Here is a 56,915-nt window from a genome sequence, read left to right as displayed (position 1 = left end):
TCGAAACGATGGTGCGGTGGAACTCCTGGTCGATGATCGACCGGCGGACGAAATCCCGCGTCCTCGTCGTCTCCTCGATCTGGCGCTGCAGGGCGCGCAATTCCGGAGGAAGAGGGTATTTCTCGTCGCAGATGCGTTGAGCTGCGTATCCCTCGATCAATCGGCGGCTCTCGTAGACCTCCATCAACTCGTGGCCGGTGATGGCGCGCACCTGAGCGCCATGACGCGGTAGGAGCGAGATCAGCCGGTTGTTCTGCAGGAGATGGAAGGCCTCGCGGACCGGGGTGCGCGATACGCCGACCGCATCGGAAATCACCTTCTCCTCCAGGAACTGCCCGCTCTTCATCTCACCCGAGAGGATGCCGTTGTGGACGTAGTCGTAAACTAGGTCCTTGGCCTGTTTTTTCCCGGTCAATGTCCTGGATCCCGAAAGTGCGCCTCTGCGTCCACGATAAGGGAGCGAACTCGTGCCCACAAGAGATATGTGTTGACACTACTCCGTGTATACACGTTAAATGCGTGGCGAGGTCCTTGCTGCTGTTTGTCGGAGCGTGATCGGGTCATGAAGCACGGGTTCTGGATGTCATCCCCCCACGCGGCGGCGGCCGAGATGGCGAAGATGGCAGGTTACGACTTCGTGGTGCTGGACATCGAGCACGGGGCCTTCGACCTCAAGGACCTCGAGCGGTTCATCCCGTTGCTGAGGGGGCTTGGGCTCGAAGTGCTTTCCAAGGTCCTGGCAGCCGAGCGTGGCCCGATCCAGCAGGCGCTGGACTTCGGCTCGGACGCGGTGGTCATTCCGCACATACAGGGGGCGGAACATGCCGCCCATGTCTGCGGCTTCGCAAAATTCCCCCCGCTTGGCGATCGCAGCTACGCCGGCGGCCGTGTGGCCGCCTATGGCGGGTTCGACGATGCCTGGGTCCGCGAGCAGGATCGGCGCACGAAGTGTTTCCCCATGGTCGAGGGGGAGGGGGCACTGCGCGAGATCGCGGCGATCCTGGCGCTGCCGGTGGTCGACGGTGTCTTCGTCGGCCCCTCGGACCTCTCGCTTCGTCGAGAGCGCGGCGCCTATGCTCGTTCCGAGGAGGATTTCACCGATATCGTCAGCGTCGCTGAAGCCGCGGCGGCCGCCGGCAAGCCATGGATCCTGCCGGCCTGGTCGCCCGAGGAGAAGGCGTTGGCCCGCGAGCATGGTGCAGCCTATGCCGCGCTGACCATGGAGCACGGCGCCCTCTTCCAGGGGCTCCGCAGCGCGCGGGCGGGGATGGAGGCCGCCGAGTGACCATCCCCGCGCCCCTCCGGCTCGCGCTGCGCGACTGGGACTGGCTGACGCCGTTGCGTCTGGGGGAGGTGCCCGGCTCGGAGGGCGTGTCGGTGACGGTCGTCGACGACCTGCCTGCGGAGCTGGTACTGGATCCGGCGTTCGATGCGGTGGAAATGTCCTTCGCCCAGGCTGCGCGACGGCTGGACGAGGGCGACATGCGGGTCGTTTCGCTCCCCTGTTTCCCGATGCGCGGCTTTCGCCATCGCTGCGCTCTGGTGCGTGCCGACAGTGAACTTCGCCAGTTGCCGGAATTGAAGGGCCTGCGGATCGGGATGACCGGCTGGCAGGACACGGGCTCCACCTGGATTCGCGGGGCTTCTGGCCGAGGCCGGCGTCACCGCCGAAAGCGCCGAATGGAGGATCGGCCGTGTGAATGCGGGCGATCCGGCCCCGAGCGCGCCGCCGGATGACCGGCCCCCTTCCGTCACCGCGATCGGCCCGAACGAGAATCTGCTCCATCTGCTTTACAGGGGCGAAATCGACGCGCTGTTCGCCCCCTTTGCCCCCGCCGCGCTCTACCTGCCCGAAGCGCCCCTGCGCACCCTCCTGCCCGATCCCGTCGCGGCCGAGGCCGACTGGGCCATGCGCAAGGGCTTCGTCCCGGGCCTGCACGTGATCGCTCTGCGCCGTGAGGTGGCCGAGGCGCGTCCCGAGATCGCGCAGTTCCTACCCGATCTCCTCGACAGTGCCCGAGCCGCCTGGCGGGGCCGCCGCCGCCGTTATGCGGAGACCACGCCGTGGATCTCGCAGGCCTTCCTCGAGGAGACCCGGCGCCTCCCGGAAGGCTGGGACCGCAGCGGCGTCGAGCCGAACAGGTCCATGACCGCCGAATTCCTTCGCCTGCTTCTCGAACAGGATCTGATCCGTAACCCCCTGACGCCGGAAGACCTTTTTCCGGCCCATCTTCTTCCGTGCCGAACAAGGATAGACGCATGAAAGTCGCGCTCGGCCAGTTCCATGTCTCCCCCGACTGGAAGGCCAACCTCGCCACCGCCGAAAGCCTGATCCGTCAGGCCGTTGCCGGGGGCGCCGAGCTCCTCGTGCTCCCGGAGGGGATCATCGCGCGCGATGTCGATGATCCGCTGTCGCTCCTGAAGGGCGCGCAGCCGCTCGACGGACCGTTCGTCTCCGGGCTGGTCGGGGCGCTGAAGGGCACCGGCCTCACGCTCATGACCACGGTCCATGTGCCGGCCGAGGGTGGGCGCTGCGAGAATGTCCATATCGCCCTGAGCGGGAATGGTATCTTTGCCAGATACGTCAAGCTCCACCTCTACGACGCCTTCGCCGAGCTGGAATCGAACACCGTCGTGCCCGGTACGCAGGTTCCCCCGCTGGTCGAGGTCGGCGGTTTCCGCTTTGGAATGATGACCTGCTACGACGTTCGCTTCCCCGAACTTGCGCGCCGCCTGGCGCTGGACGGCGCGGATGTGCTGGTGATCCCGGCGGCCTGGGTGAAGGGGCCGAACAAGGAGCGGCACTGGGAGACGCTGGTCACCGCCCGGGCGCTCGAAAACACGGTCTATGCCATTGCGGTCGGCGAATGCGGGCCGCTCAATATCGGCTCCAGCCTCGTGGTCGATCCGCTTGGCGTGCCGCTGGCGCGCGCGGGCGAGATTCCGGCCCTGGTTTTCGCCGAGCTCGACCGCAAGAGGATCGAGGCTGCCCGCAAGACCGTGCCGGTGCTGCGGAACCGCCGATTTGCGGCTCCCGAACTGGCGCAGGCATGATGCGGCCGAGGGTTCCCCGCGGGTATCTGAGCGACGCGAGCGCGTTCTGGGCCGCGCCTTCGGATCCGCGTTTCTCCTACTGCCTCTATGTCCCGCGCCTCCGGCACGCGGGTAGCCGAATTCTGGTGCATATCCACGGCTCGCACCGGACGCCGGAGACCTTCCGCGATCTGATGGCTCCCTTTGCCGAAGAGACGGGGACAATCATCCTTTGCCCGCTCTTTCCCTGCGGGGTGGCCGATCGCGAGGACACGTCGAGCTACAAGCGCGTGTTCCATGAGGGGCTGCGCTACGACCTCGTGCTGCTGGATATGGTGGCGGATGCGGAGCGGCGTCTGGGGCTGGCGACGGGGCGGTTCGTCCTTGCCGGCTTCTCGGGCGGCGGGCAGTTCGTGCAGCGGTTCATCCTCGCTCATCCCGGACGCCTTCTCGCGGCCTCGGTGGGCGCTCCAGGGCTGGTGACGCTGCTCGATCCCGAATTGCCCTGGTGGCGTGGACTGCGGGGGCTCGAGGCGGTGATCGGCGCACCCGTCGACATGGCCGCTCTCGCGGCGCTGCCGCTGCAGGTGCTCGTGGGCGATCAGGATATCCGCCCCGAGGGCGTTCAAAGCCGCCCCGGCTCGACGCTCTGGATGGAGGGCATCAACGATACCGGCGCGACCCGGCTGGAGCGCGCGGCGGCCTTTGTCGAAAGCTTGCGCGCCAGGGGGCTCACACCGCGCCATGACGTTATCCCCGGAGTCGGCCACGATGGCTTTGCCATGCTCGACCCGATGCTCGACTTCGTCCGGCCAATACTAACCAAGCTCGGGGAGGCGCAGCCATGATTCCCTTGATCGATGTCGCCGGCGGCCCGGCCGCGCGCGGCGAGGCCTATGGCCGCCAGGCGAAAAGCTGGATCGACACGGCGATCGGCTTCTACCGTGCCGATTTCGCCGCGCGGGGCGTCGAATGGGCCGAGGCGGAGCGGATTGCCGAGAGCTTCCGCGACGGCATCGAGGCCTTCGACCCGGCGATCGCCACGGAGATCGAGGCCATCGCACGCGGGGCGAAGGTGCCGGTTGCCGCGATCGTGCTTTTGAACGCGCGCACCGAGGTGCTTTTCTGGCACGCGTCGGGGGCGGATGCCGGGCCCGCGCTGAAGCCCGGGCCCGAGGCCGAGGAATGCACATCGGCCATCGTCATGCCCGAGCGCAGTGCCGAGGGACGGCTGTGGCACGCGCAGAACTGGGACTGGCGGCCCGACGCCGCCGCCCATACGGTCGCGGTGCGGATCACCGGGGCCGAAGTGCCTGACGCGCTGCATTTCGTCGAGGCCGGCCAACTCGCCCGCCATGGCCTGAATCGCTGTGGGATCGCTGTGACCGCGATGGGGCTTCATACCGTCGGCCAATACGGCAAGCCGGGCATTCCCAGTCCTGTCGTGCGCCGCCGTGTTCTCCAGCAGGAAAGCTTCGGACGCGCTCTGGGCGAGGTCTTCCGCAGTCCGGCGTCGTTCTCTCACGCCCTCATGATCAGCCACGGCGAGGGCGAAGCCTGGTGTCTCGAATGCACGCCCGACCGAATCTTCTGGCTCGAACCGGAGGAGGGCGTTCTCAGCCATGCCAACCATTTCAAGCATCCGGCGGCCGTGGCGGCCGATATCGAGCGCAACCTGACCCGCGTGCCCGATTCGCTCTATCGCGACGGGCGGGTCGCACGCCGCCTGAAGGCGGGTGACAAGGCCTCGCTCGAGGATATGAAGCGCGCCTTTGCAGACCGTTTCGGGGCACCTGACGCCGTTCTTCGCCACCCCAACCAGCGGCCCGGGAGCTTGCTCTCGGCCACCGTCTACACGCTGATCATGTCTCCATCGGAAGGCGCGGCGCAGCTTTCCATCCGTCCCTGGGAAGGCACCGACTTCCAGCACTTCACGCTTTGAGAGGATAGCCTCATGCGACTGATGCAAACGCTCGCGACGCTGCTGCTGGGGACGGTCATGACCGCCACACCGCTGCTGGCGGACACCATTCGGGTCGGCATCGGTGCCGACATGATCTCGACGAATGTCGGCGTTCGCCGCGATTCCATCACCGACATCATCATGAGCCATGTGGCCGAGAGCCTGGTGGGCGTGCGCGACGACCTCGATGTCGGGCCGGCGCTTGCGGAAAGCTGGGTGATTTCGGAAGACGGGCGCGACTATACCTTCACCCTGCGCGAGGGGGCGCTGTTTCACAACGGTGCTCCGGTGACCGCGGCCGAAGTGGTCTGGTCCTGGGAGCGGATGCTGGACCCGCAAACCGAGTTCCTCTGCCGCAACTGGTTCGATGGAACCGGCACCACCGGGATCGAGATCACCGGGATCGAGGCCGTAGACGAGCGCCGCGTGCGCTTCACGCTCGAGGAGCCCAACGCCCTCTTCCTGCCGCGTATGGCCCATGTTGCCTGTCTGTCGGCGATCATCCATCCGGACTCGGTTTCCGAGACCGGAGAATGGATCGACCCGATCGCCACGGGCCCCTACACGATCGCCGACTGGCGCCGGAACCAGTATGTCGAGCTGGCCCGTTTCGAGCGCTATGTCCCGGCGATCTCGGAGACCAGCGGTTACTCGGGGGCGCGTGAGCCATTGGCAGAGCGTGTCCGCTTCCTGGTGATCAGCGATCCGGCGGCGGCGAAATCGGCGCTTCTGGCGGGCGATGTCGACGTTCTTCCCTCGCTCGACATGGATGCTGCCGACGAAGTCGAAGCCGCGGGCTTCGACGTGTCCATCACGCCAACGCCGGGTCAGGCGCTTCTATTGATGCAGACCGAAGACCCGTTGCTCTCGGACAATCGTGTCCGCCGCGCCATCGCCCATGCGATCAACCGGGAAGAGGCGGCCTTCTTCGCGACGGCAGGGCGCGGGGCGCCCAACCCGTCGGCCCTGGCGCCGCAATCAGCCTTCTTCGGACCCGAATTCCAGGAGACCTTGGCCTATGACCCGGACATGGCGCGCCAGCTCCTGGCCGAATCCGGTTATTCGGGCGAGGAAATCCGCATCGTCACCTCGACCCGGAACCCGGCTCTGATGAACTCGGCCGTCGCCATACAGGGGATGCTGCAGGCGGCAGGCATCAACGCCCAGCTCGAGGTGCTCGAATGGGCCGCCCATTTCGACCGCTTCTCGCGCGGGGATTATCAGGCGATGGTGATGAGCTACTCGGCCCGTCCTGATCCGACCATGGCGCTCGACGTGTTCGTGGGCGACAAGGCCTCCCGCGCCAATGCCGTCGTGGGGAACCCCGCCATCATCGAGGCTGTGACCGAGAGCGGCCTGATCCAGGATCGCGACGCTCGCCGCGAAAAGCTCCTGGCCATCCACCGGATGCTCCAGGAAGACGCATCGGCCCTCAATCTCTTCAACCTGATCCAGGGCAGCGCCTCGAGCCCCGAGCTGCGCGGCTACACTCCCTGGGCGCTGGGCACCGCCCGGCTCTGGGGTGTCTCCAAGGCCGACTGATCGGGGATAGGGATACGCCGTGCTGAATTATCTCACGCGTCGGCTGGTGCTGGCGATACCCACCCTGCTGCTGGCGGCCGTGCTCGTCTTCCTGCTGATGAGACTGGTGCCGGGCGACCCGGCTCTGCTCTTCGTCGGGGATATCAACGACCTCGACCTTGTGGCGGCCAAGCGGATCGAGCTGGGGCTGGACCAGCCGCTGCCGGTACAGTTCGTGCTCTGGCTGAAGATGGTTCTGTCGGGGGATCTCGGTGTGTCCCTGCGGACGGGCGAAGCGGTGGTCAGCGATATCGTCGCCGCCTTTCCGGTCACGGCCCAGGTGGTGCTGGCCGCCACCGTCCTTGCCGCGATCATCGCGCTGCCGGCCGGGATGATCGCCGCCTGGAAACAGGGCAGCGCGCTCGATCTGGGCGTGGTCGGTTTCGCCACCCTGTGCCTCTCGATCCCGAGCTTCTGGATGGCTCTGATGATGCTCACCTTCTTCGGGGTGACGCTGCGCTGGCTGCCGACGGTCGGCTATGTTCCCATGACCGAGGATTTCACCGGGGGCCTGCGTTATCTGATCATGCCGGTGGCGGCGCTGTTCTTCACCGAGCTTGCCACGCTGACCCGCATGTCGCGCTCCTCCACCATCGAGGTGCTGCGGCTCGACTATATCGCGCACGCCCGTGCCAAGGGCCTGCCGGAACGGCGCGTCCTGTGGCGTCACGCCTTCCCCAATTCCTTCGCGCCGACGCTGACCATCCTCGGCCTGCTGCTGGGCAATCTCCTCAGCGGAGTGGCGGTGATCGAGACCATGTTCAGCTTGCCGGGGATCGGGCGGCTGATGGTCGATGCGATCTTCAACCGCGACTATCCGGTCGTGCAGGGGGTCCTGCTGTTCACCGTGGTCATCTACGTGGCCGTGAACCTCATCGTCGATCTCCTCTATCCCGTCTTCGACCCCAGGGTGCGCCTCTGATGCTGCTCTATCGACTGAGAGCTTTCCTCGGGAGCCGCGTCAACGCCTGGATCGGGGTGCTGCTCATCGTGGCGCTCGTGCTCGCGGCGCTGATCGGGATGATCGGCACGCCCCATGACCCGCTGGTGCCCGATTTCCGGGCCCGGCTGGCGGCACCGGGAGAGGGATATCTGCTGGGCACCGACCAGTTCGGCCGCGACGTGCTGTCACGCATGTTGATCGGAGCGCGAGAGAGCCTGGCGATCGCCGCGCTCAGCGCGGGCCTGGCCGTGTTCCTCGGGGTGCTGATCGGAGCCACGTCCAGCTTTTTCGGAGGATGGCCCGACCGCATCGTGAGCGCCTGTCTGGACGCGCTCATGGCCTTTCCCGGGCTGCTTCTGGCCATGGCGATCATCGCCGTGATCGGGCCGGGCAAGTACGGGGTGATCTTCGCCTTGTCCCTGGCTTATACGCCCGCCGTGGTTCGCGTCGTCCGCTCGGCGGTCCTGTCGATCCGCGAGCGAGAATATGTCGATGCCTCGCGTGCGCTCGGCAACGGCGATCTTGTGACCATCGTCCGCCATGTGATCCCGAACTGCGTCGGGCCGCTGACGGTGATGGGAAGCTCGCTCTTCGCTTCGGCGCTCCTGTCGGAAAGCGCGCTCTCCTTCCTCGGTATCGGCGTGCCGCCCCCCTATCCGACCTGGGGCGGAATGCTGGCGGATGCCCGGCAATTCGCAGGCAGCGCGCCATGGCTGGTGGTGGCGCCCGGCGTTGCCATCTCTGCCACGCTGCTGGGGGCGAACATGCTGGGCGACGCGCTGCGCGACTTCTTCGACCCGCGGATGGAGCGCTGACGATGACCGATCCGGTTCTGGACATCCGGGAACTCGACATCGCCCTGACCCGGGGCGGCCAGGTGGTGCGGCCGCTCATCACGGGAGGCAGGCTCCGAGTTGCGCCCGGCACGATTCACGCGCTGGTGGGCGAGAGCGGCTCCGGCAAGACGTTGATGGCGCGCTCGATCATCGGGCTCATTCCCTCTTCGATTGCCGTGACCGGAGGGTCGATCCGCTTCAAGGGCAAGGAGCTGGTGGGTCTGCCGCTGCCTGAAATGCAAGGGCTGCGCGGTCGCCGGATCGGATACGTCTTTCAGGAGCCCATGCTCTCGCTCAACCCGGCGCTGAGGATCGGCATCCAGATGGCCGAGGGCCTGCGGCATCATCTGAAACTCTCAAGGGATGAGATCCGCGAGCGCTCCCTCCAGATGCTGCGCCGCGTGAGCCTGCGTGATCCCGAAGGCGCGCTGGACGCCTATCCGCACGAGTTCTCCGGGGGAATGCGCCAGCGGATCATGCTGGCGTCCGTGATGGCGCTGCGCCCTTCGCTGCTCATCGCGGACGAGCCCACCACGGCTCTCGACGCGGTCATCCAGCGAGAGGTGCTGGACATCATGACCGAGCTGACGACCGACATGGGCACCTCGGTTCTGCTCATCACGCATGACCTGGGCCTCGTGGCGCAATATGCCGGCGAGGTCAGCGTGATGCAGAAGGGGCTGATGGTCGAGGCAGGAACCGCCGAGGAGGTCATCACCCATCCGCGCGCGGCCTATACGCGCAAGCTGCTCGAGGCGAGCCCGGTTCGCCGGCCCCGGCCCGGCCCGGCCCCCGGCGCGGCGCCGGTCCTTCAGGTGCGGGGGCTGCAGGTGCGCTATCCGGGCCGCTCGGCCAGCTTCTTCCGCCGCGCGACCGACTTCGTCGCCGTGCGTCATGCCGACCTCGAGATCCGTCGTGGCGAGACCGTCGCGGTGGTGGGCGAGAGCGGCTCGGGCAAGACCACCATCGGGCGCGCCATCCTCGGGCTGCGCCGGGCTTCGGGCGGTGAGGTCGTGGTCGCCGGGCGCGAGCTGGAAGCCGGGAGCAAGGCCGCTCTTCGAAGGGTGCGAAGGCGGGCCCAGATCATCTTCCAGGACCCCGGATCAAGCCTCGATCCCCGCCTGCGGGTAGGCGAACTGGTGGGCGAGGGACTGCGGCTGATCCCCGGACTGGGCCGTGCCGACCGGGAGGCGCGGATCGCGAAGACCCTGGCCGACGTGGGGCTCGACGCCGATTTCGTGGCCCGTTTCCCCCATGAGCTTTCGGGTGGGCAGCGGCAGCGTATCGCGATCGCCCGCGCGCTGATCCTCGAGCCTGAACTGATCGTGGCCGACGAGGCTGTCTCCGCGCTGGATGTGACGGTCCAGGCCCAGATTCTGGATCTGCTCGATCGTCTCCAGCGCGAACATGGTTTCGGGATGATGTTCATCACCCATGATCTCGGGGTGGTGGAGCAGATCGCCGATCGGGTCATCGTGATGCGGGCAGGCCGCGTGTTGGAGACCGCCCCGCGCGATCCGCTCTTCGACGCGCCGCTCCACCCCTACACACGCCGCCTCCTTGCCGCCTCGACCCATGTCGAGCGCGAGGAGGACGGCAGCTTCCGGGTGCGCCGCGCCGAAGACATCCTGAGCGCCGCTCCGGCGCGCGACCTGCCTTGGTACGAGGAGGGGGAGGACTACGAGCTGACCGAAGCGGACCCCGGCCATTTCGTCGCGCTCCAAGCCTCCGCCGCAATGCGAATGGCCGGCTGAAGCGATCAATGACCCGGCCTCATATGCCGGACGCTTCCAGGCCCGTTTCGCCAAGGCTGCCTCGCTCGCCGTAGCGGGATCGAGGGCGCCGATACCGGCCCGTGATGAGCGACATTCTTGCGAGACCGGGGTGGCAGCTACGCAATGGATCTGGACGTTCCGCTGCACAAGCAGGGGTTCGCCTGGAGCACATGATGCGTAAAGTGCCGTAGCGAATGCATTCGGCGGTACAGCGCTGACGCGGTAACTCGAGTCCGGGTTGTGGGCCCCGGAGCCTTCCTCCGGCAGCGACCCATCCCGATGGGACCCGTCGGCCTTCTATGGCCCCGTGCTGGCCGGCACCTCCTCCATCACGACGTCGAAATGCGCCAGGCGCGAGGGGCCGAAATTCGTGGAAAGGGCGACATCGGTGGCATCGCGGCCGATCGCCATCAGGACGCGCCCGATGCGGGGCGTGTTGTGCCGCGCGTCGAAGGTGTACCAGTGCCCGCCCAGATAGACCTCGAACCAGGCGCTGAAGTCCATGGGCCCGGGCACGTAGGGGATCTTGATGTCGCCCAGATAGCCCGTGCAGTAGCGCGCGGGAATGTTCATGCAGCGGCAGAGCGCGATGGCAAGGTGAGCGAAGTCCCGGCAGACGCCGGTCCTGTCGATGTAGCCGCCATGCGCGGTCCGGGTCGCATCGGCATTTTGGTAGTCGAAGCGAATGTGAGTGTGGACATAGTCGCAGATCGCCTGCACCCGGGGCCAGCCGGGCGGGGTGTCGGCGAAAAGCGACCATGCCAGGTCGGCGAGGCGGTCGGTGTCGCAGTAGCGGCTGCCGAGGAGGAAGACGAGAACCTCGTCCGGCAGGTCCTTGATGTCGTGCTGCACGGCGTCGAGGGCCACGATGTCGGGCTGGCCGTCGTCATAGATCTCGAACGCCGTCGAGATGGTGGTGATGCCCTCCGGCGCCACGATGCGGGTGCAGGCATTGCCGAAGCCGTCCGTGTAACCCCAGGCCTCGATGGGCCGGTCGAAGCGCAATGTCTGCTCGGTGAGAAGGTCCGCGCGGCGGGAGGGGTGGATGTTCAGAACCAGCAGCATCGGCGTCGGCTGCGGGCATTCATAGCCCAGGGTAAAGCCCGCACGGATCTTCATCGCAGCCTCCGGTCATCGAGAAATCGAACGTCCTGAAGCATTAGGGGCCACGATGCCGTCGAACGCCAGCCCCCTGTGACGCTGCGGAAGGAAACCGCCGCTTCGTCAGCCGGCCGCGTCACGCTCCGTCGTCACGTTCACCTGCACCGACATGCCCAGATCGTCGGACGCGAGGCCATTGTAGCTTCCCGAAAGAGGAACGGCCTGGCGGGGATCGCGGGAGACAGCCACACGGATCAGGTCGCGATTGCCGACGATGCCGTTCGTGGGGTCGAACTCGATCCACCCGGCGCCGGGCAGGTAGACCTGGCACCAGGCGTGCGTGGAACCGCCGCCGAGCGTTTGCGAGCCGTCGCGGTCGGCGACATAGATGTAGCCCGTGACGAACCGGGCGGCGAAGCCGAGCGAGCGCACCGCCTCCATCATGAACAGCGCGAAATCCCGGCATGTCCCCCGCCGCAGCCGCAGGGTTTGCGCCGGCGGCTGCGTCCCGGCCTCCAGCCGGCGCGAGTAGGTGAAGCTCTCCCGGATCGCGTAGCACAGCGTCATCAGGAGCGTGCCCGTGTCCGTGTGGCCGGCCGGGCTCACGAACTGCCTTGCCCAACGGGCGACCTCGTCGTGCTCGTCGGGATACTGGCGCCGGATGGTGAGCGCAAGATCGGGCGCGTCCTCCTCGTCGTAAGCGAAAGGGTAGGAGAGCGCCGCGTCGTCGATCTGGAAATCGGGCGTCGCCTGGGGCGTGTGGTCGAGGCGGATACGCGCATCGAAGGCGAGGATCGTCGCAGGTCGCGAGATCCGCACCAGCGCGATGCAGTTGCCGAAGACGTCATGGATCCACCGCACGGCGCTGGGCTCCGGCTCGACGACGAGCGATGTGGAAAGGAGGCGCTGATCGTAGCTGTCGCGCGGCCGGAAGAGGATGCGGTGCTCGCCGAAATCCACCGGCCGCGCGTAACGATAGGTCGTCAGATGCCTCACCGAGAAGACGGGCATGCCGGATCATCCTCCATCGACAGGCAGATCATTGCCTGCCGCCGGGAGGATTGACCAGCGCCAATATCCCGCTCGATCCCCCCGGTCCGGCAGTTCGAGGCGGCTACCGGCGCGGCCGCAGCCTGACGCCGGTGCCGCCGCCGATTTCGGAGATGAACTCGATCCCCGCCGCTTCCAAGGCGCCTTGCAGGGCGGACACATTGCTCTCGGCGACGGTCATTTCTTCCGTCTCGAAAGCGCGGATGGTCGAGGCGTCGGCGCCCGATGCCGTGGCCAGCTCGAACTGTGACCAGTTGAGCAGGGCGCGAGCGGCACGGCACTCGCCCGGCGTCATCACCGCCGGCCTCCTGCCGCCCGGCGGGCGGTGCGCGGGTTCATCCCTTCCGAGCCTGCCTTGCCGCATAGCGATCATCACGCGCCGCCTTGCGAGCAGCTTCGTCCTCGACGGCCCGTGCCACGAGGTCGGACTTCCTGGCATTCTCCTGCGCTTCTCGCTCGGCTGCCAGCAAGGCTTGATGTTCGGCCTCTTCCAGCCTTTTCCTTTCGGTCTCCGCGCGTTTGGCGGCCTCGCGTTCCTCGCGGGCGGCGGCGAGCGCGGCGCGCTCGGCCCGCCTCGCCTCGGCGGCCGGATCGTTCTGCCTCGCCTTCACCTTCTCCAGAAGCGCGGCCTTGGCTTCCTTCGCGGCATTGCGGCGTTCGACGAACTCTGCATCCTTCTGTTTCAAAGTCCGGCCTCCTGATGTGCCTGCGTGGCGGGGGGCGCATCCGCCTCATCGCCCGGGGCGTCGTCCTCGCCTCTCTTGGCCACCCTAGCCTCGCTCTTGGCCGCCTTTTTCGCGGCCTTCGCGCGGTCCCGTTCCTGCCGTTCGAAATTGAAGTTGGGTTTTCTGGCCATCTGGTCTCCTTCCGAGAAGTGGCACTGTGCAATGAGCCCTATGTCATCTCCCGCGAGCCCAGAAGCAACCCGGCGCTTGCGATGAATGTCGGGAAGGGGCCCTTCGTCGCGGCTCGAACGGCCAGAATCGGAGCCTTTGCCGGGCAGGCGGAGGAGAAATCGATGAAGATGCGCATCCGCATGGCAAGGGGGCGCCGCCGTTCTTTCCGCCAACGCAGCCCCCTCCTCGCAGCCGAGCCCGCCGCCTGCCAGGTGCCTCGCTTGACCCCGATCCTCTCCTCGCCCTCATCCTGAGCCTGTCGAAGGCTGAGGGTGAGCGGCACCACGCCCGCACCAAGCGCCCCCCGTCCTTCGACAGGCTCAGGATGAGGGGCTGCGCGAAGGGCTCAGGGTGCGCGGCTATGCGAGGGGCTCAGGATAAGGGCGAGGAGAGGCTCGGGATGAGGGGCTGGGCTCAGAAGCCCAGCGCCATTCCGTCCTTGCGGCTGTCGGAGCCGCCGTGGAGGAGGCCGGTTTCGTGGTCGATGCGGATGGCCTGGCTGCCGCCGAGGGGAGAGGAGGCGAGCGCGAGGCGGTGGCCGAGCGTTTCGAGCCTGTCGCGCGTCGCCTGGTCGATGCCGGGCTCGATCTGCAACTCGCCGTCGAAGGCGAAGGAGCGGGGCGCGTCCATGGCTTCCTGGAGATCGAGGCCCCGGTCGATGACATTGGACAGGAAGGCGGCGTGGCCGGCCGCCTGATACTGCCCGCCCATCACGCCGAAGGGCATTACGGCCCGCCCGTCCCGGAAGACCATGCCGGGAATGATCGTGTGCATCGGCCTCTTGCGCGGGGCGATGGCGTTCGGGTGCCCCTCGATCAGCCGGAACGACGCGCCGCGGCTGTGGAAGAGGACGCCGCTGGCCGGGTCGAGGCGGCTCGAGCCGAAGGCGTGGAAGATGGAGTTGATGAAGGAGATCGCGTTTCCGTCCCGATCCACCACGGACAGATAGATCGTGTCCTTGTGCTCGGGCTCGTCCCACAGGGCCGGCCGGCCGGCGCGCCGGGGGTCGATCCGCGCGCGCAAGGTCCCGACCACCTCCTCGGACAGAAGCGTTTCGGCCAGTCCCTCGCAATGGGCGGGATCGGCGATCAGCGCATCCCGGTGATGATAGGCCAGCTTGGTGGCCTCGGCATGCAGATGGATGCGCTCGGCCTCGCCGATCCCGTTGCCGAGATCGAAGCCGGCCAGAATCCGCAGGATGAGAAGCGCCGCGAGGCCCTGTCCGTTCGGCGGGCATTCATAGACGTCGTAATCGCCATAACGGGCGCTGATCGGCTCGACCCAATGGGCCGCGCTCGCGCCGTCCGCGAAATCTTCCGGCGTGTGCAGTCCGCCGAGCCCGCGCAGATGCGTGGCCATGCCCGCCCCCGTCGCCCCGGAATAGAGGCCCGGCGCGCCCTTGGCGGCGATCTCGCGCAGCCTTGCGCCGAGAAGCGGCTGGGCGTGCCGCTCGCCCGTCGAGGGCGCGCGCCCGCCCGGCAGGAACAGCCGCGCGGCATGTTCGTCCCCCGCCACCACCGACGCGCTGGCCGCCCAGTCGAGCGCCACGCGGGGCGTGATCGGATAGCCGTTCTCGGCATAGCCGATGGCGCGGGCGAAAAGCCGGTCGAGAGGCAGCGTGCCATGATCGTCGTGGAGCCGGCACCAGGCCGAGATCGCGCCCGGAACGGTGACGGAATGGGGGCTCGTCTGCGACAGCCCCGTCACGCCGAGCGCCTTCAGCGCCTCCACGCTGGCGCCCGCCGGGGCCCGCCCGGAGCCGTTCAGCGCCTTCACCGGCTGGCCGGCCGGGGCGTAGAGAACGAAGCAGTCTCCGCCGATCCCCGTCATCAGCGGGTCGACCACGCATTGCACGGCACATGCGGCGAGGGCGGCGTCCACCGCGTTGCCGCCCTGGGCGAGGATTTCGAGCCCCGCCGCCGTCGAGAGCGGATGGGAGGTCGCGATCATCGCCTCGCTGGCGAGTGTCGTGGGGCGGCGGGCGGAGAAAAAGTCGAACATTTCAGCGATATCCGGGGGTCTTTGAAGCGAAACTAGGTGTAGCCGCGTCGAGGGGGAAAAAGCGATACCCGATCGTTCCCCGCGCGCGCCGGTCATGGGCCCGGCTCCCTTCCCCCGGCCCCGGTCAGGGGAAAGAGGCAGGCGACCTGGCGGCCGGCCATGAAGGGCGTCAGCACCGGGTCGTCCGTGCTGCATGGCCCGCGCGCGAAGGCGCAGCGCCCGGCGAAGCGGCATCCGGGCGGCAGGTCGAGCGGGCTGGGCAGTTCGCCGGGCAGCGGCTCGACGATGGGGGCGAAGAATTCGGGCGCAGCCGCCCGCAAGGCCTTCGCATAGGGATGGGCCGGATCGTTCAGCACCGCATTGGTCGGGCCGGATTCCACGATGCGGCCGAGATACATGATCGCGATCTCGTCGCACAGATAGCTGGCCACGCCCAGATCGTGCGTGATGAACAGGAGGGTGAGCCCCATCTCGCTCTGCAGGCGACGAAGCAGTTCGAGAAGCTGGGCCTGGGTCGAGACGTCGAGGCCGGAGACGGCCTCGTCCGCCACGAGAACGGACGGGCCGGAGGCCAGCGCCCGCGCGATCGCCACGCGCCGGACCTGGCCGCCCGAAAGCCCGGCCGGATAGCTCGACGCGGCCTGGAGAGGCAGGCCCACCCGCGCCAGAAGCTCCGCGACGCGCCCCTGTATCTCGGCTTCCGGGCAGATGCCGAAATGGCGGAGAGGCTCGGCGATCAGCGCGGCCACGGACATGCGCGGATTGAGAGAGCCCCGCGCATCCTGGTAGACCATGGCCACCTCGCGCGCGAAGGAGGGGTCCTGCGCCCGGCTCTCGGCAATGGGCCGCCCCTTGTAGAGCGCGCGTCCGTTGCTGGGGTCGGAAAGGCCCAGAAGCACGCGCAGCAGCGTGGACTTGCCCGAGCCGCTCTCGCCCACGAGCGCGACGCTGGCGCCGCGCCGGACGCGCAACCGCACGCCGTCGAGCGCGGCAAGGCCATGCCGCTGGCGGCCGAACCAGCCCGCGCGCCGCGTGACCTGATAGACTTTCTCCACATCGAGGAGTTCGAAGACGATCTCCCCTTCGTCCGCATCGCGCCCGGCGGCGGCCATGGCCGGCGCGCTCATTGCGGATTCCAGCAGGCGACATGGCGCCCGTGCAGTTCGGCCAGGGGAGGGCGCTGGGCGGTGCAACGGGGGAGGGCGCGCGGACAGCGCGTGGAGAAGCGGCAGCCCTGCGGCATCTCGTCATAGCTCGGCACGCCGCCTTCCGGCGGGGTCAGCCGCCCGCCGCCGATCTCCACCACGCAGGATTTCAGAAGCTGCGTGTAGGGATGGCGCGGCGCCTTGAGGACGATCTCGCTCCTTCCCGCCTCCATCACCTGCCCGGCATAGAGCACCACGATCTCGTCGCAGGCCTGGCTCGCCAGCGCCAGATCGTGGAGGACGAAGATGCAGGAGGCGCCGCGCTCGCGGGTCTGGTCGAGGATCAGGCGCACGATCTGCGCCTGGATGGTGACATCGAGGGCCGAGGTCGGCTCGTCGGCGAAGAGGAGATCGGGATCGCAGGCGAGCGCGATGGCCACCATCACGCGCTGCTGCATGCCGCCCGACAATTGGTGCGGATAGGCCGACATGCGCGCCTGCGCGTCGTTGATGCCGACGCCTTGCAGAAGCGCCACCGCGCGCGCCTGTGCCGCGCCGCGTTTCATGTTCAGCTTCCGGCGCAGCACCGAGGAGAGTTGCGAGCCGACCGTGTAGCAGGGGTTCAGTGCCGCGCCCGCATCCTGGAAGATCATCGACAGGCGCCTGCCGCGCAGCCTGGCCCAGTCCCTCTCGCGCAGCGAGAACAGATCGTCGATGCCGTCGAAGGCGGTGCGCCCCTCGATCTGCGCGGCATGGCGATCCAGAAGACCCATCAGGGCGACGGCGATGGTGGACTTCCCGGCTCCGCTTTCGCCCACCAGCGCGATCGTCTGCCCCTTTCCCACCGTGAAGCTGACCTTGTCGAGGATCCGGCGCTCGCCCCGGTAGAGGGTCAGGTCCCGCACCTCCATCAATGCCGCGCTCAACGTCCGCTCCTCAATTGGGGGTCGAATTCCTCGCGAATGCCGTCGCCCACGACCGACAGCGCGATGAGGAGGATGGCGAGCGCCAGCCCCGGCATGCCCGACATCCAGGGCGCGAAGCTGACGAAACCGCGCCCCTCCGAGATCATCAGGCCCCAATCGGGCGTCGGCGGCGTCACGCCGATGCCGATGAAGGAGAGCGAGGCGGAGACCAGAACCGCCTCCGACAGCCGGATCGTGACCTGCACGGCGAGGGGGAAGAAGACGTTGGGCAGGATGTGCCGGCGCACCACGTGGTGCCAGGGAACACCCATCAGGCCGGCCGCCTCGACGAAGAGCTTCACGCGCACCTGCATCACGTCCGAGCGCACCGTGCGCGCGAAGGGGCCGATCAACGAAAGGCCCACGGCCAGGATCACCTTGTCGACGCCCTGCCCGAGAATGGCGATGAAGGCGACGGCCAGAACCAGCGAGGGAAGCGCGAGGATAGCGTCGATGAGGCGCACCAGCACCCATTCCGTCCAGCCGGTGGCGAGCCCCGCGGCAAGGCCCAGGAGAAGGCCGCCGAAGGCGCCGAGAAGGACCGAGAAGATCCCGATCGCCAGCGCGTAGCGCGCACCGTAGATGATCCGGCTGAGGACATCCTGGCCGTAGCTGTCCGTTCCCAGCCAGTGCGGCACGGTGCCGGGCGGCACCATCATCGCCTCGAAACTCTGCTGGTAGGGGCTGAAGGGCGCCACGAAGGGCGCGAACACCGCCGCCAGCAGATACAGCGCGGCGATGGCGAGCGCGATGGTGAAGAAGGGGCGCCTTGCGAACATGGAGCGCCGGCGCGAGCCGCGTCGCGTCGGCGCGGGAACCGGGTGCGCAGGATCTGCGGCGAGGGTCATCAACGGCCTCTCAGGCGCGGATCGAGGAAGGGATAGGACAGGTCGACCAGGAGGTTCACGATGATGAAGAGCGTGGCCGTGAGCATGACGCCCGCCTGCACGACCACATATTCCCGGCTGAGGACCGCCGAGGTGATCATTTGGCCGAGGCCGGGAAGCGAGAAGACGATCTCGGTGAGAACCGCGCCCTGGAGGAGCGCGCCGAGTTGCAGGCCGAGGATCGTCGTCATCGGCATGGCGATGTTGCGCACGCCGTGAACCCAGACCACGCGCCAGGATGGCTCGCCGCGCGCCCGAGCCGCGGCGATGTAGGGCTGCTCCAGAACCTCGATCAGGGTCGCGCGGGTCAGCCGCACGATCATGCCCACGAAATAGGTGGAGAGCGTCACGGCGGGCAGGACCATGTGGTGGACACCGCTGCGCAGATCCTCCCAGGGCGCGACGAAGCCCATGACGGGAAAGAGGCCGAACCGGACGCCGAAGATCCAGATCAGGAGAATGCCGAGGAAGAAGGAGGGGAAGGCGGTGACGGTGAGTGCGCCCGCCGCCACGCCCACGTCCCAGGCCGTGTCCTTGCGAACCGCCGACAGGACGCCGAGCGGAACGCCGGTGAGGATGGCAAGGCCGAGCGCCGAGGCCGAGAGGGTCAGCGTCACCGGCAGCGCCTCCACGAAAGCCTGGCGGAAGATGTCGGCCCTCGCCACGTAGGAGGTTCCCCAGTCGCCGGTGAGGAACCGCCCCGCCCAGTCGAGATATTGACCGAAGAAGGGCCGGTCGAGGCCGAGCTCGGCCATCATCGAGGCATAGGCCTCGGGGGAGTATTCCGCGCCCAGCATGACCTGCACCGGATCGCCCGGCGCCAGCTTCATCAGGCTGAAGCTGGCGAGGGAGACGATGAAGAGGACGGCCAGGGTCTGCCCGACCTTCGAGGCGACCCCTCGCAGCATCAGGACAGGCTCACGCCGTGCAGGTCGATGAGGTCGGCCGGGATGTAGTTGAAGCCCTGCACGCGGGTGGAGAACACCTTGTAGATCGGCATATGCGCGATCAGCGCGATGGGCGCCTCGTCGATGAGAAGGTCCTCGGCGGCGTTGTAGAGGCGGCTGCGCTCCGCGGTGTCGAGAATGCGCTGGGCCTCGGCGCAGAGGCGGTCGAATTCGGGGTTCTCCCAGCCCGGATAGTTCCAGTCGCCGTCGCTGCGGAACTCCGGATAGAGGGTCTCGTCGGGATCGAGGTCGGCCACCCATTCGAAGTCGAACATGTCGAAGGCGCGCTCGTTTCGCCGCTGCACCCAGGTCGTCGGCTCCAAGAGTTCCAGCTCCGCCCGGATGCCGATCTGCGCCAGCATCGGCACCACGGTCTGGGCGATGCGGGTGCTGACCGCCGTGCGCTCCGACATGATGTAGTTGACGACGATCTCGCCCTGCTCGGGCACGAGGGCGCGGAACTCGCGCGCCTTGTCGAGGTCGAAGCGGTGGCCGCGCCCCGATTCTGCGATGTTGGGGTCGTAGAAGCCCGTCATGGGCGGGGAGATCGGCGTGTAGGCCTGAATGGCGCGGCCGAAATAGGCCTGGCGGATCAGCACGTCGCGGTCCAGCGCATAGGCCACGGCGCGCCGCAGGTTCACGTCGTCGAACGGCGCGCGGCGCGTGTTCATTCCCACGAAGGAGTAGTTGCCCTCGATCTCGCCGTAGAGATTGGCGCCCGCAAAGGCCTCGATCTGCGGCAGCAGATGCAGGGGACAATTCGACATGCCGTCGATCTGCCCGGCCAGAAGGGCGGCGACGGCGGTGGAGGGCTCGCGCATGATGAGGAAGGTGGCCCGCTCCAGGAGCGGCAGGCCCTCCTCGAAGTAGTCGGGATTGGCTTCCAGTTCCACGGCGTCGTTCTCGCGCCAGCTCACGAAGCGGAAGGGCCCCGTGCCGACGGGGTTGCGCCCGTAATCCATGCCGTAGCGTTCCACCGCCGCCGGGCTGACGATCGTTCCGGCCCGCCCGGTCGAGCCTGTGAGGGCGACGGGAAGGAAGGCGTAGGGCTCGGAGAAGTGCAGGCGGACGGTCAGGGGATCGATGATCTCGATCTCCTCCAGAAGTTCCAGCTTCCAGGCATGGGGAGAGGAGGGCTGGCCTTCCTTCACGCGCAGGAGCGAGAAGCGAACCGCCTCGGCGTCGCACACCGTCCCGTCATGGAAGCGCACCCCTTCGCGCAGCTTGAAGAGATGCGTGCGCTCGTCCTCCAGCTCCCAGGTCTCCGCCAGATCCGGCTCGAAGCGCACCGCTTCGCCGTCGTAAGTGACTTTCAGAAGGCCGTTGTGGATGTTGTTGATGATCTGGATGGAGTTCAGGAAGCCGGTGAAATGCGGGTCCAGCGTGTCGATGTGCGACATGGAGGCGATGCGGATATGGCCGCTTTGCTGGGCGCGCGCGACATGGGGAAGGAAGCCGGCCGCCGCCATGGCGACGGCGGCCGTGCCCGCCCCCTTGAGAAAGGCCCGGCGGCCGAGCTGCGCGCGGATGCGGGATTCCAGGATCGCCTTGTGGTCGATGACGGTCATGAGTGTTCCTCGGGAAAAAGCGGGGGGACGGCGGAGCATGATCCGTCGCGATGTGACGCTGGCTCGCCCTTTCAGGTCGTTATCCTCGCGCTTTTCCGGACAGGTTCCCGCCCGGACAAGGCGCGCCGATATGTCGTCAAGTTGTCGTAACATGTATACATATGCAAGCGAAAAATACAGGGTGCTGATATGCACAATTATAAAGCAGAAAGGGCATCGAGCTGGGTGCACGATGCCCTGCTGGAGCGCATTTTCGAGGGGCGCATTTCACCCGGCGACGGGTTGAGCGAGGTGGCGCTGGCCGAGGAGTTCAGCGTCTCGCGGACGCCGATCCGCGAGGCGCTGCACAGGCTCAGCTTGGAGGGCCTCGTGGAACGGGGCGCGCGGCGTGTGTTCGTGGTCCGGCGCATGGCGCCCGAGGCACTGGCCGAATTGTTCGAGGCGGTGGGCGAGGTGGAGGCGCTCGTGGCGCGCAAGGCGGCCCTGCGCATGAGCGAGATGGAACGGCAGGCGCTTCGCGCGATCGTCGCCGAGGGGCGCGCCCTGTCCTTAGACCCGCAGGGCTATGCGGCCATGAACACCCGCTTTCACGCCGCGCTCCAGGCCGGCGCGCGCAATGCGATCCTGGCCGATCTCCTGTTCGACCTCAGCCTGCGGACCCTGCCCTGGCGCCGCGCCCAGTTCACGCGCCGCGAAAAGCGCCTTCGAAGCAGCCAGAGCGAGCACGAGGCGATTCTCGACGCCATCCTGAAGCAGGACGGCGAGGCCGCCTTCCAGCGGATGCGCGCCCATGTGGCCGCCTCGTTCCTGGTGATCTCGGGCATGATCGACGAGCAGGCCGCCGCCACGCCCGATCTCGAGGGAGCGGACTGACGGCGGCGGCCCCGGCGCCTTTCCTCGCGCCGGCGGGAGGGTGCTCAGAGCCGGGCCAGCCGCTCGGTCAGCAGCGCGAAGAATCCCTCCGCATCCACATCGCGCAGGAAAAGGGCGTTGGCCGGCCGGTCGGTCACACCCCACCAGTCCACCACCGTCTCGCCCACCGTCAGCGCCGAGCCGGTTTCGATCTCGACATTGCAGAAGCGGCCGCCGTAGAGCTGCGGTTCCAGGAGATAGGCGATCACGTTCGGATCGTGCAGCGGCCCGCCGTCGGTGCCGTATTTGCGTTCGTCGAAGCGCTCGAAGAACTCCAGCCAGCCCGCCGCGACCTCGCCCGTGCGCGTGCCGAGCGCGCGCATGGCGGCGATGCGCGCGCCGGTCGTCAGCACCTTGTGCGTCGCGTCCAGCGGCAGCATGACGATGGGCATGCCGGCGGTGAAGACGATCTCGGCCGCCTCCGGGTCCACATAGATGTTGAACTCGGCCGACGGGGTGACGTTGCCGCCCTCGAAGCAGCCGCCCCCCATCAGCACGATCTCCTTCACGCGGGCGGCGATATCGGGCGCGCGCGACAGGGCGGTGCCGATATTGGTGAGCGGGCCGAGCGTGCACAGCGTCACCGAGCCCGGCTCCTCGGCCCGCAGCGTCTCGATGATGAAGTCCACGCCGTCCATCGCCTGCAAGGGCATCTCCGGCTCGGGCAGGTCGTAGCCGTCGAGGCCGGTGGCGCCGTGGATGTATTCGGCGGTGAAGAGCTTTCGCACCATGGGCCGCGCGCAGCCGGCGAATACCTTGACGTCCCGGCGGTTCGCCACCTCGCAGACCTTGCGGATGTTGATCGAGGTCAGGGCGAGCGGAATGTTTCCCGCGACGGCGGTGATGCCCAGCACATCCAGCTCGGGGCTGGCGAGGGCCATGAGGATCGCCAGGGCGTCGTCCTGCCCGGGGTCCGTGTCGATGATGATCTTGCGGCTCAAATCGTTCGATCTCCTGCCGTCAGGCCGCGTTGTCGAGCGGCGGCCGAACCCGGTCGAGCCGGGCCATGAGCTGGCCGCGGCGCGCCTCGTAGCGCGCCACCGAGGCCGCCTTCACATGCCCGAAGCCGCGCACCATGCCCGGCAGGGCCGCAAGCTCCACGGCGCTCTTCAGGTTGCTGGCCGAGAGCCCGGCGGAAAGGCGCTCCACGAGGCTCGCATAATCCTCGATCAGCCGCCGCTCCATCCGCCGCTCCGGCGTGCGGCCGAAGGGGTCGAACCGCGTGCCGCGAAGCCATTTCAGGCGCGCCAGAAGGCCGAAGACGGGACGCACCCAGGGTCCGAAGGCGATCTTGGCCGGATGGCCGGTGCGCGGGTCGATCCGCGCGATCATCGGCGGGGCGAGGAGGTGGCGGATCTTGAAGTCGCCCTCGAACTGCGCGGCGAGCCCGGCCTTGAAGGACGGGTCGCGATGCAGCCGGGCAACCTCGTACTCGTCCTTGTAGGCCATGAGCCGGAAGGCGCTGGCCGCCACGGCGAGCGCGAAGCCCCGCGGCTCGGGCAGCGCGTCCTCCGCCCTGCGGGCGGTTTCGACGAGCGCGGCGTAGCGCGCCGCATAGGCCGCGTCCTGATAGGCGGTGAGGAAGGCGGCGCGCCGGGCGACGATCTCGCCGAGCGTCCGGGGCGCCGGCGCCGCCTCGGGCGACAGGCCGGCGGCGGCCGTGACGGCACCGGGCTCCACCGCCGAGCGCCGCCCCCAGGCGAAGGCCGCCCGGTTCATCGCAAGGCCCGCGCCGTTCAGCTCCATCGCCCGGTCGATCGCCTCGCGCGAGACCGGGACAAGGCCGCGCTGCCAGGCGTGCCCGAGCAGGAACATGTTGGCGGCGATGGCGTCGCCCATCAGCGCCGTGCCGAGCCGGGTGGCGGACACCATGTGAACCGCCTCCTCGCCGGCTGCGCGGCGCAGCGATTTCAGCGTCGCCTCCTGCCGCAGGTCGATGGCCGTGTTCTGCACGAAGGCGGCGGTGGGGGCGAAGTGGTCGTCGACGACGGCGCGCGTGCGCTCCTTGCCGAAGCTGGCCAGCGATTTCGGCGAGGCCGCCACCACCACATCGAAACCGAGCACCAGATCGGCCTCGCCCGCGCCGATGCGCGCAGCGTTCAGGAGATCGGGCCGGGGCGCGAGGCGCACATGGGAGACGACCGCTCCGTTCTTCTGTGCCAGTCCGGTCTGGTCGAGCGTGAGGACCGAGAGCCCGTCAAGATGGGCGGCCATCGAAAGGATGGCGCTAACGGTGATGACGCCCGTGCCGCCGATACCCGCGAGGAGCATGTTGTAGGCCGCCGCCGGCGGAGCGAGTGCCGGCTGCGGCAGCTCGGCGGGGTCGAAGTGCCCGGCGCGCGGCGGGGGCTTGCGCAGCGCGCCGCCCTCGACGGTCACGAAGCTCGGGCAGAAGCCCTTCAGGCAGGACAGGTCGGTGTTGCAGCTCGACTGGTTGATGCGCCGCTTGCGGCCGAGTTCGGTCTCCAGCGGTTCCACCGATATGCAGTTGGAGACGGCCGAGCAGTCGCCGCAGCCCTCGCAGACGAGGTCGTTGATGAAGGCGCGCCTCGGTGCGGCGGCGAAGGTGCCGCGCTTGCGCCGCCGCCGCTTCTCCGCCGCGCAGACCTGATCGTAGACGATGGCGGTCACGCCCTCGATCTCGCGCAGCTCGCGCTGCACGGCGTCCAGTTCGTCGCGCGGATGGATCGCCACCGCGCGCGGCAGGGCGCCTTGCCAGCGCCCCGGCTCCTCGGCGACGACGACAACGCGCCGGGCGCCCTCGGCCAGAAGCTGGTCCACGATGGAGGGAACGGTGTTCTCGCCGTCGTGGCGCTGGCCGCCCGTCATCGCCACCGCGTCGTTGTAGAGGATCTTGTAGGTCGCGTTGACGCGCGCGGCGATGGCCGCGCGGATGGCCAGCAGCCCGGAGTGGAAATAGGTCCCGTCGCCCATGTTGACGAAGATGTGCTGCTCGTCGGTGAAGGGCGACAGGCCGATCCAGCCGCCGCCCTCTCCCCCCATCTGCGTGAAGGTCGCTGTGTTCCGGTCCGGCACGCCGATGACCATCATGTGGCAGCCGATCCCGGTCGTCGCGCGGCTTCCCTCGGGCAGGCGCGTGGAGACGGAGTGCGGGCAGCCGGAGCAGAAATAGGCCTCGCGCCTCGGCGCGGCGGCTCCGTCCGGGGCCGCGCCGGCCATGGCGGCGAGCGCGGCCGCGCGCCGCGCGACGGCCGGGTCGTGCCGCAGGCGCCCCGCCAGCGCCGCGCCCACGGCGCGCGCGTCGATCTCGCCATGGGCGGGCAGGAGCGGCGCGCCCGTCTCGTCGCGCTTGCCCAGAACACGCGGGCGCGCGCCCTCCGGCAGGTTGAACAGGAGGGCCTTGATCTGGTCCTCCAGGATCGGCCGTTTCTCCTCCACGACGAGGATCTCCTCCAGCCCGCGCGCGAAGGCGGCCAGCCCCGCCGGCTCGAGGGGCCAGGCCAGGCCGACCTTGTAGAGAGCGATGCCGAGTTCGCGCGCACGCGCCTCGTCGATGCCGAGCGCCTCCAGCGCGGCGAGGAGGTCGAGCCAGGACTTGCCGGTCGAGACGATGCCCAGCCGCGTGCGCCCGTCCCGCCAGCGGCTCGTGTCGAGCCGGTTGGCGGCGGCGAAGGCATGGACCGCCTCCAGCTTGCGCTCCAGCCGCAGTTCCATGGCGTGCGGGCCGTCCGGCCAGCGCAGGGAGAGCCCGTCCGGGGGCGTCTCGAAATCGGGCGTCACGATGGTCGGGCGGCCGGGGTCCACATCGACGCTCGCCGTGCATTCCACCGTCTCGGTCTGGCATTTGAAGCCAACCCATGCACCTGAAAAGCGGCTCATCGCCCAGCCGAGGAGGCCGTATTCGATATATTCGCCGACCCCGGCCGGCGAGAGCATGGGCACCATGGCCGAGATCAGGTTGTGCTCGGACTGGTGCGGCAGGGTGGAGGACACCGCGCCGTGGTCGTCGCCCGCCAGCAGCAGCACGCCGCCATGCGGCCCCGTGCCCACCGCGTTGGCATGGCGGATCACGTCCATCGTGCGGTCCACGCCCGGCCCCTTGCCGTACCACATGGAGAACACGCCGTCGTAGCGGGCGCCGGGAAACAGGCCGCTCTGCTGCGTGCCCCACACGGCGGTCGCCGCCATGTCCTCGTTCAAGCCGGGCTGGAAGACGACATGGTGCGCCTTCAGGTGCCGTGCCGCGACCGCCATCTCCCGGTCGAAGGAGGCCAGCGGGGAGCCGCGATAGCCGGAGACGTAGCCGGCCGTATCGAGCCCCGCGGCCAGGTCGCGCCGGCGCTGGATCATGGGCAGGCGCACCAGCGCCTGCGTGCCCGACACGAGGATGCGGCCGCTTTCGCGCGTATAGCGCTCGTCGAGCGTCGCCGTCATGAGCCCGCGCTCCCGGAGGCGGCTTCGGGTTCCGGGTCGAAGATGCGGCCGCGATTGAGGATCGCGTTCGGGTCGAGCGCCGCCTTCAGCCGCCGCATGGTGGCGATCTCGGCCCGGTCGCGCGAGAGCGCCAGCCAGCGCTTCTTGTCGAGGCCGATGCCGTGCTCGGCCGACACGCTGCCGCCCGCCTCGCGAACGAGCCGGAGAACGGCCTCCACCACCGCCTCCGGCGCGCCCGTCTGCACGATGTAGTGCAGGTTGCCGTCGCCCAGATGGCCGAAGACGAGGGGGCGGGCGCCGGCGTCGAGACCGCGCACCGCCGCCGAGGCGGCCGTCAGGAACGCGCCCATCGTCGCGAGCGGCAGGGAGATGTCGCAGCCGACGCAATCGGGGAGGGAGGCGATATGGTGCGAGCACCCCTCCCGCAGCGCCCAGAGCCGATGGACGTCGCGCGGCGACTGGGAGAGCGCGACATCCTCCACGATCCCCGCCTCGCAGGCGGCCATCAGCTCCTGCGCGAAGCGCTCGCCCTCGCGCTGCGGGTCGAGACCGTGGCTTTCGGCCAGCACGTAGACGGCACCGCGCGCGGCCACCGGCCGGGGCGCGTCCGAATGCGCCAGCACGCTTTCATAGATCTCTGGCAGGATGATCTCGAAGGCCGACAGCGCCGTTCCGAGCGCCGCACGCAGGCGCGAGAGCAGCGCGCCCGCCGCCTCCACCGACCCCAGCGCGCAGAAGGCGGCGCATTCCCCGGCGGGTTTGGGATGCAGCCTCAGCGCCGCGCGGGTGACGACGCCGAGCGTGCCCTCGCTGCCGATGAAGAGCTGGCCGAGATCGTAGCCGGCATTGTCCTTGGCCAGCCCCTTGAGGGAGGAGAGCACCGTGCCGTCGGCCAGCACCGCTTCCAGCCCCAGCACCTGCGCGCGATACATGCCGTAGCGCAGCACCCGCATGCCGCCGGCATTGGTGGCCACATTGCCGCCCACCGTGGCCGTGCCGCGCGCGCCGAGATCGACGCCGAAATAGAGGCCGGCCGCCTCCGCCGCCTCCTGCACCCGCTGCAAGGGCACGCCCGCCTCGGCGATCACGCTTGACGAGGCGCGGTCCACCGCACTGAGCGAGGCCATCCGCTCCAGCGACAGCACCGCCTCGCCCTCCAGCACGCGCTCGCCGCCGGACAGGCCCGTGCGCCCGCCCTGGACGACGACGGGCTGGCCCGCCGCGTCGCACGCCGCAAGGCAGCGGGCGACCTCGGCCGACGAGGTCGGCCGCATCACGAAACGCGGCTCGGCGCCCGCGTCTCCCGCCCCGCGATAGCGTGCGTCCACCGCGTCGCCGGCCAGGAAGGCGCCCGGCGGCAGTGCCTCGGCCAGACGCGAGCAAAGCACGGCGCGATCCGCCGGCCGGGATGCGTGGAGGCTGCGTAGGGGCTGGAGCGACATCGGCTGCGGTCCTGCGGAACGGCCTCGACGCTAGCTCAGATCTTATATTTGTCAAACCTATTTATCTTTGAGGCGCCGATGCTAGATTGGCGGCGAGACGCAGCGCGAGGAGGGCCGCATGTCCCTGAACTACGGCAAAGTCGTCCGCACCGGCCTGCCCCGGCAGGTGGCCGACGCCATTCGCGAGGCGATCCTCGACGGCCGGCTGAAGGTGGACGAGCGCCTGCCGGGCGAGGAGGAGCTTGCCAGGCGCTTCGGCATCTCGCGCCCCACCGTGCGCGAGGCGCTGAAGCGGTTGGCGGCGCAGAACCTCATCCGTTCGCGGCGCGGCCCCACGGGCGGCAATTTCGTCCGGCGGCCCGATGTGGAAGGACTGTCGCAGGCGATCACCGGCGCGGCGACGCTGCTGGTGGGGCTCGGTGCCTTCGACGTGGACGAGATGGTGACGGCGCGCATGGAGAGCGAAGCCGTCTGCTGCCGCCTCGCCGCGCTCAACCGCTCGGAGGAGGATCTGGCCGCCATGGAGGCGCAGATCGCCATCCAGCGCGACCCCGCGACCACCCACGAGGCGTTCTGCGCCTCGGACGTGCGCTTCCATCGCGCCCTCGTCGCCGCCTCGGGCAACGGCCCGCTCGGCCTGATGATGTACACGGTGATCGAGGCCTTCATCCCGATCACCAACATGCTCACGGACCGCCTCCTGGAGCGCCGGGGCGCGGCCGATTCCCACCAGGGCATCGTGGACGCGATCCGAGAGCGCGATGCGGACCGCGCGGCCGCGCTCCTGCGCGATCATCTGGCGGGGATGCGCACGCTGCTGGCCACGGCGCTGGCGCGCCGGGCCGGCGTAGCGGCGGGGCCCGTCCAAGACCCGTTCGATCCAAAGGGAGAGGCCGATGGCTGACAGCTTCAGGGCATTGATGATCGTCGAGGACGCGGGCAAGCCGAGGGCCGTGTTCCGGGAACTGACCCTCGCCGACCTGCCCGATCACGAGGTCACGGTCGAGATCGCCTTCTCGACCCTGAACTACAAGGACGGGCTGGCCATCTCCGGCCGGGGCCGCATCGCGCGGCGCATGCCCCTCGTTGCCGGTATCGACCTGGCCGGAACGGTGGTCGACTCGCGCTCGCCGGACTGGACGCCGGGGGACAGGGTCGTCGTCAACGGCTGGGGCCTGTCGGAGACCGAATGGGGCGGCTACGCGCGGTTCCAGCGCGTGAAGCCCCAGTGGCTCGTCCGCCTGCCGGAGGCCTTCAGCCTCGAACAGGCCATGGCCATCGGCACCGCTGGCTATACGGCGGCGCTGTGCGTGGACGCGCTGGAGGACTGGGGCCGGATGGAGCCCGGCGGGTCCGAGGTGCTGGTGACGGGAGCCGCCGGCGGCGTCGGTTCCACCGCGATCAGCCTGTTGTCGAGCAAGGGCTACACCGTGACAGCGGCCACAGGGCGGCCGCAGGCGCATGACTATCTGGCGGGACTGGGCGCCAGCGGCTTCGTGGACCGCGCCTCGCTGTCGCAGAAGGGCGGCATCCTCCAGAAGGAGCGCTGGGGCGGGGCGGTCGACTCGGTGGGCTCCACCACGCTCGCCAACGTCCTGGCGCAGACGGTCTATGGCGGCGCGGTGGCGGCCTGCGGCCTTGCCGGCGGCATGGACCTTCCCGCCTCGGTCGCGCCGCACATCCTGCGCGGCGTCGCTTTGCTCGGCATCGATTCGGTGATGGCGCCCGGCAGTAAGCGCGAGCGGGCCTGGGCGACGCTGGCGGGGCACCTCGACACCCGGCACCTGGACGCGATCGCTCGCGTGGAGCCCATGTCGGAGCTGCCGCGCCTGGCCGAGGAGATCGTCGCCGGGCGCATTCGCGGCCGCGTGGTGATCGACGTCGGCGCGTGAGAGGGGCGCCCTCGACGGGCGCCCTCAGAACCGGTGGATGCGCAGCCCGAGCACCTTCTCCGACACGATGACGACGGCGAGCGTCAGGACGATGGAGACGGTCGAGACGGCGGCCGCCTCCGGGGTGAAGTTCGTGCGCAGATAGTCGAAGAGCTGGATCGGCAGGGTCGAGGTTCCGATGCCCTTGAGCAGCAGCGAGATCGTGAAGATGTCGAAGGAGATGATGAAGGCGAAGAGCGCCCCGCCGATGACGCCCGGCTTGATCAGCGGCAGCATGATGCGCCGGAAGCGCGTCAGCCGGCCCGCGCCCAGCGAGCGCGCCGCCATGTCCCAGGCCGGATCGAAGCTCTCCAGCGAGGCCGCCACGTTGATGAAGACGAAGGGCAGCGTGATCAGCACATGGCCCACCACCATGCCGAACATGGTCGTCGTGCCGATGCCGATCGCATAGACGAAGAAGAGCAGCGAGATCGCCGTCAGCACCTCGGGCAGGAGCAGCGGGGCGAGCAGCGCCACGCGCACCAGCTCCTTCATCCGTCCAGCATACCGGACGTAGTAGAGCGCGGCCATGGTGCCGATCACCGTCGAGATCACGGTCGCGACGGCGGCGACCCACAAGGAGGTGCGGATCGCCCGCATGAACACCTCGTTGTTGAAGAACACCACGTACCAGCGCAGCGAGAGGCCCTGCGGGGGGAAGGCGAGGAAATTGCCCGCGTTGAAGGACGCGCCCACCACCACCAGGATCGGCGCCAGCAGGAAGGCGTAGACGAGGAGGCAATAGAGCGTCAGGACCGGCCGTCTCATGGTCGCGCCATCTTCCATTTCATGCGCGTCGCGCGCGCGAAGAGGAGGACGCAGGCCGCGCCCGTCACCGAGAGCGCCAGCGCCAGAGCCGATCCCCAGGGCCACTGGAACGTGTCGATCAGCGCGTCCACCACCGTTACCGCCATGGTCCTCACCCGCATTCCGCCGATCAGCGAGGGGGTGACATAGGCGCTGAGCGAGAGGACGAAGACGAGGATGCAGCCGGCCTGGATGCCCGGCATGGACAAGGGCAGCGTCACGCGCCGGAACGCGGTGGCGCGAGAGGCCCCGAGCGAGCGGGCCGCCGCTTCCAGCGACGGATCGACCCCCTGGATGGCCGCCATCACGGGCAGGATCATGAAGGGCAGGAAGACGTGCACCAGGGCGATGACGATGCCGAGCGTATTGTACATCAGCGGCAGCGGCGTCTCGATCAGCCCGAGCCCGGTCAGCGTTCGGTTGATGAGCCCGGCATTGCCCAGAAGGATCGTCCAGCCGTAGGAGCGGATGACGATGCCCACCAGCAGGGGCGCGAGCACGAGGCCGTAGGCGAGCCCGCGAAACCGCATGGAAGGGCGCGAGAGCTGCCATGCCACGGGAAAGCCGACGACGAGGCAGATCGCGGTCGTCAGCGCGCCGATCCAGAGCGTGCTGGCCACCTGCATCAGGTAGAAGCCGTCTCCCAGGAAGCGCAGATAGTTGGAGAGCGTGAAGCCCTCCCCGTAGGGCGTGCCCTGGCCGGGCGTGCGAAAGCTCATCACCGCGATGTTGAGATAAGGGATGACGAGGAAGATGCCGAGCAGCAGCAGCGCCGGCAGGAGGAGCAGCCACGGCCCGGTCCATCGCGCGCGGCCGGGCGTCATCTCGCCGCTCCGATCAGCCAGAAGGCGTCGGCGGGGGCGTGGACGGTGACGGCGTCGCCCTCCTCGAAGCGCACGTCCGGGAAGGTCTGCACGTGCATCGTCTCGCCCGTGGCGAGCGCCACCCGGTAGTCGATCAGGCTGCCCGAGTAGTAGCGGGCCGTGACGGCGCCCGCCGCCCCCGCCGCGCCCGCTGGTCCGAGCGACAGGGCCTCGGGCCGCAGGCCGAGCGTCACGGCCGTGCCCGGGCCCGCCATGTCGCGATGCGGCGCCTCCACCTCGCCGAAGACGCAGGCGACGTGCGCCTTGTCGCCTTCCAGCCGCGCCACCTGCCCGTCGATCAGGTTCACCTGCCCGACGAACTGCGCGACCTCGATGTTCTCGGGGCGCTGGTAGATGTCGGCGGGGGCGCCCATCTGCGCGATCCGGCCGCCGAACATCACCACCACCCGGTCCGACATGGTCATCGCCTCCGCCTGGTCGTGCGTGACGTAGACGGTGGTGATGCCGACGCGGCGCTGGAGCTCGCGGATGAAGACGCGCATCTCCTCGCGCAGCTTGGCGTCGAGATTGGCGAGCGGCTCGTCGAGAAGCAGGATCCGGGGCTCGATGACGAGGGCGCGCGCCAGGGCGACGCGCTGCTGCTGGCCGCCGGAAAGCTGGCTCGGATAGCGATCGGCCAGATGGGCGAGTTGCACCATCTCGAGGACCGCGGCGATGCGCTCCTTCATCCGCGCCTTGGGAACCTTGCGCATCTCCAGCCCGAAGGCGAGGTTCTGCGAGACGCTCATGTGCGGGAACAACGCGTAGTTCTGGAAGACCATGCCGATGTCGCGCTTCTCGGCGGGCGTGTCGACGACGTCGGCCCCGTCGAAGCGGATGGCGCCGCCGGTGGCGTCCACGAAGCCGGCGATCATCTTCAGCGTCGTCGTCTTCCCGCAGCCGGAGGGCCCCAGGAGCGAGATGAACTCGCCGTCCTCGATCCGCATCGATATGCCGTCGACGGCCGGCAGCTTGCCGAACACCTTCGTCAGCCCTTCAATGCTCACTTGCGTCATGAATGCCTGTTCCCGATGTGGCGGCGCGAGGGCGAAACGAACCGTTGCGGCACGGCTACCGGATGGTGCGCGCCCAGCGGTCGGCCAGCTCGCCCTGGTTCTCGTTCACGAAGTCCCAGTCCCATGTCAGGATGCCCGCCATCGCCTCGCCGGACACCGGCACCGCCGCCCTCAGCTCCTCGGGCACCACCACCCGCGAATTGGTGGGCGAGGTGTAGAACTCGCGCATCATCAGCTCCTGGATGCGCGGGGAGATGAGGAAGTCGAGATAGGTGTAGGCCAGGTCCTTCTCCGGCCCGTTCGCCAGGATGGAGATGTTCTGGTCGAACATCATCGTGCCTTCCTCGGGGATGATGCAGTCCACCGGCAGGCCCTGCTCGCGCAGCCGCGCGATCTCGCCGAAGTCGAAGGGCGCGACCACGATCTCGCCGGTCGAGAGCGCGGTGGACAGGTTGAAGTCCACCTGGATGACCGGGCCGAGGCGCGACAGGGCGTCGAAGCCCGCATCCACGTCGTACTGGTCCGCGCCGTAGAGCACGGACGCCAGGAGCAGTTCCATCTTGCCCGCGCTGTTGGCGAAGTTGTAGAGGCCGATCCGGCCCTGGAACTCGGGATTGTCCCACAGGTCCCGCCAGGCGGTGGGAGGCGTCCGCACCAGATCGGTGCGGTAGCCGATGCCGATCGGCGAGAGCGCGCCCGTCGCCGAGAAGCCCCCGGCGACCCGCGCCATGGGATAGAGATCGGCATAGTTCGGCACCCTGGAAAGGTCGAGCGTTTCGAAATAGCCTTCCTTGCGCAGGCTGGAGGCGAAGACCTCGTTGGTCATCACCACCGAATAGGGCGGCCGCTCCAGGCCGGCGGCGCGCAGGTTCGCGCCGAAGACGCGGCCGTTGCCCACGTCGAGCGTGACGCTGGCGCCCGTCTCCTCCTCGAAGGCGGGGATGATGGTGGAGCGCCAGAACTGCTCCCACACGCCGCCGAGCGTGGGCACGATGAGCGTGTTGCCCTGCGCGCGCGCGCCGGGAAATCCGAGAGCGGACCCGGCTCCGAGAGCGCCCATGCCGGCCAGGAGCCGGCGTCTGTTGAGACTGAACATGCGGGTTGTCCTCTCTTCCGGTTCCGATTGCATGGGTGGGGCACCGCCGCGTCTATCTCTGGCCGAAGGCCTGGCGGGTCTTCAGCTCGATGTAGTCGCCATAGGTGATGGGCTCGTATTTCGCGCCGCCCGCGCAGAACGGCTCCAGGCAAGAGATCAGCGTTTCCTTGCCCGGATTGACGAAGAAGGGGATCGACTGGCGGCGCGAGGAGCCGCCCTTGCCCGCGGGCGGGTTGGCGACGCGGTGGGGCGTGGAGACCCATTCGTCGTTGGTCCAGCGCATGAAGGCGTCGGCGATGTTGATGACATAGGCGCCCTCCACGCAGGGCGCGTCCAGCCACTGTCCGTCGCGCCGCTGCACCTGCAAGCCGCCTGAAGAGGCTTCCGAGCGCAGGATGGTCATGAAGCCGTAATCGGTGTGGACGCCCGCGCGCAGCTGTCCGGGCAGCGGGCTTTCCTCCTGCTCGGGATAGTTGATGACGCGCAGCGCCGAGAGGTGATTCTCGAAGGCGGGCTCGAAATAGTCCGGGTCGAGGCCGATCGCCGAGCAGAAGATGCGGCGCAGATGCCGCGCCAGCGTCTCCATTTCCGAGAAGTAGTCGCCGAAGGCCGCCTCCAGCCCCTCGGGCGCGTCGGGCCAGGCGTCGCCCGGCAGGCGGCGCCCGAAATTCAGGCTCTCCTTGTAGTCGCCCGGCGTCTCGATGCCCTTGGTCGCGGCCAGCGCCTCGTCGGCGAGGGGCGAGAAGGAGACGCCACCCGGAACCCCCGTTCCGCGCCCATGGGCGCGCTTGTAGTCCTCCGGCAGATCGAAATAGGCGCGGGCGAGCGTATAGAGCCGCGCCGTCGTGGCCGGAGAGACTCCGTGGCCGGTGACGAGGAAGAAGCCCGTGTCGCGCGCCGCCTGCTCGATGCCGCGCACCACCTGCGCGGCGCCGGCCTCCTGGCGGATGAACGGGCCGACATCGATGACGGGGATGTCGGAGACTTGCGGGTCGGTGGCGTCCTGCATGAAAGACCTCACTGCGCTGGCCGGAGCGGGGCGCAGGCCGGGCCGCGAGGGCTGCGGGACTCCTGGGTACGCATGCGCATCGGCTGCCTTCCTGTTGCCCGGGTCGAAGGCGCGTTTCGACGCGCTTTGGCTGCTGCCTATTTTATGGGCCTGCCCACTCGACAAACATACGTTGACAAGATCATCTGTTGTTGTCCATACCCAAAATGGATCGCTGATCGAAAACGAGCGCAAATCGGACCCATCATGGACGATCTTGGAGCGCAGGAGCGTGCGGTACTGGCTCTGATCTCGGCCAATCCGTTTGCGGGGCAGCAGGAGATTGCGAGCGCTCTGGGTCTGGCGCGTTCGACGGTCGCGGCGCATGTCGTTCAGCTCGTCAACAAGGGCTACATCCTGGGCCGGGGCTACGTGCTGCCCGCCGCCCGGCGCGCCATCTGCATCGGCGGGGCGGTGCTCGACCGCAAGTACCATGCCCGCGAGCCGCTGATCTTCGAGACCTCCAACCCGGTGGACGGCCACCGCAGCTTCGGCGGCGTGGCGCGCAACGTGGCCGAGAACCTGGCGCGGCTGGGCGTGGATGTCGGCTTCGTCTCCATCGTGGGCGACGACGAGACGGGGCGCGCGCTCACCCGCCATCTGCGCGACCTGGGCGCCGATGTCAGCCATGTCGTCACCACCGCCGAGCGCCCCACCGCCGAATACGCCGCCATCCTCGGCCCGGGCAACGATCTCGTGCTCGGCATCGCGGACATGGAGATCTTCAACCTCTTCCAGCCCGCCTGGCTCGACCGGGCCTGGCCGCATCTGGCCTCGGCGAGCTGGGTGTTCTGCGACTGCAACATGCCCGCCCCGGTCATCGAGGCGCTGATCTCGCGCAAGGCGGCGGCGCGCTACAAGCTGGCGGTGGACACGGTCTCCTCGCCCAAGGCCCTGCGCCTGCCGGCGGACCTGTCGGGCATCGACCTTCTCTTCACCAACCATGACGAGGCGAACGCGCTTCTGGCCGCCGGGGGCGAACGGGCGCCGCGTGAGCCGCTCGAGCCGTGCGAGGCGGCCTCGGCGCTGGTGGGGCGCGGCGCGCGCGAGGCGGTGGTCACCCTGGGGGCGGGCGGCTACGCCGTCGCCTCGCGGGCGGGCGCGGCCCTGATGCGCCCGGTCCCGGCCCATCCGGTGGACATCACCGGCGCGGGCGACGCGATGATCGCCGGCACGCTCTACCAGATCCTGCAGGGCGAGGAGACCCCGGCCGCCACCCGGACCGGCGCGCTGCTGGCCACGCTCACCACCGAAAGCGATTCCAGCGTCCATCCCGATCTGTCGCAGCGCCTCCTCGCCGCCGGCAGACACCGTATCCCCGCCTGAGGAACCACATGACAAAGCTTCGGCCCTCTTTCGGCCCCGCCCTCGACGCCCCGATGCGAGGCTGAAGCGCATCGCCTGAAACCTGCCATCCACCCTGGAGTTTTGCCATGAGCTACGAGACCATCCTCTACGAAAAGGACTCCGGGGACGCGTTCGCGACGATCACGATCAATCGTCCCGACAAGCTGAACGCCATGAACAAGACGGTGATCCGCGAGATCGACGCGGCGCTTGCGGAGGCCGTCGCGGACCCGGGCGTGAATGCTCTCGTCATCACGGGGGCGGGCCGGGCCTTTTCCGCCGGCTACGATCTTCAGGGCGGCGATTTCGACGTGGACATCGACTTCTGGCGCGAGGACATGGGCGAGAACGCCGAAGCGCTGCTCAACATCTGGAAGGCCCCCATCCCCGTCATCGCCTCGGTGAACGGCTATGCGCTGGCCGGGGCGCTGGAGCTCATGATGTGCTGCGATCTGGCGATCGCGGCCGATACGGCCAGGTTCGGCGAGCCGGAGGTGCGCCACAATTCCGGCCCGCCCGCGCTGATGATGCCCTGGCTCCTGGCCACGCGCGACGTGCGCTGGCTGATGTATACGGGCGACCTCGTCGATGCCGAAGAGGCGCTGCGCATGCACCTGATCAACAAGATCGTGCCGGCCGCGGAGCTGAAGGAGGCGACGCAGAAGCTCGCCCGCAAGCTGGCCCGGATGCCGGTGCCGGCGCTCAGATACACGAAGGCCTCGATCAACAACCAGCAGATGGTCGCGGGCCTGCTGCCGTCCTTCCAGTACAACATCGAGGCCATTGCCGCGCTTCACGTGACCAGGCAGGGCCGCGAATGGATGGCCAAGCTCGCCCGGATGAGCCTCAGGGAATATCTCGACGTTCGCGACAGCCCCTTCAAGGGCCTCGACATCTAGGGCGGTGCCGATGCCCGCTCCCCCGCACGCCATGGCGGCCCTGATGGCGCCGCGCTCCGTCGCCGTGATCGGCGCGAGCGAACGCGCCGACGCCTCCTCTTCCTTCGTGATGCGCAATCTCCTGGCGCGCGGGTTCGCCGGCCCGATCCTGCCGGTCCATCCGCGCGGCGGAACGGTCTTCGGCCTCCCGGCGGCGCGCTCCATCGCCGATCTCGACCGCACGCCGGACGTCGCCGTGCTCGCCATCGCCGCGCAGCACGTCAACGGCGTGCTGGAGGAGGCGGGGGCCGCCGGAATCAAGGCCGCCGTCGTGCTCGCCTCGGGCTTTGCCGAGCTGGACGCGGCCGGGCGCGAGCGCCAGGACGAACTGGTCGCCATCGCGCGGCGCCACGGCATGGCGGTCTGCGGCCCCAACTGCCTTGGCCTGTTCAACCTGCATTCGGGCGCGGCGCTCTATTCGTCCACCCTGTCCGGCACGCTGGCGCCCGGTGCGCTGGCACTGGTGTCGCATTCGGGAGCAAGCGCGATCGCGCTCTCCGGTACGGGGCGGCTGGGCCTGAGCACGGTCGTCTCCTGCGGCAACGGCGCGGCGAGCGACCTGCCCGACTATCTGGCCTTCCTGGCCGGGGACGATCAGACGCGCGCCATCGGCCTCGTCATGGAGGCGTTGCGCGACCCATCGGCCTTCGCCCGCGCGATGGAGGCGGTGAACACCGCCGGAAAGCCGGTCATCGCGCTGCGCGCCGGGCGCTCGGCCGCCGGCCAGCGCGCCACGGCCGCCCATACGGGCGCGCTGGCCGGCAGCGCGGAGGCCTATGCCTCGCTGTTCCGGCGCACCGGCGTCATCGAGGTCGGCGACATGGACGAATTCGTCGAGACGGCGGCGCTGTGCATCGGGCTCCACCGCCGGCCCGCGCGCGGCGGCGTTGCCGTGATCGGGGTCAGCGGCGGCGGGGTCGCCCATGTCGCCGACATCGCGCAGGAGAACGGCCTGGCTCTCCCGGCCTTCTCTCCGCGCACCGTCGCGACACTGACATCCGTGCTGCCGCCCTTCGCGACACCCCAGAACCCGCTCGACACCACCGGCGCCGTCTTCGCCGACGCCTCGGTCTATACGCGTGTGCTGGAAGCGGTGGCGGCCGATCCGGCCATCGGGCTGATCGTGGCCGCGCAGGACGCGCCGCCGGGCCTCGATGAGGCGGGGGCGGGGGAGTATCTGGGAATCGCCGGCGCGATCGCCGATTTCGCCGCCGGCGCGCGGATGCCGACCGTCCTGATGAGCAATCTGTCCGCCGGCCATCATCGCCTCTTTCGCGAACGGGCCGGGCAGGGCATCCTCGTCCTCAACGGCACGCGGGCCGCGCTGAAGGCGATTGCGCATGTGATGCCGCGGGGCGAGGCGCCCATTCCGGCATGTACGGCACGCGAGGAGCCCGATCCGCGCTGGCGCGCCGTCCTCTCGTCCGGCAAGCGCCTTTCGGAAGGGGAGGCGAAGGCGTTCCTCGCCGCGCACGGCCTGCCCGTGACGCGCGAGACGCTTGCCGCATCGGCTCGGGAGGCCGCCGCAGCAGCCGGGGCGATCGGCTATCCGGTGGTGATGAAGATCGCCTCGCCGGACCTGCCGCACAAGACGGAGGCGGGCGGCGTGCGTCTCGCCATCGCCGACGCCGGGCAGGCCGCGCGCGCCTTCGAGGAGATCATGCGCAACGCCCGCGCCTACGCGCCGCAGGCCGAACTGCATGGCGTCCTCGTCCAGGAGACGGTGTCCGGCGGCGTCGAGGCGCTGGTGGGGCTGGTCCGCCACGAGCCGTTCGGGCTCGGCGTCGTGGTGGGCATCGGCGGCGTAATGGTGGAACTCGTGGCGGACGCGGCCTTCGAGCTTCTGCCGGTGGATCGCGACGCTGCCCTCGCGATGATCGGCCGAACGAAGCTCGCCCCGCTCCTGGCCGGCTATCGCGGCGCGCCCGCCTGCGATGTTCCGGCGCTCGCCGATGCTGTCGCGGCCCTTTCCCGGCTCGGCGAGACCTATGGGGACCACATCGCCGCGCTCGATCTCAACCCCGTCGCCGTGCTGCCGGCGGGCCGGGGCGTGCGCATCCTCGACGCGCTGATCCGCTGAGCATCGGCGAGAGCGGCTGCCGCCGCCTACCGGGCCTCGGGCGCCACGTAATCGGCCTGGTGGACTTCGATGATCGTGCCTTCCGGGTCCTGGAAGAAGATCTGGTACCAGCCCTTGATCGCCCACTCGCCATAGTCGGCGAACGGCACGCCCTCTTCCGTCAGCCGCTTCTTGAAGGCCTCGATGTCGTCGGTGCGGAAGGCGATATGGCCACGGTCCAGGGGGTTGACCGGCTGCTTCGTGCGGTAGCTGACGCCAAGGTCCCGCTTGGCCAGATGGAACTCGACCTTGCCGTCGGACAGGAAGGCCACGTCCTCGTCATAGCCATGGCTGGCGATCTGGTCGCCGCTGCTCGTGGCCGCCTCCGCAAGGCCGAAGACGCGCGAATAGAAGGCGCGCAGGCGCGGCACGTCGGTGCCGCAGATATTGACGTGATGCAGGTCCATTTTCATGGTCGTTCTCCGCTGCCGGATTGTGATGCGTTGCGAGGGGGTCAGTGAATGTGGCTTCCGCCGTTGACGTCGATCGTCGCGCCGGTGACGTAGCTCGACAGGTCGGAAGCGAGGAACAGGCATGCGCCGGCGATGTCGTCCGGCGTCCCGGCCCGCCGCATGGGAATGGCGGAGATGATCTCGTCGATCTGCTCGCGGGAAATCTTGCCGTCGAGCACGGCGGTCTCTGTCAGCGAGGGGCAGACCGCATTGGCCCTTATGCCCTGCGGGCCGAATTCGCGCGCGATGGACTTGGTGAAGCTGACGACCCCGCCCTTGGACGCGGCGTAGTGCGCGCCGCCGACGAGCCCTCCGCCGCGTTGCGCCGCCACGGAGGCCAGGTTGATGATGGAGCCGGCCCGCCTGGCGAGCATCTTGGCCAGCACCGCCTGGCAGAAGTTGAAGGTGCCGCGAAGATTGACGGCCGTCATCCGGTCGAACTCGGCCGACGAGATCTCCATGGTCGGCTTGGCCACGACGATGGCCGCGCCGTTCAGCGCGACATCGATCCGTCCGAAGCGGCTTTCCACCGCATCGGCCAGCCGCGCGCATTCCTCCTCGGACGACAGGTCGCATTTGTACCCTTTTACGACCGCGCCCGGCCCGGCGGCCTGGGCGATGGCCTCGCGCAGGGCGACCTCGCGCTCCTCGTCCAAGGCGATGTCGACCATGGCCACGCGTGCGCCGTGCGCCGCAAAGAGGCGCGCCGTGGCGAAGCCGATTCCCCGCTCCGAGAAGACGCCCGTCACGATGCAGACTTTTCCTTCCAGAAGCCCCTTGCTCAAGACCGTTCTCCCTCAGGCATACGTTTCCTCCCTCGTCGATGGCCATGCGCCCGGTCGGCCGGGATCGGCAGGCCGGCATTGGTGTGTTGAAAGCCCGCGCCGCCCATGGGGCTCAGTCCGGCCCGCCGACAGCGGCGCCCGCCGCGATGGCCGCGGCGATCCAGTCCTCGTCGAAGCCGAGGCCGGAAAGGATGGGGGCGGTGTCGGCCCCGAGGCCGCGGGCCGCGTCCTGCAAGGGCAGCGTCCTGCGATCGACGATGACCGAGGAGCGGATGGCGGTCACGGCGCCTTCCTCGGGATGGCTTTCGGAAGCGAGCATTCCGACCGCCGACAGATGCGGGTCCTCGATCAGGCTGTCGAGCGTATGGCAGGGCATGGCGGCGACATCGGCGGCCAGGAACAGCGCCATCCATTCGGCGGTGGTCTTGCTCGACAGCGCCGCGCCCCGCACCGCGAACCATTCGTCGACATTTTCGGCGCGCGCGGCAACGCTCGCAAAGCGCGGATCGTCCAGAAGCTCCTGCCGGCCCACGGCGGTGAGGAACGCCCTGACCTGCGGGTCCGTGTTGGCGGTGACGGAAATCCAGCCGTCGGCGGTCCGCAGCGGCCTGTTGTTGGGGTTCAGCAGGCGCCGGTCGCCGGCCGGCCCGGTCGGCGGATCGAAGCTCTTCTGGGCGAGATGCTCCTGCAGGACGAAGCCCGCCATCGTCTCGAACATGGGCACCTCGAGGGTGGCGCCGGTTCCTCCGCGATCGCGGCCGGCCAGGGCGGCCATGATCGCCCCGGCGGCGATCTCCCCCACCACATGGTCGCAGATCAAGAGAGGCACGTAGCTGGGGGCGCCGTCGCGCAGGAGGCTGAGGCCCGCCACGCCCGAGGCGCCCTGGACCACGCTGTCATAGGCGGGCTGGCCCGCATAGGGCCCGTCCTCGCCATAGCCGGTGATGGTGCAGTGGATCTTGTCCGCATACTGCCCGCGCACCGTCTCGGCATCGAGGCCGAGACGCCGGAGCGCCGAGGGGCGCATGTTGCAGACGAGGACGTCGCACCATTCGATCAGGCGGTCCAGCGCGGCGCGCGACTGGGGCTTCTTCAGGTCGAGGCAGATGTTCCGCTTGCCGCGGTTCATGTGAAGATAGGCGCCCGAATGCCGGCCGGAGGGCGACGGCCCGCCCAGGCCGCGCATCAGGTCCCCGCCCGGCGATTCGAGCTTGATGATCTCTGCTCCGTATTGCGCCAGCCGCCATGTGCAGACGGGGCCGACGACCACCGTGGTGAGGTCGAGGACGCGAACGCCGTCGAGAAGGGCGCTCACGGCTCGATCTCCCCCGCGACCCGCGCGGCGAGACGCCCGGCCTCGTCATAGGCTTCGAGAAGAAGCTCGCCGCCTTCCGTGCGTGAGGCAATGCGCATCGGCCGGTCGCAGAAGAGCGGCGAGAGGTGCGAGGCCGACAGCCCTGCGAGCCGCAGCCCGAGCCGGCATCTGGCGAATTCGGTGAGAAGCAGCGTGGAAAGCCCGCCATTCACCACCAGATCGGGAAAGCCCTCCACGTCGCGGGCGTAGCTCCTGTCGATATGGATCTTGTGGGAGTTGAAGCCCAGCGCCGAGTACTGGAAGAGCAGGATGTCGTCCGGCGTGTGTGAGGCCTCGAAGGCTGGCGGGTTCCCGGCCGGCGGCGCGGGCTCGTAACGCGTGCGCTCGCGCAGGAGATAGGTCTGCGTTTCCCGCAGGAGCGGCGTGGCGGACGCGTCGTCATGCAGCTCGTGGGCGACGGTGACGAGCACCGAGCGGCCCGAGGCGCCCTGTGCCGGGCGCACTTTCTCCAGCGTGGTCTCCCGGCGGATGGGGGCGTCGATCGTGATGTCGCGATGGAAGCGCACCTTGCGGCCGACGATCACGAGGCTCGCAAGCTCCTCGCCCTCGAATGCGAGGCCAAATCCGGGAAAGCCGTCCCGGCGAACGGAGGATCGCGGCGTTCCGGCCGCCAGCAGGACGAATTGCCATCCCCTCGGCAGCGGTCCGCCCGAGTGCAGGAAGCCATCGTCCAGATCGAGCATGGCGGCGATGCGGCGGGCGGTTCCGAGGGAACAGCGCTCTTCGCGCACCAGCTTCCCGACCTTCGCGTCGAGACGATCCATCAGCTTTTCCTCCCCAACTGACGATAGTCCGGCAGTTCTCCCGACTGCCGGCGGGTGGCGGCGTCCGGGAGCCGGCGCCGTCGTTCGAAACGCCGGCTGGACCGACCCCGGTTCATTCCTCACCCGGGACGACAGCTTCACTATCATCGTTGTTTCATATGAGCAACGTTGACAACATATATGAAATTGGTAGCCTGCCTCATCCGCCGAACGGGGCGGAGTGGGAGGCTTTCGTCGTCTACGCAGCGAGCCGGGGTTCGCGGGCTGGGTCGTTCAGCCCGTCCGCGAGTTGCGCGGCCAGGGGCGGCGGGGACGAAATCCTGATCTGGGAGGATCATCATGACCAAGCTTTTTGCGGCCACCGCTATGGCCGGCGTCCTGCTGGCGGGGGCCGCCGGCGCCCAGGAGACGTGGAACCTGCAATCGACCTATCCCGGAGCGATGGCCCAGCTCGGCCCCCTCGCGCACCGTATCGCCGACCAGATCGGCCAGATCACCGACGGGGAGATCAGTGTCAGCTTCCACGAGCCGGGCTCGATCGTTCCGGCGCTGGAGGTCTTCGACGCGGTCGGCACCGGCGCCATCGAGGCCGGGTGGTCCACTCCCGGCTTCTGGGCCGGGCGCGTGCCGGCCCTGCAACTGATGTCCGCCGTGCCGTTCGGGCCGCAGGCGGGGGAGTATCTGGCCTGGATCAAGTTCGGCGGCGGCCAGGAGCTGTTCGACGAGCTTTACGAGCCCCACAACATCCGCTCGCTCTTCTGCGGCATCATCGCCCCGGAGGCGGCCGGCTGGTTCCGCGAGCCGATCGAATCGGTGGAGGATTTCCAGGGCCTGAAGATGCGCTTCCTGGGGCTCGGCGCGCGGGTCATGGAGAAGCTCGGCGTCTCGACGCAGCTTCTGGCGGGCGGCGATGTGTTTCCGGCGCTGGAGCTGGGCACGCTGGATGCGGCTGAGTTCTCCATGCCGGCGATCGACCTGGGCCTCGGCTTCTACCAGGTCGCCAACAACTACTATTTCCCCGGCTGGCACCAGCAGGCGACCTTCCTGGAGCTGATGGTCAATCTCGATGTCTGGGAGGAGCTGGACGAGGGGACGCAGATGAAGATCTCGACTGTCTGCGACGCCAATATCGCCTACGGGCTGGCCGAGGGCGAGGCGCTTCAGGTGGCGGCGCTCAACGAGTTGCAGTCCAAAGGCGTCAATATCCGCACGTTCTCCGACGAGATCCTCGATGCGCTGCGCCAGGCCTGGGAAGAGGTGGCGGAGGAAGAGGCCGCGCGCGACGCGGACTTCGCGCGCGTCTACGAAAGCTACTCGCAGTTCCGCAACGGCTACGCCACCTGGCGCGAGCTCGGATATCTCCGCTGATCCCATAGACCAAGGCCGAACACCGTCCTGAAACCGGCCGATCCCCGCCGATGCGCGAGGCATCGGCGGGGATCGGCAAGGGACGAATGCTCTGAACGCCGTGCGCCAGCCTGGCGCGCGCGGCGACACCCTGAGGGAGGTTCCATGCTTCGCCTTGCCGGCACGCTCGCCGCCGTCGTCGCGCTGGCCGCGAGCGCCACGATCGTCGTGTTGCCTTCGGGATCGGCCGTCATGCTGCCGATCCTGGCGGTTCTTCTGGCCGCCCTGGTGGCGGCCGCGCTCCTGCGGGCCCATCCCGCGACCTTCGCGGCGGCCTGCCTGCTCGGCTGGTTCGGGCTGCTGTTCGCCGGGCCGTTCACCGTCACGGACCGGGAGCTGAACGCCCTGCGCCGCGCGGCGGGCCGGGGAGACGAGGCCGCCGGAATGCTGATCGGCTATTTCGAGACGTTCGCGCCCTACAATCCGTATCTCCTGGTGGCGATCACCGCGCTGATCATCGGCCTTTTCCTGTACCGGATGGGGCGCGGCGAGGCGCGCTACGAGCGGCTTCTGCGCGCCAGCGACGGCCTTGCGCGCATGCTGACGAGGACCGGGCTGGCCTCCGCGCTCGTCCTGCTGCCGCTGCTGATCCTGGCCATCATGTATGACGTGATCCAGCGCAAATATCTCGGCTTCGACCCCGCCTTCACGCGGACGGAGTGGTACCGGATGTTCAGCGCGGCGCGCGTCCAGGAGCTCGAATGGCATCTGCACGCGACGCTCTTCCTCCTGTGCCTGGGCTACGCCTATGTGCGGGACGCGCATGTGCGCATCGAACTCGTCCGCGAGGGCCTTGCGCCGCGCACCAGGGCGATGATCGAGCTGGCCGGGTGCCTCCTGTTCATGGTGCCCTACTGCTACGTGGTGATGAAATACGGCATCGAGAACGCCGTGCGCTCGTACACGATCGGCGAGAGGTCGGCCGCGCAGACCGGGCTGGACCATCGCTTCGTGATCAAGACCATGCTGCCGCTCGGATTCTCGCTGATCGCGCTCGCCGGCATGTCGGTGGCGATGCGATGCATCGTGTTCCTCTGGGGTCCGGCCTCGCTGAAGGCGGCCTCGGGCACATACGCCTACTCCCACCTTCATCCGGCGGCACCGGCCGAACCCACCCCCTCCTGAGGTTCGCGGCCTGAACCGCGCCGCCCGCTCACGCCGCCGCCCGCTTCGGATGCCGTGAGCCGCCGGGTTGCCCGCAAGGAACGATGTTCATGGATAGTCTCGTCACCTATCTCCCACTGGTCATGTTCGCCGTGCTGGCGGTGCTGGCGTTCACCGGCTACCCGATCGCCTTCGTGCTGGGCGGGGTGGCGCTGATGTTCGCGGTGCTCGGCGACATGCTGGGCTCCTTCCGGCTCAGCCAGCTCACGCTCATCCCCTTGCGGATCTACGGCGGCACCATGGAAAGCCTGGTGCTGGTCGCGATCCCCATGTTCACCTTCATGGGCACGATGCTGGAGAAGTCGGGGGCCGCGCGGGATCTGCTGCATGCGCTGCAGGTGATGTTCCGCAGGATTCCCGGCGGCCTTGCCCTCGCCGTCACCCTGATGGGCACGATCATGGCCGCCACCACCGGCATCATCGGCGCCTCCGTGGTAATGATCACGCTGATGGCGCTTCCGGTGATGATGCGGGCGAACTACAATATTCCCCTGGCCACCGGCACCATCGCCGCATCGGGCACGCTGGGCGTCCTCGTGCCGCCTTCGATCATGCTGGTCATCATGGCGGACCTGATGGCCGTGCCGGCCGGCACGCTCTTCATCGCCGCGCTCCTGCCCGGCTTCCTCCTGGCGGCGCTCTATTTCATCTACATCCTCGTCGTCTGCGGCTTCATGCCTCATCTGGCCCCGCCCATGTCCGACGACATCCGGCCCGCCTCGCGCCGGGCCTTCTGGTCCATGGTCCTGCGCAGCTTCGTGCCGCCGACCTTCCTGATCTTCTGCGTGCTCGGCTCCATTCTGTTCGGCTTGGCCACGCCCACCGAATCGGCCGGCGTCGGCGCCCTGGGCTCGATCCTGCTGGCGGCCTTCAACCGGCAGCTCACATGGGCGAATTTCTTCGACGTGTGCCGGCGCACGGCGCTGACCGGCGGCATGATCTTCGGCATCTTCGTCGGCGCCACCGCTTTTGCCTTCGTCTTCAAGTCCATCGGCGGCGAAAGCCTGATCGTCGATTTCATCATGCAGACGAATGTCGGCCCATGGTCCATCCTGTTCGTCCTGATGGCGATGGTCTTCCTGCTCGGCTTCTTCTTCGACTGGGTCGAGATCACCCTGATCATCCTGCCGATCTTCGGCCCCATCCTCGCGCTGCTCGACTTCGGGGGGCATATCGGTTCCTGGGACGGCGTCGGCAATCCGATCGTCATCTGGTTCCTCATCCTCGTGGCGGTGAATTTGCAGACCAGCTTCCTCACGCCGCCCTTCGGGCTGGCGCTCTTCTTCATGAAGGGGGCCGCGCCGCCGGAGATCCGCATTCAGGACATGTACAAGGGCAGCATGCCGTTTGTCGGCCTGCAACTCCTCGGGCTCCTGCTGTGCATCCTCTTCCCATCGATCGTCCTGTGGCTTCCGAGCTATCTCCTCGGAGGGTAGGGTGGCGCCGGTGAGCCCGGCGCCGCCCATCTCGCTCTCTCCGGGGTGGGGTGGCGGGCCGGCGATCCTTCACCGCGAGAGCGACGAAAGGCAGGGCCGAGCATGAGCGAGCGTGTTGGGGACGGCAGCCCCGCCGAGGCGGGCGCGCGCACATATTCCGCTCCGGCGCTGGAGAAGGGGCTGGATATACTGGAGCTTCTCAGTTGCCGCGAAGGCGGCCTGTCGCAGAGGGAGATCGCGCGGGAGCTGGGCCGCAGCGTGGGCGAGATCTACCGGATGCTGAACTGCCTGGTGGACCGCAACTACGTCGCCCTCAACGACGAGGTCTACACGCTGACGACGAAGCTCTACGAACTGGCGCATCGCCACCCGCCGACCGAGCGGCTGATCGTGGAAGCCGCGCCCCTCATGCGCGGGCTCGCCGACCGGCTTCAGCAGGCCTGCCACCTGACGGTGTTCGGCTCCGGCAAGCAGATCGTCATCGCCAAGCAGGACGCCCCCGACGGCATCGGCTTCGCGGTCCAGGTCGGCGCGCAGATCGCGGTGCCGCAATCGGCGTCCGGCCAGGTTCTCGTTGCCTTCCAGTCCGTGGAAGTGCGGCGCGCGCGGCTCGACGAATGCATGGCCGGACGACCGGGAGAGGAAAGGGCGGCGTTCGAGGCGCTGCTCGAGGAGGTGGTGCGAAAGGGCTTCGCGTCGCTGGAGAGCAGGCAGTACAGGGGCGTGCAGGCGGTCAGCTTCCCGGTTCTGGATTCCATGCACAATGCCCTGGCGGCCTTGACGGTCCCCTATCTGGAACGCCTCGATATCGACGATCGCACCAGACTTGTCGACGTGGAGAGGGAGCTTGCCGAGGCGGCACGGTGCCTGACGGCCAGAATGGGCGGCCGGGCCCTTGCGGCGGCGGCCTAGAGTCCGTCACGACTCCAGGACGGGCCTCGGAGCCCGTGCGGCACGCCACGCCGTTGCGCAGCGGCGATCCGGCGCGCATCCCAAAGAGCGCAGGCTCGAGGCTCCCGCCATGCGCCGGGCGGGCCGGAGGAAGGGCGCCGCCCCTTCCAGCCCCGCATGGTCCGGCGCTCAGTCGGTACCGAAGATATCGCGGGTGTAGATCTTCGCCCGCACATCCTCCAGCTCGGGCGAATAGCGGTTGGCCACGATGATGTCGGCCCGGCGCTTGAACTCGTCGAGATCGCGGACGATCTCGGACCGGAAGAACTCCGTTCCCTCGTAGGAGGGCTCGTAGATGATGACCTCGATGCCCTTGGCCTTCAGGCGCTTCATGATGCCCTGGATGGAGGAGGCGCGGAAATTGTCGGAATCCTTCTTCATCGCGAGGCGATGGACGCCGACGACATTGGGATTGCGGACGACGATGTCGGCGGCCAGGAAATCCTTGCGCGTCGTATTGGCGTCCACGATCGCCTGGATGAGGTTCTGCGGAACCTCGCGGAAATTGGCCAGAAGCTGTTTGCTGTCCTTCGGCAGGCAATAGCCGCCATAGCCGAAGGAAGGGTTGTTGTAGTGCTTGCCGATGCGCGGATCCAGGCCGACGCCCTCGATGATCTGGCGCGTGTCGATGCCGTGCGTCACGGCATAGGAATCGAGCTCGTTGAAATAGGCCACGCGCATGGCGAGGTAGGTATTGGCGAACAGCTTGATCGCCTCGGCTTCGCCGGGCCCGGTGAAGAGCACCGAAACGTCCTCCTTGATCGCGCCCTCCTGCAGGAGGTTCGCGAATTCGCGCGCCCTGGGGGTATCGGCGCCGACCACGATGCGGGAGGGATGGAGGTTGTCGTAGAGCGCCTTGCCCTCGCGCAGGAATTCCGGCGAGAAGATGATGTCCGGATCGCCCAGTTCCGCGTTCAGCCCCTTCGTGTAGCCCACCGGAACGGTCGACTTGATGACGATCGTGGCCGTCCGGTTGACGCCGCGCGCGTCCTTGATGACGGCCTCGACGCTGCTCGTGTCGAAATAATTGCTCTCGGGATCGTAATTGGTGGGCGTCGCCACGATGATGAAGTCGGCGTCCTGGAAGGCCTGAGCCTTGTCCGTCGTCGCCTTCAGCTTCAGTGGCTTGTCGCGCAGGTACTCCTCGATCTGCGGGTCGATCAGGGGCGATATGCGATCGTTGATCTGCGCCACGCGCTCCGGGGAGATATCATAGGCGACGACCTCGTTGTGCTGGGCCAGCAGGATCGCATTCGAGAGTCCGACATATCCGATTCCAGCGACCGCGATCCTTGTCATTGAGACGCTCCAACCTTGTCGTTTCGAGGCCTTGAGCGGCCTTCGTGAATTGTATCCGGGCGAGGGGGCCAAGTCGCCTCCGCGCAGCGATCTGCAGGACGATTCCGGCGAATTTACCCTCGCCGGGCGTCGCCAGCCCTGTACGATGGGCTGGCCCCGCGAGGGAGGGGGCGCTCGCCTGTGCCGCCATCATCGTGTTCCTGACGGACGCCGTGTTCCACTGCCAAGCGCTGATTTCACACTTCTTTTTTTGCAACGCAACTTTTTGCTGCGCGGCCACATTTTTCCGCGTAGCTTCCCGAACTCGAGAGTTTGACGGCAGAAGCCGTTCGCCGCCCGGACCGAAGGGGCTGCGAAGGATGCGATTTCGAGGGAACCGAAGCCATCGGCGGGAACACCACACGGTTCGATCCGCTTCCCGGATCCCTTGCGAGATCGGTAGGGCGCGGCGCGGCGGTGACCGGCGTGGCGCAGGCCGTGAAGCTCGCGTGCCAGATCGCGTCCGTCATCGTCCTCTCGCGCCTGCTCCTGCCGCATGATTTCGGCATCGTGGCCATGGCCGCGCCGGTGCTGGCCTTCGTCGCCCTGTTCCAGGACCTCGGCCTGACGCAGGCGACGATCCAGAAGAAGGGAATCACCCATGAGGAGGTCAACTGCCTCTTCTGGGTCAATATCGGCGTCAGCGCCCTCCTTGCGGGGCTCCTGGTGCTGGTGGCGCCGGCGGTCGCGGGGTTCTATGCGGAGCCCCAGGCCGGCGTCCTCGTCGCGGCGATGGGCCTGCAGATCCTCGTCTACGGGGCGGGGGCGCAGCATTACGCGCTTCTCAGCCGCCGGATGGAGTTCGGCAAGGTCGCCATTCTGGAGAGCTTCGCGGCCTGCGCGGGCCTGGCCGTCTCCATCGTCTGGGCACTGGCGGACAGGACCTACTGGGCGCTCTATGCGGGCGGCCTCGCCACCGCCCTGTGCACCTGCATCGGGCTCTGGGCCGGTTCGCGCTGGCGGCCGGGCCTGCCCAGATGGGTGGAAGGCGGCGGGAGCCTTCTCAATTTCGGGGCCGGCATCACCGGCTTCAACTTCGCCAATTTCTTCGCTCGCAATCTCGATAACGTCCTCATCGGCCGCTACTGGGGCAATCAGGAACTGGGGCTCTACGACCGGGCCTACAAGCTCCTCCTCTTCCCCCTCCAGCAGATCACCAATCCGCTGTCGAAGGTCATGGTCCCGGCGCTCTCGCGCCTGACGGATGAGCCGGAGCGCTACAGGCACGCCTATCTGCGCGTGGCGCCCATCCTTCTTCTCGTGGCGCTGCCGGGTGTCGCCTTCGCCATCGCCACGGCCGACCTCCTGATTCCCTTCGCCCTGGGCGAGCAATGGCGGGCGAGCGCGGGAATCTTCCAGGCACTCGGCTTTGCCGGCCTCATGCAGCCGCTGAACAACCCGTCCGGCTGGCTTTTCATCAGCCAGGGGCGTTCGGGCGAGTTCATGCGCTGGGGCATCTTCTCGGCCCTCACCTCGGTCGCGGCCTTCGCCGTCGGCCTTCCCTACGGCGCCTTCGGCATGGCCGCCGCCTACGCCGTGAGCGAGTATCTCAGGACACCGCTTCTCTGGCTCTATCTCGGCAGGTCCGGCCCGGTCCGGGCGGCGGACATGGTTCGCGTGGCCTTTCCCTTCGTGGTCGGGGCCCATCTCGCGGTCGGCCTGCTCTGGCTGGCGCGGCCCTATCTGCCGGACAGCCCGCTCGTCGCTCTCCTGGCTTGCGGGGTGCTGGCCTATGCGTCGGTTTCGGCCTTCGCGCTCCTCTTCGCGCCCGGACGCGCTGTCATTCTGGACGGCGCGCAGATGGTTCGAAGCAGGATTCCCGCGTTCTCATGAGACGCCGCGCGCCTCTCATGCTTCATCATGCGACGTAAAAGGACAGGGTAACGACCGTGCGTGGCGTCTGGAGAATACAGCAATGGTTTGCGGAGCGGGCGCACAAGCGTCGCCTGCGCGAGGCGATCGACGCCGTTTCCCGGTTTCCGACCCTCGCCGAGCGCAAGCCCCACACGCTGGATGCGCCGCTCATCGTGACGCTGACATCCTATCCCCTTCGCTTCCCCACGCTGGGATCGACGATCAGGAGCCTTCTGGACCAGACGATCCGGCCCGACAGGACGATTCTGTGGATCGCGGAAGGCGACCTCGCCGAGCTTCCGCCCGAAGTCCTGTCGCTGAAGGCGTTCGGGCTGGAGATCCGCACATGCGCGGATCTGCGCTCCTACAAGAAGCTGATACCGGCGCTCCACGCTTTCGGGCCGTCCTATTTCGTGACCGCCGACGACGACGTCTACTATCCGCCCCACTGGCTGGAGGGCCTCGTCTCGCAAGTCTACGCCCACGGCCCCCATGTGGTCGCGGGCCGAGCCCATCTTCTGAGGCTGGACGCTTCGGGGCGCGCCTTGCCCTATCTGGAATGGGACCTGCAAACGTCCCATATCCGCGCGCCATCGGACGAGACGCGGATTTTCCCGACCGGCGTCGGCGGCGTCCTCTACCCGCCGAACGGATTTGCGGACGCCGTGCTGGACGAGGCGGCCTTCATGAGATTGTGCCCGCAAGGGGACGACATCTGGTTCTTCTGGATGGCCCGGCTGGCCGGCACCCCGCAGATTCAGGCGGAAGCCAGGTTCCATATTCTCTCCTGGCCCCAGTCCCAGTCGGTCGCCCTGTTTCATGAGAATGTCTACAAGGACCAGAACAACATTCAGATTCGGAGCATGGAAGAGGCCTACGGGCTTGTTCCGTAACACCGTTTCATATCCCGGAAGGCCGGGCGCCGCGCGGGGAGTTCTCGTGCGTCGTCCCGTCCGCGGGGGCAGCGCCGACCGAAGGGTGATTTGAATCCATGGAATCCGACCCCTTTCTCACCATCATCATCCCGGCCTGGAACTGCGAGCGCCGCATTGCCATGACGCTTGAGGCGATTGCCGGGCAGAGCGCGCCGCGCGAGCGCTTCGAGGTGATCGTGGTGGACAACGGATCGACGGACGGCACGGCCGAGGCGGTGCGCAAGTTCGATTTCGTCACCCTTCTGTCCGAACCGCTTCCCGGCTCCTACCGCGCGCGCAACCGCGCGCTCGCGGTGGCGCGGGGCGAGTATGTGCTCTTCACGGACGGGGATTGCGTGCCCGACCGCGAATGGGTGGCGCAAGCGCTGGCCGTCATCGAGCGCCGCCCCGAGGCGGGCCTCTATGCCGGCCATGTCGCGCTGTTCCGCGAGGAGGGGGCCGGGCTCTTCGGCGCCCGCTACGAGGAGCTGACGGCCTTCAACCAGAAGGTCAATGTCGAGTTCGGCCATTGCGTCACCGCCAACTGGCTGTGCCGGCGGGACGATCTGCGCGCCATCGGCGGCTTCAACCAGGAGGTTCTCTCGGGCGGAGACGTGGAGTGCTCCCGGCGGATGGTCGCGGCGGGGCACGAGCTCGTCTATGTGCCGGAGATGATCGTGGGCCATCCGACGCGGGCGACGCTTCGCGAGCTCGTTCGCAAGCGCCGCAGGGTCGTGGGCGGCCGCTGGCAACTCGACGACATGAGCGCGAAGGGACCGGCCGAACCCATCTGGCGGTTCACGCGCGAAGCGATGGATCAGGCACGCTGGACGATCCGTTCAAACATGGAAAGCTGGGCCAAAATGGGCGTGATCGGCGTGATCGGGGTCCTGATGCTGGCCGCCCATTTCGAAGTCCTGCGGCTTTCGGCGGGCCGGCCGCCTTATCGCTCGTAGCGCTTCGGCGCCACGCGAGCCGAGCGGCCGGCAAGGCTTCTCAAACGGGCGCTCGCGCGCCATCCTGCCGGCCGAAGACGGAAAGCAGGGCGTCGATCTGGTCGGCCCTGTTCATCTCCGGGCGGTGCGAATAGAGCCGTGCCGCCTTGGACGTCTCCTCGTAGAAGTCATGGTCGTGCCACAGGCGCTTGACGGCCTCGGCCCACAGCTCGGCCGGCGCCTTGGGATCGAGCAGGATGCCGCCCGGGCCGACTGCTTCAGGCAGCCCGCCGCAGCGCGAGGCGACGAGCGGAATGCCGCTGAAATGCGCCTCCACCGCAATGCGCCCGAACGCCTCCTCCCACTGGCTCGGCGCCAGCACGATCCTTGCCTTCCCGTAGACGGATTTCATGTCGCGCGTCGGTGGCCTGAGGGTGACGTTCGGCAACCGGGCGAGATGCTTCATCAGATAGCTCTTCTCGTCCGGCTCCAGGGTCCATGCCTCCACGAAGACGAAAGGAATTTCCGGGCAGCGTTCGGCGATCGAGAGCGCCACGTCGAGGCCTTTGTGCGGATGCGGGTTGATGAAGGTGACGTTCTCGCGGCTCGTTTCGGTCTCGTAGTTCTCGCGCCGGATCAGCGGGTAGACCACCTTCGGGTGGATGCCGAACATCTCGTTGAAACGCGTGGCCGTGAAGCTCGAGTTGGCGATGTAGGAGACGCCCTCCAGCTCGCGCAGATCACCCCCGAGGTCTTCCAGCTCCACATTGCGCAGGTAGATGGAGAGGGCGCCGCTCACCCCTTCCAGCGCTTTTGCCATCCTCACCGGAAAGCCCGACTGGAGCACGATGGCCTCCGCGCCCACGCGCTCGGCCACCTCCGCCGCCACGTCCCAGGCGAACCACGCCCGGTACACGGGGTATCCCGGCCCCGCGTCGACGACATATTTCTTCGGGCCGAGCTTCAGCGCCAGGCGGCTTCGCAGCCCGCGCCATCCGATTCCGATCAGCCCGGAAAGGACGCTGACCTCATGGCCGCGATGGACGAATTCGCTCGCCAGGTCGTGCGTGCTCGACTGCGCGCCTCCGGCGATCTCGGGAATATAAGGATGCGCCGTCGCCAGCAGGATTTTCATGCCATTTCCTCAAAGCCTGTCCGAGAAACCGCCGTTCGCCCTGGCGGTCTTCCGGTCGTCCTCGGTCTTGCCGCCAGGCGGTGACGCCGTGGCTTGCCCCCGGTCCGCGCCTTACCTCATGCGATGCCGAAATAGGCATCCCGGTAGATGCGGGCGCTCTCCTCGCGGCTGAGTCGCTCTGCCACGAAGCGTCGGGGCGCGAAATCGGCGATGCGGCTCATGAAGGCGTCGAGCGTCTCGTCGAACTCGTCCAGCTTGGCAAAGGTCATGCCGCAATCGGGCGAGAAATAAGGAACCGAGGACGCCTTCACCCGGTCGCCGAACCACTCCCAGATCGGATCGCCCCAGAAGCCGCGATCCCAGGCGAGCACGGGTATGTTGGAGGCGAGCGCCTCCTGATAGGCGAGCCCCTGCGTCTCGTGTTCGCAGAGGAACAGCAGGGCGCGGGCCTCGTCGAGGCTCTGGAGATAGCGCGAGTGATGATGCTTGCCGTATCGCAGGACCCTGACCGAGAGGCCCCGGCTTTCCAGCGCCGCGAGGATGGGCTGCACGAAGAGCGGTTGCGCGACATGCTGCGCCCACCGGATCTTGTCGTAGAGGATGAAGTCGATCGTCTTCGGGCGCTTGGCCCGGTCCGGCCACTCGTCGATGTCGAAGCCCGCGAACCATTTGATGCACCGGCCGGGATAATGGCTCTCGTAGAGATCCATCGTCCAGTCGGAGAGGACGAGCAGCTTGCGGAATCGCCCATCGGCGAACAGGTCGCGAGCCATGCCGGGGTGATCGTGCAGCGAGGGGCCGAGAAGGGCGGGATTGGGCAGGGTCCATCCATCGAGCAGCGCCGTGGAGCCGACGAGCCCGACGGGATAGTCCGGGTGTCGTTCCGCCGTCTCGTAATCGTTCACGCGAACGTCGTGGCCGGTCGATCGAAGCGCTTCCACCAGCATGGTGAAGGAGACGTCGAAGCCCGTCTGGCTCTGGCCGTTCACCAGCCGCTTGTAGATCGGCCGGATGGCGTCCTTGGCGATGCGGCTGAAACTGCGCTTGTCGCTCGGCCCCGCCTTGCGGAAGAAGAGAAGTATGGTCTTGCCGTTCTCAGGGGTCTGCAATCCAGTCTCCTTGGTCGGCGCGTTCCAGGCACGCCACGGCCGAGCCCCCGGCCCGCGCCCATGCCGATAGGGGCGACGATCGGATCGTCACGAAGAAGAAGGCGACAGCCTTCCCAAAGGGGCCGGCGCCGCCGGCGCGTAGGGCCGGCGGTGCTCGACCGGCTGGCGCGCGGAACCGGCCGAGCCGAGCTTGATGTAGGAGTAGAGGAGGATGAACGAGCCGAGCGAGTATTGGTAGAAGAAGTCCACCTCGGAGAAGGAGCGTATGGTGAACATGACCATGAGCGCGAAGAGGCAGGCATCCGCCGTGCTGCGGCGCGAGACGCTGCCTTTCAGCGACCGGTAGAGCGTGGAGAGCACGATGATCACCAGCGGCACCGTTCCGACGATCCCCACATCCACCAGCGCCTGGATGATGGTGTTGTGGAAATGGAAGCCGGTGCGGGCGGTGATGAAGAATTCCGCCCACAGCATTTCCGCTTCCGGGAAGCCGGGAACCCAGTAGGCCAGATATCCGATGCCCGCGAGAGGCATCTGGTAGAAGGACTGAAGGCCGATCTCCCAGAGATAGGTGCGGCCGGTGAGAGTCGGGTCCTTCCCGAAGGCGGCCAGGATCAGCTCCACCGCGCCCAGCCGGTAGGCCGCCAAGGCCACGAGGGCGCTCGCCGGCAGCAGGAGCACGACGACGAACATGCGAAACATGGGGCCGAACCGCAAGAGCGCGATCAAGGCCAGGAAGACCATGATCGCCACCGCAAGTGCAATCGAGGACGTGGCCGAGCGGCTCGCATCGAGGACCAGGGCGAACAGGGCTGCCAGCAGCACGGAGCCCGCGCGGATGAGCAGCGGCTCGCGCATCACGAAGACCGAGAGCATGGCGAAGAAGATGCCGAGCGAGCAGTAGAGGCCGAGCTGGTTTTTCGAGCCGAAGGCGCCCACGAAGGTGTAGCTGCCGTCCATCGCGTCGTAGGCCGAATAGCCGAAGATGAGCGAATAGACCGTGACGATGGCCGTGCCGACGAGGACGCCGCGCGTCAGCGAGCGCAGGCTGACGACGCGGGCGGCGACGAGGATGCAGAGCGCATGTGTGGCGAACTGGACGGAACCGCGCAGGCTGACGCCCGGCGCCGCCGACCACAGGGTCGAGCTGACGAGCACGAGCACGAAGATGCCCGGCACGACGAGGTCTCGCGCCCGACCGATGATCGCGCGCGGATCGAGAGCGATGAGCGGCAGCCAGAGCCCGTAATAGACCAGGATGGCGACCGGCCCGAACCGGCTCGAATAGGCGAAGACGAAGAGCGAGAGCGCAACGGCCGTCGCCGCGTAAAGGCCATTGCTCGTCGGGTCGAAGAGGGAGCTGCGGGCGATACGCATCGTGGCGGCGCGCGCCTAGAATGCGTCGACCGGCGGTGTATAGGTGACTTTCACGACATCGCCGGGCCGCAGGGGCGTCGTCTCCAGCGCGGAGAACTCGGCCGGTTCGCCGTTCACGGTGCGCACGATCGTGTAGGAGTAGCGCGAGGGATCGTTCATGCTGCCGGCCGTCGGAGCAAAGAGCAGCGCCTCCTCGATCAGCGCGCGCTGGGTGCGCCGCTCCGGATCATTCGCCTCCAGCTCGGCGTCGGTCGCGCGCTTTTCCACCGTCAGCTCCGCCCTGCGGTCGTTCTGCAGGCGGATCAGATCCTGGTCGGCGCGGCTGATGTCCTGGCGTGCGCGCAAGGAAGCCGTGTCGATATCGAGCAACTGGCTTTCATATTCGGCGAGGCGCCGTTCGAGGTCCGACACGCGGGTGTTGACGACAAGGCCCCGGGAGGCCAGCGAACCGACATTTTCCAGATCGGCGCGGGTCAGCGTAACCTGCCGCTCCACCGTCTCACGTTTGCCCGCGAGCGCTTCCACCTCGCTGGCGAGCAGCACTTTCAGATCGTTCAGCGAACGGTTCTGGAGCTCGATCCTTTCGCGGTTCGCCTGCATGATCGCCTGCTCGTCGGCCAGAAGGGCGTCGGCGCGAGGGATGCCGGCCAGTTCTTCCGGCATCTCCAGCGTGTCGCTTCCGTCGAGCTCGGCCTGCAGGCGAAGCCGCCGCATGATCAGCCGGTGGTTCTCCACGGTCAGGACGTCGAGTTCGCCGCGCGCGCGCATCACGTCGCGCTCTACCCGCATGCCTGCATCCGGGCCCCGGCGCTGGCCGCCCGAAAGGCTGATGGCCTTGACCACGGAGAGGTCGGGCGCGAACGGGTGGGCGCCCGGGTTTTGCACGTCTCCCACCACGTAGATGGGGCGATAGGTGCCGATCTCGACGGCCGCATCCGGCCTGTCCGCAAGGCCGAAGCGCTGCTGGAGACCGTCGCCGACCGTCTTTGCCAGTTCCGCCGTCGTGCGGCCGTCGGCCCGGATCTCCCCGACGAACGGCACAGAGACTGTGCCGTCGGCGCCGACCGAATACTCGCCGCTCACGGACGACCAGTCGCGGAACGTCCCGGTCGACGTCTGCCACTCGGATACGCGCAGGCGCACGATATCCATGGGGCCGAGCCGATACTGCTCCTGCGCCGAGGCGGTTGCAGCCGTCAGAACGGTCGCCAGCGCCATGAGTGCTGCGATAGTGCCCGCGATATCGCGGTTTGGCATCAGTAGCTTCCCCGGGAAAGGCAGACCGCCGGAACCGTTCGCACGATGATAGCCACG

Annotated in this window: 53 protein-coding genes (2 of these 53 only partly in view); 23 read left to right on the top strand and 30 right to left on the bottom strand. The window is 68.1% G+C overall.

All coding sequences use genetic code 11. The features are described 5' to 3' along the window. Positions 1-415: the 5' portion of a GntR family transcriptional regulator gene (locus tag J7654_RS03930; protein ID WP_209738399.1), read on the bottom strand. The gene continues 227 nt to the left of window position 1, outside the view; the window shows 415 of its 642 coding nt (coding positions 1-415); it begins with the start codon at positions 413-415; its stop codon lies off the left edge, out of view. Positions 416-580: 165 nt separating this feature from the next. Between J7654_RS03930 and J7654_RS03925 the strand changes: the two genes are divergently transcribed. Genes J7654_RS03925 through J7654_RS03880 form a run of 10 tightly spaced genes read left to right on the top strand, consistent with a single transcriptional unit; the run spans position 581 to position 10,110 of the window. Beyond that, positions 581-1,285, top strand: coding sequence for an HpcH/HpaI aldolase family protein (locus J7654_RS03925; protein ID WP_245195627.1), 705 nt, complete (start codon positions 581-583; stop codon positions 1,283-1,285). Beyond that, on the top strand, positions 1,282-1,737 hold the full coding sequence (locus J7654_RS03920) for a hypothetical protein (RefSeq protein WP_209738395.1): 456 nt from the start codon (positions 1,282-1,284) through the stop codon (positions 1,735-1,737). Before J7654_RS03925 ends, J7654_RS03920 begins: the two co-directional genes overlap by 4 nt. After that, complete coding sequence (locus tag J7654_RS03915; RefSeq protein ID WP_209738393.1) at positions 1,697-2,263, top strand: hypothetical protein; 567 nt, start codon at positions 1,697-1,699, stop codon at positions 2,261-2,263. The genes J7654_RS03920 and J7654_RS03915 overlap by 41 nt, the downstream gene beginning before the upstream one ends. Then, a complete protein-coding gene (locus tag J7654_RS03910; RefSeq protein ID WP_209738391.1) occupies positions 2,260-3,054 on the top strand; it encodes a deaminated glutathione amidase in 795 nt (264 codons plus the stop codon). Before J7654_RS03915 ends, J7654_RS03910 begins: the two co-directional genes overlap by 4 nt. Beyond that, entirely contained in the window at positions 3,051-3,881 is an 831-nt protein-coding gene (locus tag J7654_RS03905) for an alpha/beta hydrolase family protein (RefSeq protein WP_209738387.1), read from the top strand. The genes J7654_RS03910 and J7654_RS03905 overlap by 4 nt, the downstream gene beginning before the upstream one ends. Continuing rightward, positions 3,878-4,975, top strand: a complete 1,098-nt coding sequence (locus tag J7654_RS03900) for a C45 family autoproteolytic acyltransferase/hydrolase (protein ID WP_209738383.1) — start codon at positions 3,878-3,880, stop codon at positions 4,973-4,975. The genes J7654_RS03905 and J7654_RS03900 overlap by 4 nt, the downstream gene beginning before the upstream one ends. Before the next feature lie 12 nt (positions 4,976-4,987). Further along, entirely contained in the window at positions 4,988-6,538 is a 1,551-nt protein-coding gene (locus J7654_RS03895) for an ABC transporter substrate-binding protein (protein WP_209738381.1), read from the top strand. 19 nt (positions 6,539-6,557) lie between these two features. Beyond that, positions 6,558-7,499 (top strand): ABC transporter permease, encoded by a 942-nt coding sequence (locus tag J7654_RS03890; RefSeq protein ID WP_209738377.1) that lies wholly within the window; start codon positions 6,558-6,560, stop codon positions 7,497-7,499. Further along, positions 7,499-8,335, top strand: a complete 837-nt coding sequence (locus J7654_RS03885; RefSeq protein WP_209738376.1) for an ABC transporter permease — start codon at positions 7,499-7,501, stop codon at positions 8,333-8,335. Before J7654_RS03890 ends, J7654_RS03885 begins: the two co-directional genes overlap by 1 nt. A 2-nt stretch (positions 8,336-8,337) precedes the next feature. Continuing rightward, a complete protein-coding gene (locus tag J7654_RS03880) occupies positions 8,338-10,110 on the top strand; it encodes a dipeptide ABC transporter ATP-binding protein (RefSeq protein ID WP_209738375.1) in 1,773 nt (590 codons plus the stop codon). A 318-nt stretch (positions 10,111-10,428) separates the two neighbouring features. Here the strand turns inward: J7654_RS03880 and J7654_RS03875 are convergent, their stop codons facing one another. The 11 genes from J7654_RS03875 to J7654_RS03825 all read right to left on the bottom strand — a co-directional run bounded on the left by J7654_RS03875 (position 10,429) and on the right by J7654_RS03825 (position 20,691). Next, positions 10,429-11,250 (bottom strand): transglutaminase-like domain-containing protein, encoded by an 822-nt coding sequence (locus J7654_RS03875; protein WP_209738374.1) that lies wholly within the window; start codon positions 11,248-11,250, stop codon positions 10,429-10,431. Positions 11,251-11,355: 105 nt separating this feature from the next. Next, entirely contained in the window at positions 11,356-12,243 is an 888-nt protein-coding gene (locus J7654_RS03870) for a transglutaminase family protein (protein ID WP_209738372.1), read from the bottom strand. A 103-nt stretch (positions 12,244-12,346) separates the two neighbouring features. Beyond that, a complete protein-coding gene (locus tag J7654_RS03865; RefSeq protein WP_209738369.1) occupies positions 12,347-12,577 on the bottom strand; it encodes a helix-turn-helix domain-containing protein in 231 nt (76 codons plus the stop codon). Between the two features lie 40 nt (positions 12,578-12,617). Next, a complete protein-coding gene (locus J7654_RS03860) occupies positions 12,618-12,968 on the bottom strand; it encodes a DUF6481 family protein (protein WP_209738367.1) in 351 nt (116 codons plus the stop codon). Further along, positions 12,965-13,138: a hypothetical protein gene (locus J7654_RS03855; RefSeq protein WP_209738365.1), complete on the bottom strand. Its 174-nt coding sequence runs from the start codon at positions 13,136-13,138 to the stop codon at positions 12,965-12,967. Before J7654_RS03855 ends, J7654_RS03860 begins: the two co-directional genes overlap by 4 nt. Positions 13,139-13,592: 454 nt before the next feature. Beyond that, a complete protein-coding gene (locus J7654_RS03850) occupies positions 13,593-15,179 on the bottom strand; it encodes a gamma-glutamyltransferase family protein (RefSeq protein WP_245195626.1) in 1,587 nt (528 codons plus the stop codon). A 92-nt stretch (positions 15,180-15,271) separates the two neighbouring features. Next, positions 15,272-16,306, bottom strand: coding sequence for an oligopeptide/dipeptide ABC transporter ATP-binding protein (locus J7654_RS03845; RefSeq protein WP_245195625.1), 1,035 nt, complete (start codon positions 16,304-16,306; stop codon positions 15,272-15,274). Further along, positions 16,303-17,250 (bottom strand): ABC transporter ATP-binding protein, encoded by a 948-nt coding sequence (locus J7654_RS03840; protein WP_245195624.1) that lies wholly within the window; start codon positions 17,248-17,250, stop codon positions 16,303-16,305. The genes J7654_RS03845 and J7654_RS03840 overlap by 4 nt, the downstream gene beginning before the upstream one ends. Continuing rightward, the gene (locus tag J7654_RS03835) at positions 17,247-18,137 is read right to left on the bottom strand and encodes an ABC transporter permease (protein ID WP_245195623.1); all 891 of its coding nucleotides are present in this window, start codon (positions 18,135-18,137) and stop codon (positions 17,247-17,249) included. Before J7654_RS03835 ends, J7654_RS03840 begins: the two co-directional genes overlap by 4 nt. After that, positions 18,137-19,084 carry an ABC transporter permease gene (locus J7654_RS03830; RefSeq protein ID WP_209738363.1) on the bottom strand — a complete coding sequence of 316 codons (948 nt, stop codon included), beginning with the start codon at positions 19,082-19,084 and terminating at the stop codon, positions 18,137-18,139. The genes J7654_RS03835 and J7654_RS03830 overlap by 1 nt, the downstream gene beginning before the upstream one ends. Further along, the gene (locus J7654_RS03825; protein ID WP_209738361.1) at positions 19,084-20,691 is read right to left on the bottom strand and encodes an ABC transporter substrate-binding protein; all 1,608 of its coding nucleotides are present in this window, start codon (positions 20,689-20,691) and stop codon (positions 19,084-19,086) included. The genes J7654_RS03830 and J7654_RS03825 overlap by 1 nt, the downstream gene beginning before the upstream one ends. A 225-nt stretch (positions 20,692-20,916) precedes the next feature. Here J7654_RS03825 and J7654_RS03820 point away from each other — a divergent pair, with 225 nt between their 5' ends. Continuing rightward, complete coding sequence (locus J7654_RS03820) at positions 20,917-21,564, top strand: GntR family transcriptional regulator (protein WP_209738359.1); 648 nt, start codon at positions 20,917-20,919, stop codon at positions 21,562-21,564. 44 nt (positions 21,565-21,608) lie between these two features. Here the strand turns inward: J7654_RS03820 and J7654_RS03815 are convergent, their stop codons facing one another. From J7654_RS03815 to J7654_RS03805, 3 genes are read right to left on the bottom strand one after another with little or no spacing between them, the layout of a single operon-like run. After that, positions 21,609-22,544 (bottom strand): nucleoside hydrolase, encoded by a 936-nt coding sequence (locus J7654_RS03815; protein WP_209738357.1) that lies wholly within the window; start codon positions 22,542-22,544, stop codon positions 21,609-21,611. A 19-nt stretch (positions 22,545-22,563) separates the two neighbouring features. Next, positions 22,564-25,998 (bottom strand): indolepyruvate ferredoxin oxidoreductase family protein, encoded by a 3,435-nt coding sequence (locus J7654_RS03810; protein WP_209738356.1) that lies wholly within the window; start codon positions 25,996-25,998, stop codon positions 22,564-22,566. Continuing rightward, a complete protein-coding gene (locus tag J7654_RS03805) occupies positions 25,995-27,440 on the bottom strand; it encodes an FAD-binding oxidoreductase (RefSeq protein ID WP_209738354.1) in 1,446 nt (481 codons plus the stop codon). The genes J7654_RS03810 and J7654_RS03805 overlap by 4 nt, the downstream gene beginning before the upstream one ends. A gap of 118 nt (positions 27,441-27,558) precedes the next feature. Here J7654_RS03805 and J7654_RS03800 point away from each other — a divergent pair, with 118 nt between their 5' ends. Together J7654_RS03800 and J7654_RS03795 are read left to right on the top strand one after the other, a co-directional pair. After that, positions 27,559-28,344 carry a FadR/GntR family transcriptional regulator gene (locus tag J7654_RS03800; RefSeq protein ID WP_209738352.1) on the top strand — a complete coding sequence of 262 codons (786 nt, stop codon included), beginning with the start codon at positions 27,559-27,561 and terminating at the stop codon, positions 28,342-28,344. Next, positions 28,337-29,332, top strand: coding sequence for an MDR family oxidoreductase (locus J7654_RS03795; RefSeq protein ID WP_209738350.1), 996 nt, complete (start codon positions 28,337-28,339; stop codon positions 29,330-29,332). Before J7654_RS03800 ends, J7654_RS03795 begins: the two co-directional genes overlap by 8 nt. 24 nt (positions 29,333-29,356) lie before the next feature. Here the strand turns inward: J7654_RS03795 and J7654_RS03790 are convergent, their stop codons facing one another. Genes J7654_RS03790 through J7654_RS03770 form a run of 5 tightly spaced genes read right to left on the bottom strand, consistent with a single transcriptional unit; the run spans position 29,357 to position 34,162 of the window. After that, the gene (locus J7654_RS03790) at positions 29,357-30,139 is read right to left on the bottom strand and encodes an ABC transporter permease (RefSeq protein WP_209738348.1); all 783 of its coding nucleotides are present in this window, start codon (positions 30,137-30,139) and stop codon (positions 29,357-29,359) included. Then, positions 30,136-31,002 carry an ABC transporter permease gene (locus tag J7654_RS03785; RefSeq protein ID WP_209738346.1) on the bottom strand — a complete coding sequence of 289 codons (867 nt, stop codon included), beginning with the start codon at positions 31,000-31,002 and terminating at the stop codon, positions 30,136-30,138. Before J7654_RS03785 ends, J7654_RS03790 begins: the two co-directional genes overlap by 4 nt. Continuing rightward, positions 30,999-32,057, bottom strand: coding sequence for an ABC transporter ATP-binding protein (locus J7654_RS03780; RefSeq protein WP_209738344.1), 1,059 nt, complete (start codon positions 32,055-32,057; stop codon positions 30,999-31,001). Before J7654_RS03780 ends, J7654_RS03785 begins: the two co-directional genes overlap by 4 nt. Positions 32,058-32,112: 55 nt before the next feature. Beyond that, on the bottom strand, positions 32,113-33,153 hold the full coding sequence (locus tag J7654_RS03775) for an ABC transporter substrate-binding protein (protein WP_209738342.1): 1,041 nt from the start codon (positions 33,151-33,153) through the stop codon (positions 32,113-32,115). A gap of 52 nt (positions 33,154-33,205) precedes the next feature. Continuing rightward, a complete protein-coding gene (locus J7654_RS03770) occupies positions 33,206-34,162 on the bottom strand; it encodes an isopenicillin N synthase family dioxygenase (protein ID WP_209738340.1) in 957 nt (318 codons plus the stop codon). A gap of 246 nt (positions 34,163-34,408) precedes the next feature. Here J7654_RS03770 and J7654_RS03765 point away from each other — a divergent pair, with 246 nt between their 5' ends. From J7654_RS03765 to J7654_RS03755, 3 genes are all read left to right on the top strand, one after another. Further along, positions 34,409-35,527 (top strand): carbohydrate kinase, encoded by a 1,119-nt coding sequence (locus J7654_RS03765; RefSeq protein WP_209738338.1) that lies wholly within the window; start codon positions 34,409-34,411, stop codon positions 35,525-35,527. 107 nt (positions 35,528-35,634) lie between these two features. Beyond that, on the top strand, positions 35,635-36,447 hold the full coding sequence (locus J7654_RS03760) for an enoyl-CoA hydratase/isomerase family protein (RefSeq protein WP_209738336.1): 813 nt from the start codon (positions 35,635-35,637) through the stop codon (positions 36,445-36,447). A gap of 10 nt (positions 36,448-36,457) precedes the next feature. Beyond that, the gene (locus J7654_RS03755; protein ID WP_209738334.1) at positions 36,458-38,566 is read left to right on the top strand and encodes an acetate--CoA ligase family protein; all 2,109 of its coding nucleotides are present in this window, start codon (positions 36,458-36,460) and stop codon (positions 38,564-38,566) included. Positions 38,567-38,592: 26 nt separating this feature from the next. Here the strand turns inward: J7654_RS03755 and J7654_RS03750 are convergent, their stop codons facing one another. The 4 genes from J7654_RS03750 to J7654_RS03735 all read right to left on the bottom strand — a co-directional run bounded on the left by J7654_RS03750 (position 38,593) and on the right by J7654_RS03735 (position 41,981). Continuing rightward, positions 38,593-39,018, bottom strand: a complete 426-nt coding sequence (locus J7654_RS03750; RefSeq protein ID WP_209738332.1) for a VOC family protein — start codon at positions 39,016-39,018, stop codon at positions 38,593-38,595. 41 nt (positions 39,019-39,059) lie between these two features. Further along, complete coding sequence (locus J7654_RS03745) at positions 39,060-39,842, bottom strand: SDR family NAD(P)-dependent oxidoreductase (protein WP_209738330.1); 783 nt, start codon at positions 39,840-39,842, stop codon at positions 39,060-39,062. A 112-nt stretch (positions 39,843-39,954) separates the two neighbouring features. After that, positions 39,955-41,157, bottom strand: coding sequence for a CaiB/BaiF CoA transferase family protein (locus tag J7654_RS03740; RefSeq protein WP_209738328.1), 1,203 nt, complete (start codon positions 41,155-41,157; stop codon positions 39,955-39,957). Beyond that, entirely contained in the window at positions 41,154-41,981 is an 828-nt protein-coding gene (locus J7654_RS03735; protein ID WP_209738326.1) for an HTD2 family dehydratase, read from the bottom strand. Before J7654_RS03735 ends, J7654_RS03740 begins: the two co-directional genes overlap by 4 nt. Before the next feature lie 339 nt (positions 41,982-42,320). Here J7654_RS03735 and J7654_RS03730 point away from each other — a divergent pair, with 339 nt between their 5' ends. From J7654_RS03730 to J7654_RS03715, 4 genes are all read left to right on the top strand, one after another. After that, on the top strand, positions 42,321-43,349 hold the full coding sequence (locus J7654_RS03730; protein WP_209738325.1) for a TRAP transporter substrate-binding protein: 1,029 nt from the start codon (positions 42,321-42,323) through the stop codon (positions 43,347-43,349). A 144-nt stretch (positions 43,350-43,493) separates the two neighbouring features. Then, the gene (locus J7654_RS03725) at positions 43,494-44,513 is read left to right on the top strand and encodes a TRAP transporter small permease subunit (RefSeq protein ID WP_209738324.1); all 1,020 of its coding nucleotides are present in this window, start codon (positions 43,494-43,496) and stop codon (positions 44,511-44,513) included. Between the two features lie 89 nt (positions 44,514-44,602). Beyond that, a complete protein-coding gene (locus J7654_RS03720; protein ID WP_245195622.1) occupies positions 44,603-45,988 on the top strand; it encodes a TRAP transporter large permease in 1,386 nt (461 codons plus the stop codon). 102 nt (positions 45,989-46,090) lie between these two features. Then, entirely contained in the window at positions 46,091-46,900 is an 810-nt protein-coding gene (locus tag J7654_RS03715) for an IclR family transcriptional regulator (protein WP_209738323.1), read from the top strand. Positions 46,901-47,068: 168 nt separating this feature from the next. Here the strand turns inward: J7654_RS03715 and J7654_RS03710 are convergent, their stop codons facing one another. Beyond that, complete coding sequence (locus J7654_RS03710) at positions 47,069-48,238, bottom strand: nucleotide sugar dehydrogenase (RefSeq protein ID WP_209738322.1); 1,170 nt, start codon at positions 48,236-48,238, stop codon at positions 47,069-47,071. 456 nt (positions 48,239-48,694) lie between these two features. Between J7654_RS03710 and J7654_RS03705 the strand changes: the two genes are divergently transcribed. The 3 genes from J7654_RS03705 to J7654_RS03695 all read left to right on the top strand — a co-directional run bounded on the left by J7654_RS03705 (position 48,695) and on the right by J7654_RS03695 (position 52,001). Beyond that, entirely contained in the window at positions 48,695-50,110 is a 1,416-nt protein-coding gene (locus J7654_RS03705; RefSeq protein WP_245195621.1) for a lipopolysaccharide biosynthesis protein, read from the top strand. A 56-nt stretch (positions 50,111-50,166) separates the two neighbouring features. Beyond that, positions 50,167-51,024: a glycosyltransferase gene (locus J7654_RS03700; protein WP_209738321.1), complete on the top strand. Its 858-nt coding sequence runs from the start codon at positions 50,167-50,169 to the stop codon at positions 51,022-51,024. 98 nt (positions 51,025-51,122) lie between these two features. Next, entirely contained in the window at positions 51,123-52,001 is an 879-nt protein-coding gene (locus tag J7654_RS03695; RefSeq protein ID WP_209738319.1) for a glycosyltransferase family 2 protein, read from the top strand. A 40-nt stretch (positions 52,002-52,041) separates the two neighbouring features. Here J7654_RS03695 and J7654_RS03690 read toward each other — a convergent pair whose 3' ends face one another. The 5 genes from J7654_RS03690 to J7654_RS03670 form a co-directional block, all read right to left on the bottom strand. After that, positions 52,042-53,115: a glycosyltransferase gene (locus tag J7654_RS03690; protein WP_209738317.1), complete on the bottom strand. Its 1,074-nt coding sequence runs from the start codon at positions 53,113-53,115 to the stop codon at positions 52,042-52,044. Between the two features lie 116 nt (positions 53,116-53,231). Continuing rightward, a complete protein-coding gene (locus tag J7654_RS03685; RefSeq protein ID WP_209738315.1) occupies positions 53,232-54,224 on the bottom strand; it encodes a glycosyltransferase in 993 nt (330 codons plus the stop codon). 87 nt (positions 54,225-54,311) lie between these two features. After that, positions 54,312-55,601, bottom strand: coding sequence for an O-antigen ligase family protein (locus J7654_RS03680; RefSeq protein ID WP_209738313.1), 1,290 nt, complete (start codon positions 55,599-55,601; stop codon positions 54,312-54,314). Positions 55,602-55,616: 15 nt separating this feature from the next. Continuing rightward, positions 55,617-56,858, bottom strand: coding sequence for a polysaccharide biosynthesis/export family protein (locus tag J7654_RS03675; RefSeq protein WP_209738312.1), 1,242 nt, complete (start codon positions 56,856-56,858; stop codon positions 55,617-55,619). Beyond that, positions 56,858-56,915: the end of a sugar transferase gene (locus tag J7654_RS03670; RefSeq protein WP_209738311.1), read on the bottom strand. 587 nt of this gene lie beyond the right edge of the window; 58 of the gene's 645 nt are visible here — the last part of the coding sequence; the start codon falls outside the window, past its right edge — the gene reads right to left on this strand; the stop codon is at positions 56,858-56,860. Before J7654_RS03670 ends, J7654_RS03675 begins: the two co-directional genes overlap by 1 nt.

This window comes from Aureimonas populi (assembly GCF_017815515.1).
Taxonomy (GTDB): Bacteria; Pseudomonadota; Alphaproteobacteria; order Rhizobiales; family Rhizobiaceae; genus Aureimonas; species Aureimonas populi.
This window is presented reverse-complemented; position numbering and strand designations above follow the sequence as displayed.

Coding starts and splice junctions, on each gene's coding strand:
- J7654_RS03900 (WP_209738383.1), top strand. CDS start 3,878: ATGATTCCCTTGATCGATGTCGCCGGCGGCCCGGCCGCGCGCGGCGAG.
- J7654_RS03770 (WP_209738340.1), bottom strand. CDS start 34,162: ATGCAGGACGCCACCGACCCGCAAGTCTCCGACATCCCCGTCATCGAT.
- J7654_RS03730 (WP_209738325.1), top strand. CDS start 42,321: ATGACCAAGCTTTTTGCGGCCACCGCTATGGCCGGCGTCCTGCTGGCG.
- J7654_RS03695 (WP_209738319.1), top strand. CDS start 51,123: ATGGAATCCGACCCCTTTCTCACCATCATCATCCCGGCCTGGAACTGC.
- J7654_RS03715 (WP_209738323.1), top strand. CDS start 46,091: ATGAGCGAGCGTGTTGGGGACGGCAGCCCCGCCGAGGCGGGCGCGCGC.
- J7654_RS03810 (WP_209738356.1), bottom strand. CDS start 25,998: ATGACGGCGACGCTCGACGAGCGCTATACGCGCGAAAGCGGCCGCATC.
- J7654_RS03780 (WP_209738344.1), bottom strand. CDS start 32,057: ATGACGCAAGTGAGCATTGAAGGGCTGACGAAGGTGTTCGGCAAGCTG.
- J7654_RS03720 (WP_245195622.1), top strand. CDS start 44,603: ATGGATAGTCTCGTCACCTATCTCCCACTGGTCATGTTCGCCGTGCTG.
- J7654_RS03835 (WP_245195623.1), bottom strand. CDS start 18,137: ATGACCCTCGCCGCAGATCCTGCGCACCCGGTTCCCGCGCCGACGCGA.
- J7654_RS03875 (WP_209738374.1), bottom strand. CDS start 11,250: ATGAAGATCCGTGCGGGCTTTACCCTGGGCTATGAATGCCCGCAGCCG.
- J7654_RS03845 (WP_245195625.1), bottom strand. CDS start 16,306: ATGAGCGCGCCGGCCATGGCCGCCGCCGGGCGCGATGCGGACGAAGGG.
- J7654_RS03800 (WP_209738352.1), top strand. CDS start 27,559: ATGTCCCTGAACTACGGCAAAGTCGTCCGCACCGGCCTGCCCCGGCAG.
- J7654_RS03710 (WP_209738322.1), bottom strand. CDS start 48,238: ATGACAAGGATCGCGGTCGCTGGAATCGGATATGTCGGACTCTCGAAT.
- J7654_RS03855 (WP_209738365.1), bottom strand. CDS start 13,138: ATGGCCAGAAAACCCAACTTCAATTTCGAACGGCAGGAACGGGACCGC.
- J7654_RS03850 (WP_245195626.1), bottom strand. CDS start 15,179: ATGTTCGACTTTTTCTCCGCCCGCCGCCCCACGACACTCGCCAGCGAG.
- J7654_RS03675 (WP_209738312.1), bottom strand. CDS start 56,858: ATGCCAAACCGCGATATCGCGGGCACTATCGCAGCACTCATGGCGCTG.
- J7654_RS03905 (WP_209738387.1), top strand. CDS start 3,051: ATGATGCGGCCGAGGGTTCCCCGCGGGTATCTGAGCGACGCGAGCGCG.
- J7654_RS03690 (WP_209738317.1), bottom strand. CDS start 53,115: ATGAAAATCCTGCTGGCGACGGCGCATCCTTATATTCCCGAGATCGCC.
- J7654_RS03775 (WP_209738342.1), bottom strand. CDS start 33,153: ATGTTCAGTCTCAACAGACGCCGGCTCCTGGCCGGCATGGGCGCTCTC.
- J7654_RS03865 (WP_209738369.1), bottom strand. CDS start 12,577: ATGACGCCGGGCGAGTGCCGTGCCGCTCGCGCCCTGCTCAACTGGTCA.
- J7654_RS03765 (WP_209738338.1), top strand. CDS start 34,409: ATGGACGATCTTGGAGCGCAGGAGCGTGCGGTACTGGCTCTGATCTCG.
- J7654_RS03795 (WP_209738350.1), top strand. CDS start 28,337: ATGGCTGACAGCTTCAGGGCATTGATGATCGTCGAGGACGCGGGCAAG.
- J7654_RS03735 (WP_209738326.1), bottom strand. CDS start 41,981: ATGGATCGTCTCGACGCGAAGGTCGGGAAGCTGGTGCGCGAAGAGCGC.
- J7654_RS03750 (WP_209738332.1), bottom strand. CDS start 39,018: ATGAAAATGGACCTGCATCACGTCAATATCTGCGGCACCGACGTGCCG.
- J7654_RS03910 (WP_209738391.1), top strand. CDS start 2,260: ATGAAAGTCGCGCTCGGCCAGTTCCATGTCTCCCCCGACTGGAAGGCC.
- J7654_RS03725 (WP_209738324.1), top strand. CDS start 43,494: ATGCTTCGCCTTGCCGGCACGCTCGCCGCCGTCGTCGCGCTGGCCGCG.
- J7654_RS03830 (WP_209738363.1), bottom strand. CDS start 19,084: ATGCTGCGAGGGGTCGCCTCGAAGGTCGGGCAGACCCTGGCCGTCCTC.
- J7654_RS03755 (WP_209738334.1), top strand. CDS start 36,458: ATGCCCGCTCCCCCGCACGCCATGGCGGCCCTGATGGCGCCGCGCTCC.
- J7654_RS03825 (WP_209738361.1), bottom strand. CDS start 20,691: ATGACCGTCATCGACCACAAGGCGATCCTGGAATCCCGCATCCGCGCG.
- J7654_RS03870 (WP_209738372.1), bottom strand. CDS start 12,243: ATGCCCGTCTTCTCGGTGAGGCATCTGACGACCTATCGTTACGCGCGG.
- J7654_RS03790 (WP_209738348.1), bottom strand. CDS start 30,139: ATGAGACGGCCGGTCCTGACGCTCTATTGCCTCCTCGTCTACGCCTTC.
- J7654_RS03785 (WP_209738346.1), bottom strand. CDS start 31,002: ATGACGCCCGGCCGCGCGCGATGGACCGGGCCGTGGCTGCTCCTCCTG.
- J7654_RS03885 (WP_209738376.1), top strand. CDS start 7,499: ATGCTGCTCTATCGACTGAGAGCTTTCCTCGGGAGCCGCGTCAACGCC.
- J7654_RS03925 (WP_245195627.1), top strand. CDS start 581: ATGTCATCCCCCCACGCGGCGGCGGCCGAGATGGCGAAGATGGCAGGT.
- J7654_RS03760 (WP_209738336.1), top strand. CDS start 35,635: ATGAGCTACGAGACCATCCTCTACGAAAAGGACTCCGGGGACGCGTTC.
- J7654_RS03805 (WP_209738354.1), bottom strand. CDS start 27,440: ATGTCGCTCCAGCCCCTACGCAGCCTCCACGCATCCCGGCCGGCGGAT.
- J7654_RS03880 (WP_209738375.1), top strand. CDS start 8,338: ATGACCGATCCGGTTCTGGACATCCGGGAACTCGACATCGCCCTGACC.
- J7654_RS03895 (WP_209738381.1), top strand. CDS start 4,988: ATGCGACTGATGCAAACGCTCGCGACGCTGCTGCTGGGGACGGTCATG.
- J7654_RS03680 (WP_209738313.1), bottom strand. CDS start 55,601: ATGCGTATCGCCCGCAGCTCCCTCTTCGACCCGACGAGCAATGGCCTT.